At 70.1% G+C, this 41,519-nt stretch carries 37 protein-coding genes and 1 pseudogene; 24 read left to right on the forward strand and 14 right to left on the reverse strand.

Annotated elements, in window-relative coordinates; genetic code table 11:
- The 4 genes from VB080_RS11315 to VB080_RS11330 all read right to left on the reverse strand — a co-directional run.
- Positions 1-869 (reverse strand): FAD-binding oxidoreductase (locus VB080_RS11315; RefSeq protein ID WP_323418554.1); only part of this gene is annotated, 869 nt, incomplete at its 3' end.
- A gap of 148 nt (positions 870-1,017) precedes the next feature.
- On the reverse strand, positions 1,018-1,641 hold the full coding sequence (locus tag VB080_RS11320; protein ID WP_323418555.1) for a vitamin K epoxide reductase family protein: 624 nt from the start codon (positions 1,639-1,641) through the stop codon (positions 1,018-1,020).
- On the reverse strand, positions 1,638-2,420 hold the full coding sequence (locus VB080_RS11325; RefSeq protein ID WP_323418556.1) for a DsbA family protein: 783 nt from the start codon (positions 2,418-2,420) through the stop codon (positions 1,638-1,640). The genes VB080_RS11320 and VB080_RS11325 overlap by 4 nt, the downstream gene beginning before the upstream one ends.
- Before the next feature lie 93 nt (positions 2,421-2,513).
- On the reverse strand, positions 2,514-3,035 hold the full coding sequence (locus VB080_RS11330) for a hypothetical protein (RefSeq protein ID WP_323418557.1): 522 nt from the start codon (positions 3,033-3,035) through the stop codon (positions 2,514-2,516).
- Positions 3,036-3,105: 70 nt separating this feature from the next.
- Between VB080_RS11330 and VB080_RS11335 the strand changes: the two genes are divergently transcribed.
- The 3 genes from VB080_RS11335 to VB080_RS11345 all read left to right on the forward strand — a co-directional run bounded on the left by VB080_RS11335 (position 3,106) and on the right by VB080_RS11345 (position 6,339).
- Positions 3,106-4,479, forward strand: coding sequence for an MFS transporter (locus VB080_RS11335; protein WP_323418558.1), 1,374 nt, complete (start codon positions 3,106-3,108; stop codon positions 4,477-4,479).
- A gap of 69 nt (positions 4,480-4,548) precedes the next feature.
- Positions 4,549-5,577: a LacI family DNA-binding transcriptional regulator gene (locus VB080_RS11340; RefSeq protein ID WP_323418559.1), complete on the forward strand. Its 1,029-nt coding sequence runs from the start codon at positions 4,549-4,551 to the stop codon at positions 5,575-5,577.
- A 42-nt stretch (positions 5,578-5,619) separates the two neighbouring features.
- Positions 5,620-6,339 (forward strand): L-ribulose-5-phosphate 4-epimerase, encoded by a 720-nt coding sequence (locus VB080_RS11345; protein ID WP_323418560.1) that lies wholly within the window; start codon positions 5,620-5,622, stop codon positions 6,337-6,339.
- 33 nt (positions 6,340-6,372) lie between these two features.
- Here VB080_RS11345 and VB080_RS11350 read toward each other — a convergent pair whose 3' ends face one another.
- Positions 6,373-8,949: a glycogen/starch/alpha-glucan phosphorylase gene (locus VB080_RS11350; RefSeq protein WP_323418561.1), complete on the reverse strand. Its 2,577-nt coding sequence runs from the start codon at positions 8,947-8,949 to the stop codon at positions 6,373-6,375.
- An 88-nt stretch (positions 8,950-9,037) separates the two neighbouring features.
- Positions 9,038-9,658 carry a transcriptional regulator gene (locus VB080_RS11355; RefSeq protein ID WP_323418562.1) on the reverse strand — a complete coding sequence of 207 codons (621 nt, stop codon included), beginning with the start codon at positions 9,656-9,658 and terminating at the stop codon, positions 9,038-9,040.
- 131 nt (positions 9,659-9,789) lie between these two features.
- Between VB080_RS11355 and VB080_RS11360 the strand changes: the two genes are divergently transcribed.
- Genes VB080_RS11360 through VB080_RS11375 form a run of 4 tightly spaced genes read left to right on the forward strand, consistent with a single transcriptional unit; the run spans position 9,790 to position 14,559 of the window.
- Positions 9,790-11,061, forward strand: a complete 1,272-nt coding sequence (locus tag VB080_RS11360) for an Nramp family divalent metal transporter (protein WP_323418563.1) — start codon at positions 9,790-9,792, stop codon at positions 11,059-11,061.
- Positions 11,061-11,717 carry a metal-dependent transcriptional regulator gene (locus VB080_RS11365; protein ID WP_323418564.1) on the forward strand — a complete coding sequence of 219 codons (657 nt, stop codon included), beginning with the start codon at positions 11,061-11,063 and terminating at the stop codon, positions 11,715-11,717. The genes VB080_RS11360 and VB080_RS11365 overlap by 1 nt, the downstream gene beginning before the upstream one ends.
- Positions 11,718-11,741: 24 nt before the next feature.
- Positions 11,742-13,568 (forward strand): DUF2207 domain-containing protein, encoded by a 1,827-nt coding sequence (locus VB080_RS11370; RefSeq protein ID WP_323418565.1) that lies wholly within the window; start codon positions 11,742-11,744, stop codon positions 13,566-13,568.
- A gap of 58 nt (positions 13,569-13,626) precedes the next feature.
- The gene (locus VB080_RS11375) at positions 13,627-14,559 is read left to right on the forward strand and encodes a hypothetical protein (RefSeq protein ID WP_323418566.1); all 933 of its coding nucleotides are present in this window, start codon (positions 13,627-13,629) and stop codon (positions 14,557-14,559) included.
- Between the two features lie 9 nt (positions 14,560-14,568).
- Here the strand turns inward: VB080_RS11375 and VB080_RS11380 are convergent, their stop codons facing one another.
- Together VB080_RS11380 and VB080_RS11385 are read right to left on the reverse strand one after the other, a co-directional pair.
- Positions 14,569-15,807, reverse strand: a complete 1,239-nt coding sequence (locus VB080_RS11380; protein ID WP_323418567.1) for a glycosyltransferase family 4 protein — start codon at positions 15,805-15,807, stop codon at positions 14,569-14,571.
- Positions 15,808-15,863: 56 nt separating this feature from the next.
- Positions 15,864-16,505, reverse strand: a complete 642-nt coding sequence (locus tag VB080_RS11385; protein WP_323418568.1) for a hypothetical protein — start codon at positions 16,503-16,505, stop codon at positions 15,864-15,866.
- Between the two features lie 116 nt (positions 16,506-16,621).
- Between VB080_RS11385 and VB080_RS11390 the strand changes: the two genes are divergently transcribed.
- Together VB080_RS11390 and leuS are read left to right on the forward strand one after the other, a co-directional pair.
- Positions 16,622-17,617: a DUF4192 domain-containing protein gene (locus tag VB080_RS11390; protein WP_323418569.1), complete on the forward strand. Its 996-nt coding sequence runs from the start codon at positions 16,622-16,624 to the stop codon at positions 17,615-17,617.
- A 122-nt stretch (positions 17,618-17,739) separates the two neighbouring features.
- Complete coding sequence (gene leuS, locus VB080_RS11395; RefSeq protein ID WP_416339636.1) at positions 17,740-20,244, forward strand: leucine--tRNA ligase; 2,505 nt, start codon at positions 17,740-17,742, stop codon at positions 20,242-20,244.
- A 4-nt stretch (positions 20,245-20,248) separates the two neighbouring features.
- Here the strand turns inward: leuS and VB080_RS11400 are convergent, their stop codons facing one another.
- A complete protein-coding gene (locus VB080_RS11400) occupies positions 20,249-21,265 on the reverse strand; it encodes an endonuclease/exonuclease/phosphatase family protein (RefSeq protein WP_323418571.1) in 1,017 nt (338 codons plus the stop codon).
- Between the two features lie 49 nt (positions 21,266-21,314).
- Positions 21,315-21,614 carry a DUF2249 domain-containing protein gene (locus VB080_RS11405; protein ID WP_323418572.1) on the reverse strand — a complete coding sequence of 100 codons (300 nt, stop codon included), beginning with the start codon at positions 21,612-21,614 and terminating at the stop codon, positions 21,315-21,317.
- Positions 21,615-21,758: 144 nt separating this feature from the next.
- Between VB080_RS11405 and VB080_RS11410 the strand changes: the two genes are divergently transcribed.
- The 4 genes from VB080_RS11410 (at position 21,759) to holA (ending at position 26,963) form a co-directional block, all read left to right on the forward strand.
- Complete coding sequence (locus tag VB080_RS11410; protein WP_323418573.1) at positions 21,759-22,577, forward strand: helix-hairpin-helix domain-containing protein; 819 nt, start codon at positions 21,759-21,761, stop codon at positions 22,575-22,577.
- The gene (locus VB080_RS11415) at positions 22,564-24,861 is read left to right on the forward strand and encodes a ComEC/Rec2 family competence protein (protein WP_323418574.1); all 2,298 of its coding nucleotides are present in this window, start codon (positions 22,564-22,566) and stop codon (positions 24,859-24,861) included. Before VB080_RS11410 ends, VB080_RS11415 begins: the two co-directional genes overlap by 14 nt.
- Before the next feature lie 87 nt (positions 24,862-24,948).
- Positions 24,949-25,995 (forward strand): YdcF family protein, encoded by a 1,047-nt coding sequence (locus tag VB080_RS11420; protein ID WP_323418575.1) that lies wholly within the window; start codon positions 24,949-24,951, stop codon positions 25,993-25,995.
- 2 nt (positions 25,996-25,997) lie between these two features.
- On the forward strand, positions 25,998-26,963 hold the full coding sequence (gene holA, locus VB080_RS11425) for a DNA polymerase III subunit delta (protein ID WP_323418576.1): 966 nt from the start codon (positions 25,998-26,000) through the stop codon (positions 26,961-26,963).
- Between the two features lie 72 nt (positions 26,964-27,035).
- On the opposite strand, the gene rpsT is transcribed toward holA, so the two are convergent.
- Entirely contained in the window at positions 27,036-27,296 is a 261-nt protein-coding gene (gene rpsT / locus VB080_RS11430; RefSeq protein WP_323418577.1) for a 30S ribosomal protein S20, read from the reverse strand.
- Positions 27,297-27,646: 350 nt separating this feature from the next.
- Here rpsT and lepA point away from each other — a divergent pair, with 350 nt between their 5' ends.
- The 8 genes from lepA to VB080_RS11470 all read left to right on the forward strand — a co-directional run bounded on the left by lepA (position 27,647) and on the right by VB080_RS11470 (position 37,364).
- Entirely contained in the window at positions 27,647-29,482 is a 1,836-nt protein-coding gene (gene lepA / locus VB080_RS11435; RefSeq protein WP_323418578.1) for a translation elongation factor 4, read from the forward strand.
- Positions 29,483-29,546: 64 nt separating this feature from the next.
- Positions 29,547-30,362: an S-methyl-5'-thioadenosine phosphorylase gene (locus VB080_RS11440; RefSeq protein ID WP_323418579.1), complete on the forward strand. Its 816-nt coding sequence runs from the start codon at positions 29,547-29,549 to the stop codon at positions 30,360-30,362.
- Positions 30,362-31,588, forward strand: coding sequence for a radical SAM family heme chaperone HemW (gene hemW, locus VB080_RS11445; protein WP_323418580.1), 1,227 nt, complete (start codon positions 30,362-30,364; stop codon positions 31,586-31,588). Before VB080_RS11440 ends, hemW begins: the two co-directional genes overlap by 1 nt.
- Before the next feature lie 196 nt (positions 31,589-31,784).
- On the forward strand, positions 31,785-33,044 hold the full coding sequence (locus VB080_RS11450) for a branched-chain amino acid ABC transporter substrate-binding protein (RefSeq protein WP_323418581.1): 1,260 nt from the start codon (positions 31,785-31,787) through the stop codon (positions 33,042-33,044).
- A 100-nt stretch (positions 33,045-33,144) separates the two neighbouring features.
- Positions 33,145-34,095 (forward strand): branched-chain amino acid ABC transporter permease, encoded by a 951-nt coding sequence (locus tag VB080_RS11455; RefSeq protein WP_323418582.1) that lies wholly within the window; start codon positions 33,145-33,147, stop codon positions 34,093-34,095.
- Entirely contained in the window at positions 34,092-35,822 is a 1,731-nt protein-coding gene (locus VB080_RS11460; protein ID WP_323418583.1) for a branched-chain amino acid ABC transporter permease, read from the forward strand. Before VB080_RS11455 ends, VB080_RS11460 begins: the two co-directional genes overlap by 4 nt.
- Positions 35,822-36,661 (forward strand): ABC transporter ATP-binding protein, encoded by an 840-nt coding sequence (locus tag VB080_RS11465; RefSeq protein ID WP_323418584.1) that lies wholly within the window; start codon positions 35,822-35,824, stop codon positions 36,659-36,661. Before VB080_RS11460 ends, VB080_RS11465 begins: the two co-directional genes overlap by 1 nt.
- Complete coding sequence (locus VB080_RS11470) at positions 36,654-37,364, forward strand: ABC transporter ATP-binding protein (protein ID WP_323418585.1); 711 nt, start codon at positions 36,654-36,656, stop codon at positions 37,362-37,364. The genes VB080_RS11465 and VB080_RS11470 overlap by 8 nt, the downstream gene beginning before the upstream one ends.
- A 4-nt stretch (positions 37,365-37,368) precedes the next feature.
- On the opposite strand, the gene VB080_RS11475 is transcribed toward VB080_RS11470, so the two are convergent.
- The gene (locus tag VB080_RS11475; RefSeq protein ID WP_323418586.1) at positions 37,369-38,352 is read right to left on the reverse strand and encodes a quinone oxidoreductase; all 984 of its coding nucleotides are present in this window, start codon (positions 38,350-38,352) and stop codon (positions 37,369-37,371) included.
- 92 nt (positions 38,353-38,444) lie between these two features.
- On the opposite strand from VB080_RS11475, the gene VB080_RS11480 reads away from it, so the two are divergent.
- The 3 genes from VB080_RS11480 (at position 38,445) to VB080_RS11490 (ending at position 40,320) form a co-directional block, all read left to right on the forward strand.
- Positions 38,445-39,284, forward strand: coding sequence for a DUF3097 family protein (locus VB080_RS11480; protein ID WP_323418587.1), 840 nt, complete (start codon positions 38,445-38,447; stop codon positions 39,282-39,284).
- 63 nt (positions 39,285-39,347) lie between these two features.
- Positions 39,348-40,112 (forward strand): inositol monophosphatase, encoded by a 765-nt coding sequence (locus VB080_RS11485; RefSeq protein WP_323418588.1) that lies wholly within the window; start codon positions 39,348-39,350, stop codon positions 40,110-40,112.
- Positions 40,113-40,152: 40 nt separating this feature from the next.
- Positions 40,153-40,320 (forward strand): DUF5302 domain-containing protein, encoded by a 168-nt coding sequence (locus tag VB080_RS11490; RefSeq protein WP_323418589.1) that lies wholly within the window; start codon positions 40,153-40,155, stop codon positions 40,318-40,320.
- Positions 40,321-40,345: 25 nt separating this feature from the next.
- Here the strand turns inward: VB080_RS11490 and VB080_RS11495 are convergent, their stop codons facing one another.
- Both VB080_RS11495 and VB080_RS11500 read right to left on the reverse strand, forming a co-directional pair.
- Entirely contained in the window at positions 40,346-41,185 is an 840-nt protein-coding gene (locus VB080_RS11495) for an MBL fold metallo-hydrolase (RefSeq protein ID WP_323418590.1), read from the reverse strand.
- A gap of 36 nt (positions 41,186-41,221) precedes the next feature.
- A pseudogene (locus VB080_RS11500) lies at positions 41,222-41,519 on the reverse strand (hypothetical protein); the annotation flags it as partial.

Raw genomic sequence — 41,519 nt, forward strand, 5'->3', positions numbered from 1 at the left:
CGGGCGACATCGACGATCCGGGCGTCCAGCCCCTCCAGCGCGACCAGCCGGTGCTTGAGGACCCCGGGCACGGCGTCCGCCGCCTCGGCCATGGACGGGTAGCCCAATGCCACCACGACGGTGTGCGCGGGTGCCTCGACCAGCCGGACCTCGGCGCCGGCGACCACCGCCAGGGTGCCCTCCGAACCGGCCAGGAAGGCGGTGACGTCGAAGCCGTGTTCGGGCAGCAGGTGTTCCAGGCTGTAGCCGGAGACCTGCCGGGCGAACCTGCCGAACTCGGTGCGGATCACGCCCAGGTTGGCCATTACCAGGTCGTGCAGCCGGCGCAGGGTGGGGGAGTGGCTCTTCCGCAGGTCTGTCCGGGTGTCCAGCCGCAGTTGCTCACCGCTGCCGGTGATCACGTCCAGCGCCACCAGGTTGTCGGCGGTGCGGCCGTAGCCCAGGGCCCGCGGCCCGCAGGCGTTGTTGCCGATCATTCCGCCGATCGTGCACCGGTTGGAGGTGGACGGGTCGGGCCCGAACCGCAGCCCGTACGGCGCCGCCGTCCGTTGCAGCTGGGTCTGGACGATCCCCGGCTCCACCCGCGCGGTGCGGGCGTCCGGGTCGATCCCGGCGATCGCGTTCAGGTGCCGGGAGGTGTCCAGCACGATGCCCGGCCCGACCGCATTGCCGGCGCAGGACGTCCCGGCCCCGCGGATGGTGACCGGGATGCCACGGTCTCGGGCATGGTCGACCAGGTCGGCCAGTTCCTCGACGCTGCGGGGTTGGGCGACCGCCTGCGGCACCACCCGGTAGAGCGAGGCGTCGTAGCTGAACAGGGCGCGGGTCAGCCGGCTCTCGTCGAGTCGCGGATCGACCAGCACAGCCATGGGGACACTCTGCCATGACCGCGGGCGGCGGGTTCACCGCACAGGCGCGGCGACCGCCTCGCTCCGAGTTTTCCTACCGAACACGGTGTGCAAACTCGGAGCGAAGCGGACGGAGCCTCCGTAGGGCCGCCTCCCGGGGAGCAGACCTCTACGCGCCCCAGAGCGCCGGGCCGTACTTCAGCATCACCGCCACTACCAGGAACACCAACCACAGCGTGATCACCAGCGCATCGATCCCCATCCGCAGACCGGACTGCAGGGCCCGGTTCACCCGTTCGGGCAGGAACAGGTTGTTGTCGCGGATGTTGACGTGGGTCAGCGAGGTGAACACCAGCGTGGTCGACAGGGTCACCAGCAGGCACCACGGGCACAGCGCGTTGATGTGGAACATCGACTGGTAGAACAGCCAGTAGGCAAAGCCCAGCCCGATCGTGTAGACCACGTGGGCGGCGAACATGAACCCGCGCGGGAACCTCACCTTGCCCAGGCTGGCCACGGCGATCGTGATCACCACCGGCTCGGCGATCAGGCCGAGGAAGGCGTTGGGGAAGCCCAGCAGGTTGGCCTGCCAGGTCACGCCCACCTTGCCGCAGCTGATCACCTGGTTGATGTTGCAGCTCAGCGCCGCGTTGGCGTCCCGAGCCAGCTCGACCGCGTCGATGGACAGCACCAGCGATGCGGTCAGGCTGACCAGCGAGGAGAACAGCATGTAGCCGAAGATCCAGCCGTCCGACTGCCGGAAGCCGTGGAGCCGTTCCAGGATGTCGCTCACTTCGTGGCCGCTGCTGCTTCGACCGCTGCCTTCAGCGGCCCGGCCTGGTACTGCGCGCCGGCCGGATCGCTCTTGGTCGGCCAGTCGGCGCCGTCGATCTTGATCGTCGGGGTGCCGCCGATGCCGTCGGTGTTGAAGGCCTGGGTGGTGCCCTTGGTGACGAAGTCGGCGTTGGCCAGCTGGGCGAAACTGGCGATCACGTCGTTGCCGACGCCCACCTGGCGGGCCAGGTCCGCGATCTCAGAGTCGGACAGCCCGGCGGTGTTCTCCTCGGGCTGGTGGTCGAAGATCGCCGCGTTGAAGGCCATCACCTTGTCCGGCTCGGCCTTGGCCACCGCGACCAGGGCGTTGGCAGCACGGGTGGAGAACTTGGTGCCCTGCGAGGCCTCGTCGAGGAAGTTCAGGACGTGGAGCTCGACCTTCGCGGTGCCGTCGGCGACCAGGGCCTCCAGGTCGTCGCGGTTGGCCCGCTCGAAGTCACCGCAGTAGGGGCACATGAAGTCCTGGTAGATGGTCAGGGTGACCGGGGCGTCGTCCTCGCCGACAACCAGGGTGTAGTTGCCGGTCGCGGCACCACCACCCTCGGCCACCGGGGCGCTGCGGGCGTTGAGAGCTACCCAGACGATGACGCCGACGATGGCCGCCACGGCGACGCCGAGGATGCTGAAGGTGATGATGTTGCGGAGCTTGCGCTCCCGGGCTTCCCGCTCGCGCTGCTGCTGCAGTTGCTCACGACGGTTGCCGGAGGGCGGGGTGGGTTGTTTGGGTGTCTTGCTCATGGTCGTCTCCGTGTTCTGGGCTCGGCGTGCTGGCCAGCCCGCGCGGGCGCGCAGGGCTGTGGGGATGGATGCGCCTGGCGGCGCGGGGATTCCTCAGGCCAGGGCCGCGGCCGGCGGGCCACGCAGCAGCCGCAGACCGGTCAACACTGCCGCCCGCAGGTCGGCGATGAACGCCTGCAGCGGCGGACGGACAGCGGTGGACGGCGTCACCACCGGACGGTCGGCAGTCACGCGCCGGCGGAGCCAGGAGCGGGCCGCGGCGAGCGCCCGCAGCGCCCACCAGCCGAAACCGAGCCCGACGGCCAGCATCGCCAGCCCCGCGATCAGCGCGGAGAGCGAGAGCACGACCGAGAACTGGGCGATCTCGGCATAGTGCGGGCCGGGCGCGTAACTGCCCTCCGGGCAGGAACTGCTGTGGGCCAGCAGGCGCAGGTGCACCCCCAGCCAGGCTGTCCCCGATGACTCGGTCAGGCAGGCCGGCAGGGTACTGGAGAAGGCCAGTCGCGGCAGCGACCCGGTGAGCGCGAGCACGCCGAGGACGCTCAGGAGGATCGAGCCCCCCGTCCTGCGTAGTTGCGACAGCCTCACCATGGCCTCCGGTCGGATCGCGGACATTCTACAGGTCAGTTCGCCGCAGCGAAGGCCTCACCGTACGATCGTGCCCGCGAACCGAGGAGAGGCGGCTATGACGACCAACCCCACTGCACCCACCCGCGCTGAGCGGCTTGACCGGCTGCCGTTCGGCCGGCAGCACCGCAGACTGCTGGTCGGCTCCGGGGTGGGCTGGGCGCTGGACGCGATGGACGTCGGGCTGATCTCGTTCGTGATGGCGGCGCTGCGGCAGCAGTGGAACCTCGACGCCACCCAGCTGTCCTGGATCGGGTCGATCGGTTTCGTCGGCATGGCGCTGGGCGCCACCCTCGGCGGCCTGCTGGCCGACCGGGTGGGACGCCGGCAGACCTTCGCGCTGACCCTGCTGGTCTACGGGTTGGCCACCGGTGCGGCCGCCCTGTCCACCTCGGTGGCGATGCTGATCGCGCTGCGGTTCCTGGTCGGGTTGGGCCTGGGCGCCGAACTGCCGGTCGCCTCAACCCTGGTGAGCGAGTTCGCGCCACGCCGGATCCGTGGCCGGATGGTGGTGGCGCTGGAAGCGTTCTGGGCGGTCGGCTGGCTGATGGCCGCCCTGATCGGCTACGTCATCGTGCCGGCCGCCGACAACGGCTGGCGGTGGGCGCTGGCGGTGGGCATCCTGCCGACGGTCTACGCGGCGGTGGTCCGCTGGGGGCTGCCCGAGTCGGTGCGCTACCTGGAGCTGAAGGGACGCCACGCCGAAGCCGAGGCGGCCGTCCAGGCCTTCGAGCGCGGCAGCGAGGTGGAGCCCCGGGCCACGGGCGCGACTGACGCGGTGGAAGCCGAACCAGTCAGCGGCGAGGGCGAACCGGCCCGGTCGATCTGGTCGCGGGAGTACCGGGGCCGGACGGCGGCGCTGTGGGCGGTCTGGTTCTGCATCAACCTGAGCTACTACGGCGCCTTCATCTGGATTCCGACCCTGCTGGTCGGCCGCGGCTTCGACCTGGTGCAGTCCTTCGAGTACACCCTGATCATCACCCTCGCCCAGCTGCCCGGCTATGCGGCTGCCGCCTGGTTGATCGAGGTCTGGGGCCGGCGGGTCACCCTGGCGGTCTTCCTGGCGGGTTCGGCGGTCTCGGCGGTGCTGTTCGGGCTGGCGGGCGCGCCGGGAGCGATCATCGCCGCCGGCTGCGCGCTGTCCTTCTTCAACCTGGGTGCCTGGGGTGCGCTCTACGCCGTCGGGCCGGAGCTGTATCCCACCCCGGTGCGCGGTACCGGGACGGGGGCTGCTGCGGCCTTCGGCCGGATCGCCTCGATCATCGCCCCGCTGCTGGTGCCGGTGCTGTTGCCGCTGGGCGGTGAGGTTCTGGTCTTCGGGCTGTTCGGCGTGGTCTTCGTCCTGGCTGCGACCGCGGCGCTGGCGCTGCCCGAGATCACCGGACGTCCGCTGGACGATGACACCGAAGCACTCGCCGGAACACAGGGTTAGCGGTAACATCGCACCGACGGCGACCACCGCGGGACGCCGGTACCTGCAGCCGGATCGGGAGGGCGTGCGATGGCGGAGCCGAGCGCGCGGCGCAAGCCGAGCATGTACGACGTCGCCCGCCTCGCCGGGGTGTCCCACCAGACCGTTTCGCGGGTACTGAACAACCATCCCAGTATCCGGGAGTCCACCCGGCAGCGGGTACTGCAGGCCATCGACGAGGTGAGGTACACCCCGAACCCGATGGCCCGCGCGCTGGCCACCAACCACACCCACCGGCTGGGGGTGCTGGTGGACGGCGGCGCGCAGTACGGCCCCAATACCGCGCTGCGCGGCTTCGAGGAGGCAGCCCGCGAGGTGGGCTACTCAGTCGAGGCGATCTCGGTGCCCGGCATTCCGGGCGGCCCGGCGGCCGGGGTGGAGAACCTGATGATGCAGGGTGTGGAGGCGCTGTGCGTGATCGCGCCGCGGATTCCCTCGCTGGAGAGCGTGGGCGAGGTGATGGCCGACCTGCCCGTCCTGGTGGTGACCGCCGGGTCAGCGCCGGACCGGCTGACCGCGGCCGTCGACCAGGCGGCCGGCGCCCGGCTGGCCGTCGACCACCTGCTGGAGCTCGGCCACCGCGAGATCCTGCATCTTGCCGGACCGACCGACTGGCTGGACGCGGTGGCCCGGGCCCGAGCCTGGCGGGAAGGGCTGACCGAGGCCGGGCTGGCTGTCCACGAACCTGTGGTGGGGGACTGGTCGGCCGACTTCGGCTACCACTACGCCACCACCGCTGCCGAGATCGAGCGGGCCACGGCGGTCTTCGCTGCCAATGACCAGATGGCCCTCGGCCTGCTGCATGGGCTGCACACTCGCGGCCTGCGGGTGCCCGAGGACATCTCGGTGATCGGCTTCGACGACCTGCCGGAGTCGCGGCACTTCCTGCCGCCGCTGACCACCGTCCGGCAGGACTTCCACGCCCTGGGCGCACTCAGTGTCACCCTGCTGATCGCTGCGCTGCAGGGCCAGACGCCACCGGCCGGAGACCTGATCCCGCCGGTGCTGGTGGTACGGGAATCGACCGCGCCGCCACGGCGTGACCCCGCGACTCCGTGACCCGATGACCCCGTTGACCCGCTGACCGAGAGGATCCCCACGATGACCCAGTTCGATGCCGACACCCAGGCCAGGATCGACCAACTGCGGGCCGACGTCGCCCGGCTGCACGCCGAACTCGTCCGCTACGGCCTGGTGGTGTGGACGGCCGGCAATGTCTCGGGACGGGTGCCGGGCACCGAGCTGTTCGTGATCAAGCCGTCCGGGGTCTCCTACGACGACCTGGCTGCGGAGAACATGATCCTGTGCGATGCCGACGGCAACGCGATTCCAGGAACGCCGGGCAGCGAGCGGTCCCCGTCCAGTGACACCGCCGCGCACGCCTATGTCTACCGGCACATGCCCGAGGTGGGTGGGGTGGTGCACACCCATTCCGACTACGCCACCGCGTGGGCGGCCCGGCGCGAGCCGATCCCGTGCGTGCTGACCATGATCGGCGACGAGTTCGGCGGGGAGATCCCGGTGGGCCCGTTCGCGCTGATCGGTGACGACTCGATCGGCCGCGGGATCGTCGAGACCTTGCGCCATTCCCGCTCCCGGGCGGTACTGATGGCCAACCACGGACCGTTCACCGTCGGGGTCACCGCCAAGGACGCGGTGAAAGCCGCGGTGATGGTCGAGGACGTGGCGCGCACCGTCCACTTCGCGCGGCAGCTGGGCGAGCCCGTCCCGATCGCCCGGTCCGACATCGACGCGCTCTACAACCGCTACCAGAACGTCTACGGCCAGGCCACCGACGACCGGCGGCCCGGGCAGGCATAGCGGCACGCCCGGGCACTGCCCGCCGAACCCGGCTCAGGCCGGATTGGTGTGCCAGATCCGGTCGATGTAGTCGCGCATCGAGCGGTCGGAGGAGAAGTAGCCGCTGCGGGCCACGTTCAGGATCGCCGAGCGTGTCCACGCCTCGGTGTCGGCGTAGTACGCCTCCACCTTCGCCTGCGCGTCCAGATAGGACTGGTAGTCGGCCAGGGCCAGGAAGCGGTCCTCGTAGAGCAGGTTCGAGACCAGCGGCTCGAAGACCCCGCGGTCGCCGCCGGAGAAGTGCCCCGAGGCAATCAGGTCGAGGGCGGCCTTGAGTTGCGGGTTGTTCTCGTAGTACTCGTGGGGACGGTAGCCGCGGCTCTGCAGATCGGCGACCTCCGGCTCGAGCAGACCGAACAGGAAGAAGTGCTCGTCGCCGACCAGGCGGCGGATCTCGACGTTTGCGCCGTCATCGGTGCCGATGGTCAGCGCGCCGTTGAGCGCGAACTTCATGTTGCCCGTCCCGGAGGCCTCCTTGCCGGCCAGCGAGATCTGCTCGGACAGGTCGGCAGCCGGGATCAGCCGTCCGGCCAGGGTCACGTTGTAGTTCGCCGGAAAGGCGACGCTGAGCCGGCCCTGCACCAGCGGGTCGGCGTTGATCACCTTCGCCACCGAGTTGATCAGGAAGATGGTCTCCTTGGCCAGCCGGTAGCCGGGGGCGGCCTTGGCGCCGAAGACGAAGGTGCGCGGGGTGATGTCCTCGGGCCTCACCTTGCCGGACAGGATCTGCTCGTACAGCGTGACGATGTGCAGCACCTTGAGGCTCTGGCGCTTGTACTCGTGGAGCCGCTTGACCATCACGTCGAGCAGATGGTCGGTGGGCAGGTCGATGTCGTCACGGGCCTTCAGCAACTGGCGCAATTGCAGCTTGTTGGTGGCCTTCACCGCGGCGAAGGCCACCCGGAAGTCGGCATCCTCGGCATACGGCTCGAGCTCCTCCAGCCGCTCCAGATCGGTCAGCCAGCCGACCCCGATGGTGTCGGTGATCAGCTCGGACAGGCCAGGATTGGCCAGCTTGACGAACCGGCGCGGGGTCACCCCGTTGGTGACGTTGGTGAACTTGTCCGGCCAGTACTGCGAGAAGTCCGGCAGCACTTTGTCGCGCAGCAACTGGGAGTGCAGCTCGGCGACGCCGTTGACCTTGCTGCCAGCGACGGTGGCCAGGTAGGCCATCCGGACGGCGCGCTCGGGGTAGTCGGTCACGATGGACATCCGGCGGGCCCGGATCTCGTCGTCGGGATAGGTGGCGCGCACCTGGCTGAGGAACTCCTCGTTGATCTGGTTGATGATCTCCAGGTGCCGGGGCAGCAGCCGTCCGAGCAGGTCGGTGGGCCACACCTCCAGGGCCTCGGGCAGCAGGGTGTGGCAGGTGTAGGCGAAACACTTCTGGGTGATCTCCCAGGCGTCGTCCCAGTCGAACTTCCGCTCGTCGACCAGCAGCCGCATCAGTTCGGGGACGGCGATCACCGGGTGGGTGTCGTTGAGCTGGAAGATGATCCGGTCCGGCAGGGTGTGCAGATCCTCCTCGGGGCCCATCAGCCGGTCGATGAAGTCGCGGATCGAGCAGGCTACGAAGAAGTACTGCTGCTGCAGCCGCAGTTCCTTGCCCTGTGGGGTGGAGTCCTCGGGGTACAGCACCTTGGTGATGTTCTCGGCGAAGGTCTGGGCGCGGACGGCCTCGGCGTAGTCGCCGGCATTGAAGATCGACAGGTCGAAGCTCTTGGTGGCCTGGGCGCTCCACAGCCGCAGCGTGTTGACCCGGCCGTTGAGGTAGCCCGGGACCATGTAGTTGTAGGGGATGCCCAGGACGTTCCAGTCCGGGATCCAGCGGGTGCGCTCGACCCCGTCGGTGTCGAGATAGCGCTCGGTGTGGCCGCCGAAGTCGACCTGCACGGCCGACTCGGGGTGGGCGAACTCCCAGGGATTGCCGAGCGCGAGCCAGGTGTCGGGCTGCTCGACCTGGCGGCCGTCCACGAAGGTCTGCTTGAAGATGCCGTACTCGTAGCGGATGCCGTAGCCAATGCAGGGAACGCTCATGGTCGCCAGGGAGTCGATGAAACAGGCCGCAAGCCGGCCCAGGCCGCCGTTGCCGAGGCCGGGCTCCACCTCCTGGGCGCGCAGGGTGTCGAGTTCGAGGCCGCAGGCGGCCATCGCCTTCTCCGCGATGTCGGACAGGTCGGTGGCCAGCAGGGCGTTGCCGAGCTGGCGTCCCAGCAGGTACTCGGCCGAGAGGTAGCCGACCATCCTGGCCTTCGAGTGACGCTGTTTGCGGGTGTTCTCCAGCCAGCGGGCCATCAGATAGTGCCGGACGGTACGGGCCAGCGCCAGGTACTGGTCGTTGACGCTGGAGCGGGACAGCGCGACGCCCTGCCCGGTGTTCAGCTCGCGCAGGAACTCCTTGACGAAGCCGTCCACCGAGTGCGGTGGCGCGGTCACCGGGGCGAGCGCCACCGGATGGGTGGGCTGGAAGGTGGGGCCGAGGCGGTTCGGCTCGGTGGTCTGGGTCTCGTCCGCGGGGAGGTCGGAGTCAGGCCGGTGCACATCGAGCATCGAGTAGTCGGTGGAAGTCACCGGCCAACCGTACCCAGTTCGGCCGGACGGTCGTTAGTCGTCCCCTCCTGCGGCACCAGAGCCGGACTGCTGCCACGAGCGGTAGGGTTCACCAGCGCGGCGTGCCCAGGGTGACCAGCAGATCCTCGTGCAACTGGAACCACACGGTGTGGTAGGAGTCGGTGTTGTCGGTGACGTAGCCGAGCTCGCCGCCGGTGGAGCGCTCCAGCGCCCGCGACAGCCGACTGCCGTAGGGCGAGAACCGTTCCAGGACGCCGGCCAGGTCGGTGCAGATCGCCTGCCCGCGGCGGTGGAGGGAACTCAGTCGCTGCAGCACCCGCGCGTCGTAGCGGTGGTCGGCGTGGTCGTTCGGCAGGCCGTCGACCGGACGCAACTGCCAGGCCGTGCAGACCTCGAGCAGTTCCGGGTTGAGAACCAGGAAGGCGTCGTAGCTTCGTCCGACCAGCTCCCGGGAGCCGGTCTGGTCAAGTTCGGCGGCGATGCGCTCGTCGTCGGTACCGCGGCCGGCCTCGGTGATGCTCCAGCCGCCGAAGCCGCCACGCCAGTAGGTCACCAGCCCGGAACGGGCGAGGTCGATCAGCTCGGACTCGACGTCGGCCTGCGACAGTTGGACGGCGGCGGCCAGCCGTTCGCAGGGTGCGGTTCCGATGCAGCGCAGCGCATGGAGCACCACCAGATCGGGGTCGCTGCGGTGCGGGGTGGGGTTCATCCCGGCGATGGTAGTGGCAGCCGGGGGCGATCCCACCGGGCCGTCCGCGAGCGCGAAACCGCCGGCGGATCGGATGGACTGTGCTATGGATCGGCAAAAGTTCGGGTAGCTTAACTTTTGTGGAACCCGGTATGGCGCAGCAGGCGGATCCGCCGGTCGAGGCACCGGCAGCAGACAACCCACGAACGGCAGCCCGACAGCGGCGACTGCACTGGCTGTGGGGACCGGCTTTCGTGGCGGCGATCGCCTATGTCGACCCCGGCAATGTCGCGGCCAACCTGACCGCCGGCGCCCGCTACGGCTACCTGCTGGTCTGGGTGCTGGTGGTGGCCAACCTGATGGCGGTGCTGGTGCAGTATCTGTCGGCCAAGACCGGGCTGGTCACCGGCCGCAGCCTGCCGGAGTTGCTCGGCCAGCGGCTGCGCCGCGGGCCACGGCTGCTCTACTGGGCACAGGCCGAGCTGGTGGCTGCCGCCACCGACCTGGCCGAGGTGCTCGGCGGGGCGATCGCCCTGCAGATCCTGTTCGGCGTCCCGCTGCTGTGGGGCGGGGTGATCGTCGGCGCGGTGTCGATGCTGCTGTTGACCGTCCAGTCGCGACGCGGCCAGCGTTCGTTCGAGTTCGTGGTGATGGGGCTGCTGCTGGTGATCACCATCGGCTTCGTCGCCGGGCTGTTCGTCAGCGACGTCGCCTGGGGCGAGGCAGCCGCCGGCCTGGTGCCCCGGTTCGAGGGGACGGAGTCGGTCCTGCTGGCCGCCAGCATGCTGGGCGCCACCGTGATGCCGCACGCCATCTACGTGCACTCCGCGCTGGCCCGCGACCGGCACGGCGACACCGGGAAAGCAGCGCTGGGCCGGCTGCTGCGAGCCACCCGCGGGGACGTGCTGGCGTCCATGCTGGTGGCGGGCGCGGTGAACATCGCCATGCTGCTGCTGGCGGCCGACAGCCTGCGCGGGGTGGCCGGCACCGACTCGATCCAGGGCGCACACCAGGCGATCTCGAACACCCTCGGCCCGGCTGTCGGGGCACTGTTCGGCATCGGCCTGCTGGCCTCCGGACTGGCCTCCACGTCGGTGGGCTGCTACGCCGGTGCCTCGATCATGGCCGGGTTGCTGAAGGTCCGGGTGCCGATGCTGGCCCGTCGGGTGGTCACGCTGGCACCGGCACTGGTGGTGCTCGCGCTCGGGGTGGATCCCACCTGGGCCCTGGTGCTGAGTCAGGTACTGCTGAGCGTCGGGATCCCGTTCGCGCTGGTGCCGCTGGTGTCGTTGACCGGCAACCGGGAAGTGATGGGAGAGCAGGCGAACTCGCTGCGGCTACGGATCGCCGCCTGGACGGTGGTCGGGCTGATCGTCGCGCTCAACCTGGCCCTGATCGTGCTGACCGTCGCCGGGATCGGCTGATGGCCGCCGGCGTCAACGACCTCACCCCACTCGCCCAGGACTACGTCAAGGTGATCTGGGCAGCCACCGAGTGGGGGGAGCCGCCGATCACCACCAAGGGCCTGGCCGCCAGGTTCCAGACCTCCCAGGCCAACGTCTCCGACGCCGTGCGCCGGCTGGCCGCGCAGGGGCTGGTGAGCTATGAGCCCTACCGTCCGGTGGTGCTCACCGAGCGCGGACGGGCACTGGCGACGGCGATGGTGCGCCGCCACCGGCTGCTGGAGTGTTTCCTCGCCGAGGTGCTCGGCTACGGCTGGGACGAGGTGCACGACGAGGCCGAGCGCCTTGAGCACGCGGTCTCCGACGACTTCCTGGCACGCATCGACGTCCTGCTCGGCCATCCCCGTTCCGACCCCCACGGCGACCCGATCCCGGATCCGGACGGCACCTGGCCGCCCCCGCCCGCCAGCGTCCGGTTGTCGCAGGCCGCCCCCGGCAGCTACGTCGTGCTACGGGTCTCCGACAGCGACCCGGCCCGGCTCACCCGGCTGCGGCAGCAGGGGGTGGTTCCCGGGGCGGTCCTCACCGTGAGTGCCGACCGGGTGTTCGCCGGGGCCGCTGAGCTGAACCTGGCGCCGTCCGACGGTGACGCGGTGCGGCTCCGTCCGCCTCACTGAGCCCCTGGCGGCTACGCTCGTTGCGTGCGACGCGTCTCACTGTTCGGCATCTTCGGTCTCGTCACGGCGGCGTTGGTGATGCTGCCCGCGGCCCGGGCGGCCGCCGACGACAACGACTGGCAGATCGACCGCTACACCGTGGCCGCCACCGTCGACCGGCAGGGCACCACCCAGGTCAGGATCGACCTCGACTTCGACTTCGGCGACGATCCCGGCCACGGCCCGTACATCAGCCTCCCGCTGCGGCAGGAGATCGAGGGCGATCCCGACCACTGGCGGATGCTGGACGTGGTGCCGGGCAGCGTGACCAGTTCCACCGGGGCGAACACCGAGGTGACGACCAGCGAGGACGCGGGCAACCTGCTGATCCGGGTCGGAAGCGAGCACCAGACCTACACCGGGGTGCAGCAGTACACGATCAGCTACACGATCCGCGGCCTGATCGCGCCCGCGCAGGCCCAGTCCGGGCTGGACGAGTTCAACTGGAACGTGATCGGCACCGGCTGGGAGGTACCGATCCGCGACATCACCGCCACCGTGACCGGCCCGGTGGACGTCGTCCGGACCGCCTGTTTCACCGGCGGGTTGTTCAGCGCACCCTGTGACGCCGACAACTCCAGCGGCACGACCGCTACCTTCAGCCAGTCCCGGGTCGACGACGGCGTCCCGCTGCAGATCGTCGCCGGCTTCCCGTCCGGCACCTTCACCGCCGCCGAGGCCCGGCTCACCACCCGCTACCACCTCGGCAACCTGTTCGGCGTGACCCCGCTCACCGGTGGCCTGACCGCCGCGTTGTCGGCCCTCGGGCTGGGTTTCCTGATCCGCCGCACCCGGCGGGGCGCCCGCGACGAGGTCTACCTCGGCCTCACCCCGGGTCTGGTCCCAGCTCCCGGCCAGGAGGCCTCGGTCGGCCGGGGTTCGGCCGGCCAGCCGGTGGCGGTCCAGTTCCAGCCGCCGGCCGGAGCTCGTCCCGGTGAGGTGGGAGTGCTGACCGACAACACCGCCGACAACACCGACATCACAGCCACCATGATCGACCTGGCCGTCCGCGGCTACCTGCGGATCGAGCAGACCGGGAAGAAGGACTGGCGGTTCACCCGGCTGGCCAGCCCTGACGGCCTGGTCGACTACGAGCAGGCGCTGTTCGACGGCCTGTTCGACCGCGGTGACGTGGTGGACACCGATGATCTGAAGAACAAGTCCTACGGCGACCTGCTGGAGCGCACCCGGTCGCGGCTCTACAGCCGGGTCACCCGGGAGTTGCACTGGTTCACCCGCAATCCCCGGTTGGTTCGCGGGCTGGCGCTGGCAGCCGGGGTGGGCCTGGTGCTCGCCGGGGTAGCGGTCGGGCTGGGCCTGGGCTTCTGGGGCGTCGCCGCCGGGACCGGTGGTTTCGGCCTGCTCGGACTGTCCGGGGTGGTGACCGGCATCGGGGTGCTGATCATGAACAACCGGTTCGGCTCCCGGACCGCCACCGGCTCGGCGATGCTCGCCCAGACCAAGGGCTTCGAGCTCTACCTCGGTACCGCCGAAGCCGACCAGATCAGGTTCGAGGAGGGCATCGACGTGTTCTCCCGCTACCTGCCCTACGCCATCGTCTTCGGCGTCGCCGAGCGGTGGACGAAGGTCTTCGCCCAGCTCGAGGCAGAGGGCCGCTACACCCCCAGCGCCGCCGGGTGGTACATCGGCTATGGCACCCACGGCTACCTCGACCCCGGCTTCGCGTCCTCGATGGACCGGCTCTCCAGCCAGATGTCCTCCCAGCTCCAGTCGGCCACGGCCGCCTCCTCGGGGGGTTCTGGTTTTTCCGGCGGTGGCGGCTTCGGCGGCGGTGGTGGCGGCGGCTGGTGAGTCTTGCCGCTAGTCTTGGCCCGATTCTGTGCACCCGATGGAAGTGATGGTTTTTCCGATGCCCCTCGTCGTGCCCGGACCGTCGCTGCTGCCACAGAACATCCCGCTGGCGTTGACGCTGATGATCGCCTCATCGCTGCTGTTCGCGCTCGGGGTGACGATCCAGCACTATGCGGTCGGACGGACGGTCGACACCGCGGCTGACAGCCGCCACCTCGGCCTGCGGCAGGTGCTCGGCCTGCTCACCAACCCGCGCTGGCTGGGCGGCATCGCCGTCGCCGCCGGTGGCTCGGCCTTCCACATTCTCGGGCTGATGATGGCGCCGGTCACCGTCGTGCAGCCGGTGGGCATCCTGGCGGTGCCGTGGTCGGTGCTGCTGGCGGCGCGGATCCACCACTACCGCCCGACCCGGCGCACCTGGGCGGCCGTCTGCCTGACCATCGCCGGCATCGCATCCTTCACCCTGATCTCGACTCGCAATGCCGCCCCCGACACCGCGCTGCCGCCATGGGGGATCCTGATCGGCTCGGTGGTGGTGTTCGCGGTGGCCGCCGGGTTCGGCCTGCTGGGACGGTTCGGCAGGCACTCGCTGCGCTGCATCATGTGGGCGAGCGGCGGCTCGTTCTGTTACGGGCTCTCGTCAGCCCTGATCAAGGCGCTCAGCGAAATGGTCAGCCAGCCGGGGGTGTTCGGCCGTCCGCTGATCTGGGGGGTGATGGCCGGCATGCTGGCCTGCTACGCCTTCGGCGGCTGGATGATCCAGCAGTCCTACGCCAACGGTCCGGCCGAGATCGTGGTGGGATCGATGACCACCACCGACCCGATCGTGGCCGTCGCCTTCGGCATCGTCGTGCTGGGCGAGGGCGCGTTGATCGGTGCCCTGGACGGACTGGGCATGGCGCTCAGCGGCGCGGTGGCGGTGACCGGGGTGGTGATCCTCTCCAAATTGCACCCGGCCTCGCAACGCGACCAGGTGCCGGCGGTCTCCTGACGGCCGGTCTCAGCCGGTCGCGCGGGCCCGGGCGTGGTCGAGCGCCTCGGCGTAGACCTGGTTGGTGCGGGCCAGATAGGTGTCCATCGAGAACTCCTCGCGGGCGGTGAGGCAGGCCCGCGAGGCCGCCACCACCCGGGAGGGATGGCGCACCAGGTCAACCAGGGTCTGCGCGAGCAGGTCCTCGTCGGTGCCGTAGGCGGGGATGCCCGGTCCGTCCAGTCCTTCTCGCAGGTTCGGGTCGCAGACGACCACCCCCCGCAGCGCGTTGACCGCCTCCACCACCACCATCGGCTGGTTGTCCCAGCCCACCGAGGTGATCGCGGCGAGTTGGCTGTCGGCGAGCACCCGGAGGACCTCCTCGGGTGGCACCCGGCCGTGCAGCACGATGCCCGGATAGCCCTTCGCCAGGCGCTGGGCCTTGCGGAAATGCTCGCCGTGGCCCAGCAGGTCCACGCGCAGTGCGCCGGCGGGCAGGGCGTCCATGGCGGAGCGCACCGCGCGCAGGAAGGGCAGTACCCGCTTCTCGGCGATGAACCGCCCGGTCCACACCACCCGCAGCGGTGGATCGACCCGGGTCACCGGCACGGCGTCGCGCGGCGCCGCGTGGGTGTTCGGGATGACCGTGATCCGTTCCAGGCCGGCCTCCCGCAGCCGGTCGGCCTGGTGGGCGGAGGGGGAGACCACGTGGTCGACCCGCTGCGCCACCGTCAGGGTCCAGTTGCGCATCGCCGAGTTCCCGGGCTGCGGGGCGAGCAACGCCCTGGTGTTCGGCAGACCGGTCAGGAACCGGTGGTAGAGCGGTGCACCCCAGCCGAGCAGGCGCTGGATGGGCCAGGCGGTCTGCCAGAAGAAGGTGTGGACGGTGTGCACCACGGGCAGGCCCAGGTGCTCGGCGGCCAGGACCGCGGCAGCCCCCATGGCGAGTTCGGAGTGGATGTGCACCAGTTGCACGTTGCGCCGGGTGAAGGTGTCGACGAAGAACTGGGTGAGCTCGGGGGTGTTGCGGGTCACCGGCAACCCGTACAGCGGCAGCCGGAACCAGATCGGGACCGGGACCGCCGTGACGCCCTGGTGGGTGCCGAGCTCGTCGAGCCGGGGAGCCGGGCAGGCCATGGCCGTCACCTCATAGTGCCGGCCGAGGGTGCTCACCTGCTCGTAGAAGGCGGTCTCGGCGCCCCCGATGGTGGTCATCGAGTAGTCCATGACGACGGCGATCCGGCGCAACTCCGGGACGGTACTGGTCACGGTCACCCACCTTAGCCAGCCGCGGCGGGCGATCGCGGGACGGCAGGGCCGTCGGCTCAGGCCGGGATCACCAGGGCGGAGAGCTGGCTCTGTCCCCAGCCCTCGGAGAGGATCAGGGTGAGGTCGGCGTGCTGGATGGGAAAGAACAGCCAGCCGGTACGTTCCTCGCCGGCGTTGACCGGGTTCAGGTCGAAGGCCGGGCCGTCCGCCCCGGGAGAGGGGTAGATCACCTCGGCGTCCTGGTCGGTGTTGCTGAATGCGACGAAGGAGAAGTCCAGGCTGCCGGAGTCCACTGCCAGCCAGAGCTCGACCTCGACCCCGGAGGCCGTCCACCGGTGGTTGCGGACCTCCCAGCGTCCCTGCAGTCGTTCGTCAGAGGAGCCGAACGGCTGGCCGGGCAGTGCCGGGCTGGCCGACTGGCTGGGCGAGGGCGATGCCGACGGCGCTCCGAAGAAGTCCGGCGGCAGGGTGGCACCGACCGCGATCAGGACCGCCACGACCGCCACCGCCAGGCCGATGAACCACGGCGCCTTCGAACGCGGTGGTGCATAGTCGCCGATCGTGGTCGACTCCGGCCGGGGGGCGCCCAGCGGCTGCCTGGGATCCGGGCCGGTGGGCACGCCACCGCTGCCGAGGGGAGTCGGGCTCCACCCGGTGGGGGGCCGGTTGTCCGGCCAGCCCTGCGGTGTCTGGGTCATCGTGCCAAGGCTACGGCATGGACCCAATCGGGGGCTGTCATCCACAGGGCGGCCGGACCGGCACCGCGCTGTGGACAACTGAACCGCGGCGCCCGTTCGCGCGACAGTGGGCGGACATGATGGGTTCACGCGAGACCGTGCCGCGACTGCGGGCACACAGTACTGAGGAGATCCTCGACCTGGTTCCGCACCTGCTGGGCTTCCACCCCACCGACTCCTTGGTGGTGTTGGTGGTGGAGTCCGGTGTGGTGGTGGTCACCGCCCGGGTCGACCTGGCCGACATCGCGCCGACGGGCCAGCTCGAGGGGCTGCTGCACCGGCTCTGGACGCGGTTCCCGGCCGCCGGGGCCTGGCTGCTCGCCTATACCCCCGACTCCGGGCTGGGCTGGGACGTCCTGCAGCGGTGCGAGGCCTTCCTGGAGCGGGCACCGCTGTGCCGGCTCACCCTGGTGAGCGGCGACAGTTGGTGGTCTGACGGGCCGGGCGGGCCAGGCGGCCGGCACGATCCGGGGCATGGCCCACTGGCGGCTGCGGCCGCTTTCCACGGCCTCCCGGCCCGGCGCACCCGGGCAGAACTGGAGGCCTGCTTCGATCCGCCTGGCCAGACGGAGTACTCCCGGCTGCTCGGTCTGGCCGCGACGGTCGCCGCCGAGCTGGCGCGGCAGCGGAAGGGCCGCTGGCCGGGCGACCTGGTACGGGTGGTGCGGGCCCAGCTCGGCAACGTCGCCCTCGGTGAGACCGCGGCCGTCCGGCTGGCGTTGCTGGCCTGCGACCCGCCCACCCAGGAGGCCGCCCTGCTGCTGGTGAACCGGCAGAACGCCACCGCGCATCTGGCGCTGTGGCAGGCGGTGGTGAACCGGGTGCCACCCGAATATGCCGGCAATGCGCTGGCCCTGGCCGGGATGGCCGGCTGGATTGCCGGCGAGGGAGCGGTCGTGACCATCTGCCTCGACCGGCTGAACGGCAGTCGGGCCAACCCTGCCCTGCCGGAGATCCTCCAGCTGGTGTGCGACGACGTGGTGCCACCGTCGCTGTGGGAGGTGCTGCGGGAAGGGCTGCTCTCGCAGACCACCCCGGCGGTCCAGCGCGCACTCTCCCGGTCGCCCGGGTAAGGCGCCGGGGCCGCATGGCCTATGATTTCCTCGTGCAATACCAAGACTCGCTGCTTGCCTAGCCGCGCCTCCTGCGAGGAGACGCGGCGCCCCGACGAGCCATGAGGCCGCGGGGCTTTTTCATGTCGGCAACAGTCAGGAACGAGGAGAGAGCAGTGACCACCGATCAGGTACGCCCTACCTACGATGCCGCCGCCGCGCAGGAGCGCTGGCAGAAGTTCTGGGAGGCGGACGGAACCTTCGTCCCGGCAGACGACGGCTCCCGGGAACGGCGCTACATGCTCGACATGTTCCCCTACCCCTCCGGCGACCTGCACATGGGCCATGCCGAGGCTTTCGTCATGGGCGACATCGTGGCCCGGTACTGGCGGATGCAGGGCTACGACGTGATGCACCCGATCGGCTGGGACTCCTTCGGCCTGCCGGCCGAGAACGCGGCCATCGCCCGCAACGCCCACCCCGCGGACTGGACCTACGCCAACATCGACACCCAGGCCCGCTCGTTCAAACGCTACGGCCTGAGCTTCGACTGGAGCCGTCGGCTGCACACCTCCGACCCGGAGTACTACCGCTGGACACAGTGGCTGTTCCTGCGCTTCTACGAGCGCGGCCTGGCCTACCGCAAGGACTCCTACGTCAACTGGTGCCCCAACGACCAGACCGTGCTGGCCAACGAGCAGGTCGTCCAGGGCGCCTGCGAGCGGTGTGGCGCGGCGGTCACCAAGCGCAAGCTCACCCAGTGGTACTTCAAGATCACCGACTACGCCGAGCGGTTGCTGGACGACATGACCGCGCTGGAGGGCAAGTGGCCCGACCGGGTGCTGGCGATGCAGCGCAACTGGATCGGCCGCTCCCAGGGTGCCTACGTCGATTTCGTGATCGAGGGCCGCGAGCAGCCGGTGACGGTGTTCACCACCCGTCCCGACACCCTGTACGGGGCCACCTTCTTCGTGGTGGCACCGGACGCCGACCTGGCCGCCGAGCTGGTGACCGACCAGCAGCGGGCCGCTTTCGAGGCCTACCTGGAACAGACCAAGAAGGCCACCGAGATCGAGCGGCAGTCGACCGAGCGTCCCAAGACCGGCGTCTTCCTGGGCCGGTACGCGGTGAACCCGGTGAACGGCGAAAAGCTGCCGGTGTGGGCGGCCGACTACGTGCTGAGCGAGTACGGCACGGGTGCGATCATGGCCGTCCCGGCCCACGACCAGCGCGACCTGGACTTCGCCCGCACCTTCGGCCTGCCCGTCCGGGTGGTGCTGGAGACCGGCCTGCCGGATCCCAACCAGACCGGGGTCGCGACTCCGGGTGACGGGGCCTATGTGAACTCGCCCACCCTGGAAGGGCTGGCCGACAAGGCCGCCGGCGTGGCGGCGATGTGTGAGTTCCTGGAGACCGAAGGCGCCGGGAGGGCAGCCACCACCTATCGGCTGCGCGACTGGCTGCTGAGCCGGCAGCGGTTCTGGGGCTGCCCGATCCCGATCGTCCACTGCCCGGCCTGTGGCGAGGTCCCCGTCCCCGACGACCAGCTGCCGGTCGAGCTGCCGCACCTGCGTGGCGCCGACCTGGCACCGAAGGGCACCAGTCCGCTGGCCGGGGCCACCGACTGGGTGAACACCACCTGCCCCCGGTGCGGTGCTGCGGCCCAGCGCGACACCGACACCATGGACACCTTCGTGGATTCGTCCTGGTACTACTTCCGGTACTGCTCGCCGGGCTACACCGACGGACCTTTCGACCCCGCGGACGTGGCCCGCTGGATGCCGGTGGCGCAGTATGTCGGCGGCGTCGAGCACGCGATCCTGCACCTGCTGTACTCGCGGTTCTTCACCAAGGTGCTGTACGACCTGGGCCTGGTGGGGTTCACCGAGCCGTTCACCCGGCTGCTGAACCAGGGCCAGGTGATCAACCAGGGCAAGGCGATGAGCAAGTCGCTGGGCAACGGGGTCGACCTGGGCGCCCAGATCGACGCCTACGGGGTGGACGCGATCCGCACCACCGTGGTGTTCGCCGGCCCGCCGGAGGACGACATCGACTGGGCTGACGTCTCGCCCGGCTCGACGGCGAAGTTCCTGCAGCGGGCCTACCGGCTGGCCTGCGACGTCAGTTCCCCAGCCGGTGCCGATCCGGCGGCCGGAGAGCTGGCGATGCGGCGGGCCACCCACCGCTCGATCGCCGACATCACCGAGGCGCTGGAGAGCCGCCGGTTCAACGTGGTGGTCGCCCGGATCATGGAGTTGGTGAACGCTGCCCGCAAGACCATCGACACCGGCGCCGGGCCGGCCGACCCGGCTGTCCGGGAGGCGGTCGAGTTCGTCACCCAGGCGTTGAGTGTTGTCGCACCGTACCTGGCCGAGGAGATGTGGGAGGTGCTGGGACACGCCCCGTCGGTGGCGAACTCGCGCTGGCCGCAGGCCGATCCCGCGCTGCTGGTGACCGAGTCGGTGACCTGTGTGGTGCAGGTACAGGGCAAGGTGCGCGCCAAGCTTGAGGTCTCGCCGTCGGCGTCTGCTGCCGAGTTGGAGGAGCTGGCGCTGGCCGATGTCGCCGTGCAGCGTGCACTGGACGGCCGCGCGGTGCGGCAGGTGATAGTCCGGGCGCCGAAGCTGGTCAGCATCGTCCCCGGGTAGCTGCTCAGGCCGCCTGCAGGGTGGCCATTAGGCCGAGATGGTCGGTGCCCGGGACCCGGAAAGTGCGGGTATCGGCTGCGACCAACCGGTCGTTGAGCAGGACGTGGTCGATGGCGATCAGCGGTGGAAACCACCGGCTCGCCGGCCAGGTCGGCTGCCAGCCGGAGCCCGCGGCGGATGCGGCGTCGGTGAAACCGGTGGCGAGCAGCCGACGTACCGGCAGGTGCTCCAGGGTCGAGTTCAGATCGCCCACCACGACGGTGGCGTCGTCCGGATGCGAGCCGGTCAGGCCGAGAAGCGTGCGGTGGTCCTGCTGCCAGACGTTCTCGTCGCGGACCGGGCTCACCAGGTGTGCGCCGATGACCACCAGCGGACCGAGCGGGGTCTTCACCCGTACCGTCACGACCGCGTTGGGGGTGCCGGACGGCTGCTTCAGAACGGTCAGCGGGTCGCGGCTGAGGATCAGCGTGCCGTTGGCCCACGCGTCGGTCTGTCCTACCCGGTAGGGATAGGCGGTGCGCCAGGGCTTGGTGTCGAGGGTTGCCACGGTGGCGGCCGACGCCTCGGTGAGGACCAGGACGGGGGCGTCCAGGGCGGGTGAGTCGGCCAGGGCGGCCAGGTCGGCCTCGCCGAACCGGAGATTGAGCGTTGCCACGGTGTACGCCGGCCCCGGTGGCTCCGGAAACCGGCTGGTGTAGGGCACCAGCACCTGGGCATGGAGCAGGCCGCCGGCCAGCGCCACCACCGCCCAGGCCCGGCCCCAGCGGCGTCCGGCGAGCAGCAGGATCACCCCGGCCAGTACCCACAGCACGGTGGCGTGCGGGATAAAGGCGGCGGCCATCGCGGTGACCGGATACTCCTGCAGACCGGGCCACAGGTAGAGCGCGAGCATCGCGGCACCGGCCAGGACACAGCTCCAGCCCACCACCTGCCAGCGCCGCCGTCCGGTCTGATCACGCACCGGCCGGCGCTTGCGCGCGGCCGGGCGTGCCGAAGCGCGAGGACGGGTGCGGGTGGTCACCTGCCCAGCATCCCAGCTGCGTCCAACCCGGCAGGACAGGGACGCGCGGTCACCGGCGGGTGATCTGGACCCGCCAGGCCACCGGGCCCTGCTCGAGGTAGCTGACGTCGAAGGTCTGCGGCGCCACCCGGTTGAGTGCCGAGAGCAACGGGCTGGGGTCGTGGTCGGCGACCAGCACCACCTGCTGGGCCGGCTTCATGCTGGTGAGGCCACCGATCACCGCGCCGCTGCGCATCACCTTGGGAATGGCCGCCAGCTCGAGTTCGGGCGCGCCGTCCGAGCAGCCGCAGCCACAGCCGCCGCGCTGCTTCTTCGCGTTGCTGCCGGCAAGCTCAAGGTTGATCGCCATCGGTTGCCCCCTTCGGATTCAGGTACCCCGGGAAGGGTACCCGCTGTGTCGCAGGGCTGTGGACATCCGGTGTTCTGGCCGACGTTATCCACAATCTTGTCGGCGGCTGAACCGGACGGGCGGCGGGTGCCGATAGTGGACGGCATGCATCGTCTGGCAGCTTCCGAACCCGTGCTGAGCGACGTGGTGCGCCAACGGCTGGCCACGCTGCTCGCCGAGGTTCCGGCCCGCCGAGCGCTCGAACCGTTGCCCGACGACCTCGACGAGGAGGACTACCCCGAGAGCGCACCGGAGACTGGGGTCACCGGGTCCGGATCGCCGACGGTGGGGCCACCGGTGGCGCGCTGGGCCAGGACCGCCTGGGAGTTCTCCCGCAGCCATCTTCTGGCGCTCGGCATCGTCGTGCTCACCGGTTGCCTGTGGGCCGGCTACAACGTCCTGCAGGCGCGGTCGAGCCCGGCGGTGGCCCCCGCACCGACGCCGGCGGTGGTGGCAACACCCACGCCTTCAGCGACGCCGATCCCGGCCGTCGTTGTGGTGCACGTGCTGGGCGCGGTGGTCTCGCCCGGGGTGGTCCGGCTGCCGGAGGGCTCGCGGGTGCTGGACGCGATCGCTGCGGCCGGCGGACTGACCCCGCAGGCAGCTCCGGGCGAGCTCAACCTGGCGGCGGTGCTGGCCGACGGTGCGCAGCTGGTGATCGGCGACCAGAAGCAGCCTGGTGGCGAACTCCGGTCGACCTCGGACGGCACGGCGGGCGGCGGAACGTCGCCGGCGAAGGTGTCGCTGAACACTGCCACGCAGGCCCAACTGGAGACCTTGCCGGGCGTGGGGCCGGTGACCGCCCAGAAGATCCTCGCCTGGCGCGAGCAGCACGGGAGGTTCACCCGGGTGGCCGAACTCCAGGAGGTCGACGGCATCGGGCCCAAGACCTTCGCGCAGTTGGAGCCCTATGTCGGGCTCTGAACCCGGGCCGCTCGACCCGCGTGGTCCGGTGCTGGCGGTGACGATGTGGGCCGGCACCTGGCTGGGCATCCAGGGCAGGCCCGAGGCGCTGGCCGGTTGTGCCGCGGCCGGTGCTCTCACGCTGGTGTGGAGCCGCGGCCGGCGGTTGGCCGGGGCGGTCGGCATGCTGCTGCTGTGCTGCCTGCTGACGGCAGGACTCCGCTCCGCGGTCACCCACGCCGGACCGGTCCCGGACTGGGCTCGGGAGCGTGCGGTGGTGGAGGTCGAGGCCGTGGTCGGTCCGGGTCGACTCAGCACCGCGACCCGCTGGGGAGCTTTCTGGTCGGCACCGGCACGGCTGGAGTCGGTCCGCGGCCGGGGGCAGCACTGGGCGCTCGGCCAGCAGGTGCGGCTGGTCGCCAGTGGCGAGGCGGCATCGGCCTGGAGCCGGCTGGTGCCCGGCAGCCGGGTGCACGCGACCGTCCGGCTGGAGCCGGCCGAGCCGCAGGAGCCGGTCGGTGCGGTGGCGCGGGCGCGGGAGCCACCCCAGCTGGTGGCGGAGCCCGGCTGGGTCGACCAGGGCGTGCACCGGGTTCGCGAGGGGCTCCGGCAGGCGGTCGCCGGTCTGCCGGCCGAACCACGGTCGATCGTCCCCGCACTGGTGGTGGGCGACACGGCCAGGGTCGGACCGGAACTCCAGGAGCGGTTCCGGGTGACCGGGCTCACCCATCTGATGGCGGTCTCCGGTGCCAACCTGACACTGCTGCTGGCGAGCCTGTTGTGGCTGGCGCGGCGGCTCGGGGCGCGGGGCTGGTGGTTGCGCGGGATCGCCGTGGTCGGGGTGGCCGGGTTCGTCGTGCTGTGCCACAGCGAGCCGAGTGTGCTGCGGGCGGCGGCGATGGGCGCGGTTGGGCTGGCAGCGCTCGGCTGGGGTGGCCGGGCCCAGGGACTGCGATACCTGTCCTGGGCGGTGATCGGACTGTTGATGCTGGACCCGTGGCTGGCTTCGTCGGCGGGGTTTGCCTTGTCGGTGGTGGCCTCGGCCGGGATCATTGCCTTCGCCCGGTCGTGGACCGACGCCCTGGCCGGATGGCTGCCCCGCGGTCTGGCCGAGGCGCTCGCCGTCCCGTTGGCCGCCCAGGTGGCCACCCAGCCGATCGTTTCGGCGCTGTCAGGACAGCTGAGTCTGGTCGGCGTACTGGCCAATGTCGCTGCCGGCCCGCTGGTCGGGCCCACCACCGTGCTGGGCTTCGGCTGCGCGGCGCTGGGCTGGCTGCTGCCCGGCCCGGCGGTGGCACTGGGCTGGCTGGCCGGCTGGGGAGCGCAGGCGTTGTGCTGGATCGCGGCGCTCGGGGCAGCGTTGCCGGCGGCTGCGATCGCCTGGCCGGCCACCCCGTCCGGCATCGCGGTGCTGATCGGGCTCGGGGCTGCGACCTACCTGGTGCTCGGCCGGTTGCTGCGACACCGCTGGTTGATCATGAGCCTGGCGGCCGTGCTGGTGCTCGTCCTGGCCCGGCCGTGGGCGGTGCCCGGCTGGCCGCCGCCGGACTGGCAGGTGGTGCAGTGCGATGTCGGACAGGGCTCGGCCAGCGTGGTGGCGGTCGAGCCTGGAGCCGCGATCGTGGTCGACACCGGGCCGGAGCCGGTGGCCCTGGAGCGCTGCCTGGCGGCCCTCGGCGTGCGGCGGGTGCCGCTGCTGGTGGTGACTCACTTTCACGCCGATCACATCGGCGGAGTGCCGGCACTGGCCGGCCGTGAGGTCGCTGCCGTGCTGGAGTCCACCGGCCGACCCGGAGCCGACCAGGTGGCCGGCCAGCTTCCCGGAGCTCAGCCGATCGCCGCGGCGCCCGGTCTGGCTCTGCAGGTGGGCCGGGTCCGGGTGGTGGTGGTCTCGACGCTGCCGGCGTCCACGGCGGCCTGGGGCGATGCCGAGGAGTCCAGCGCGGAGAATGACAGCTCGGTGGTCACCCGGATCGATACCGGCCGGATCGTGGTGCTGGCCACCGGCGACATTGAGACCGCGGGGCAGGCCGCCGCGCTGGCATCCGGACTGCCGCTGGCAGCGGACGTCCTGATCGTCCCGCACCACGGCTCGGCCCGGCAGAGCCCGGAACTGTTCGCCGCCGCTGCCGCACAGGTGGCCCTGATCGGGGTGGGGGAGAACAGCTACGGCCACCCGTCCGGCACCGCGCTGCGCGAACTCGGCCAGGCCGGCTCGGCGATCTACCGCACCGATACCCAGGGCTCGGTGGCCGTCACTCGGACCGATGCCGGCCTGCAGGTCACGACCGAACGTCCGGGCTAGGACCCGGTTCACGTGGTCTGCGAATCCTGGTGTCCGGTGAGGTGCCCTAAGCTCTCCGGCAGACCGAGTCGAGGACGGTGGGCACGCGTGGACCTGGGACTGACCGGCATCCTGGCGATCCTGTTCGTGGTCAGCTACGCCCGGGAGCCGCGCCGGATGCGCTGTGCGGTCTTCCTGTTCGGTGCCGTGGCCGGGCTGGTCCTGCGCCTGATCGCAGCGGTCGGCGAGGCGCTCACCACGATCTCGGCCGAGGCCGGTGGCTGGGCCACACTGGCCGTCCTGATCCTGATCGTTGGCATGGTGTTGCTGGTCGCGGTGATGCTGGTGCTGAACGGCCTCACCATGGTGCGTCGGGAGGGCCGACGGCTGTCGAACCTGCTGTCACTGCTGCTGGGGCTGGCGATGCTCGGCGTGATCGCCGTGGTGGCCGTGGCGGTGGTCGCTTCGGTCGGCAGCCAGTCCGCCACGCTGGTGGTGGGCGTGATCCTGACCAGCCTTCCGATCGGGTTCCTCTCCTACGGCTTGCTTGCCTATCTGCTGTACTCGGCGCTGTACCAGGCCGTCAGCCGGCGCCGGAGCCGCCAGGTCGGCGCGGTGGTGGCGCTGGGGTCAGGGTTGATCGAGGGACGTGTCCCGCCGCTGCTGGCCCAGCGGCTGGACGGGGCCCACCGCACCTGGGACGAGGCGGTTGCCGCGGGTGCTCAGCCGGTCATTGTCACCTCCGGCGGTCAGGGCCCGGACGAGCCGCGCCCGGAGGCCGAGGCGATGGCCGAGTACCTGGTCGAGCACGGCACGCCCCCGGCGGCGATCCTGACCGAGACCGAGTCCCGCACCACGCAGCAGAACCTGGCCAACACTGCCCAGTTGCTCGCGGAGCGGGGGATCACCGGGCCGGTGGCGGTGGTGACGAACAACTACCACGCCTTCCGGGCGGCGCTGATGATGCGCAGCGCCGGGGTGGCCGGCTACGCCCTGGGCGCCCCGACCGCCGACTACTACTGGCCCTCGGCCAGCATCCGGGAGTACCTGGCCATCCTGCGCGATCACCGGTGGTTCGTGGTGATCAGCGTCGTTGTGTTGAGCCTGCCGGCGCTGATCTGGTTCGTGTTGTCGGTGCGCGCTGGCATGCTGTAGCCGTGGAGTCACCCTTCGGCAGCACCCTGCTGGTTACCGGCCCGGAGTCGCTGTTCGCCGAACGCGCGGTCACCGACCTGGTGCAGGCGGCGATCGCCCTGCGCCCGGACGCCTCGGTCACCCGGCTGTCGGCCGCAGGTCTCAGCCTCGGCGGGCTGGCCGAGGCCACCGGTGGGTCGCTGTTCGCTGACGCCAGCGTCGTGGTGGTCACCGAACTGCCCGAACTGCCGGCGGAGGTCGCCGACGCCCTGGTCGCAACTGCCGCCGATCCCGGTCCCGAGCTGGCGCTGGCGCTCGTCCACCCGGGCGGGGTCAAGGGCAAGGCGGTGCTGGACAAGCTGCGCAAGGTGGCGGCCCGCGAGGTCGAGTGCCTCGCTGTCAAGCCCTGGGAGTTGCCCCAGTTCGTGGTCGCCGAGACCCGCCGGGCCGGCGGAAGGATCGATGCCCGCACCGCGTCGGTCCTGATCGACGCCGTGGGTAGCGACCTGCGTAGCCTGGCGGCGGCCGTGCGGCAGTTGCTGGACGACGCCGATGCCCAGGCGGTCACCGAGCCGGTGATCCGGCGCTACTTCGGAGGCCGGGCCGAGGTCACCAGCTTCGCCGTCGCCGACGACGTGCTGAGCGGCAACGCCGAGGGGGCGCTGGGCAAGCTGCGCTGGGCGCTGTCGACCGGGGTGGCTCCGGTGCTGGTCACCAGCGCGCTGTCGTCCGGGCTGCGCAACCTCGGCAAGTACCTGGACGCGCGCGACGGCAGACTGCGCGACGCCGACGTCGCGAAGCTGATCGGGGTGCCGCCGTGGAAGCTCAAGGGGCTCGCCCAGCAGGCCCGAGCCTGGCAGCCGGCCGGAGTGGCCCGGGCGATCCGCTCGCTGGCGGTGGCCGACGCCCAGATCAAGGGCGCGGCCAGCGATCCGGGGTTCGCCCTCGAACAGGTGGTGCTGACCGTGATCGGCTGTCGTCGCAGCTGACCTCGGAACCGCGGGAAACCCCGTACACACAGAAACGCCGCCCCGAGGGGCGGCGTCACCGGGAGTCGGAAGTCAGAGCGCGGCGGCCTTGGAGGCAATCGCAGACTTGCGGTTGGCGGCCTGGTTGGCGTGGATGACGCCCTTCGAGGCTGCCTTGTCGAGCTGGCGGGTGGCCACCTTGGCGAGTTCCTGGGCCTTCTCGGTGTCGCCGGCGGCGACGGCCTCGTGGAACCTGCGGACGTGGGTACGCAGCGCGGACTTCACAGCCTTGTTGCGGAGCCGGGCCTTCTCGTTGGTCAGGATCCGCTTCTTCTGGGACTTGATGTTCGCCACAGGGCTTGCCTTCTTGGTTGGTGATTCGAGCTGGTGGCATCCATAACGGACGCGACCAGCAACACTACCAAAGCCCGCCGCCACCCGCCAAGTTGAGGTATGACCGGTCGGGCGCCTCACGATTCAGCGCATTCCGAGACCCGCCCGACAAGCTGTGGCTGGACTTCCGTCTGCCGACATTCGGTAACAGCTTGTCTGGATGTTCGGGAGGCTCGCGCCTGCAATTCGGCAAGCTGTGGCTGGGTTGCCGTTGACGGTGTTTCGATCACAGTTTGACGGGGCGGGGCGGCGGTCGTCGAACCAGCACGACACGATAGGATGGGCAGTCGGTCCCCAATCAGGAAAGCTGCATGCCCGCACCACGCCCTGGCGCCACGCCACCGGAGCTGATCCGCAACTTCTGCATCATCGCGCACATCGACCACGGCAAGTCCACCCTGGCCGACCGGATGCTGCAGCTGACCGGCGTGGTCGACGAGCGCTCGATGCGCGCCCAGTACCTCGACCGGATGGACATCGAGCGGGAGCGCGGTATCACGATCAAGTCCCAGGCTGTCCGGATGCCCTGGCGCTCCGGCGGCACCGACTACGTCCTGAACATGATCGACACCCCCGGACACGTCGACTTCACCTACGAGGTCTCCCGCTCGCTGGCCGCCTGCGAGGGCGCCATTCTGCTGATCGACGCCGCCCAGGGCATCGAGGCCCAGACCCTGGCCAACCTCTACCTGGCGCTGGAGGCCGACCTCCACATCGTCCCGGTGCTGAACAAGATCGACCTGCCCAGCGCCCAGCCAGAGAAGTACGCCGCCGAGATCGCCCACCTGGTGGGCTGCGACCCGTCCGAGGTCTTCCAGGTCTCGGCCAAGACCGGCGAGGGCGTCCGCGAACTGCTCGACCACATCGTCGGCGACATTCCACACCCGGTCGGCGATCCGGCGGCCCCGGCCCGGGCGCTGATCTTCGACTCGGTCTACGACACCTACCGCGGCGTGGTCACCTACGTCCGGGTGGTCGACGGCGAGCTGAACCACCGCGAGCGCGTCCTGATGATGTCCACCAGGGCCACCCACGAGACGCTCGAGGTCGGGGTGATCTCACCCGAACCGACCAAGGCCGCAGCGCTGGGCGTGGGCGAGGTGGGCTACCTGATCACCGGGGTGAAGGAGGTCCGCCAGTCCCGGGTCGGCGACACCGTGACCACCGCCTCGCGTCCTGCCACCACGAGCCTGGGTGGCTACCGGCAGCCGCACCCGATGGTCTACGCCGGGCTGTACCCGATCGACGGTGCCGACTTCCCCGAACTGCGCGAGGCGCTGGACAAGCTGCAGCTCAACGACGCCGCCCTGGTCTACGAACCGGAGACCTCCGGCGCCCTCGGCTTCGGCTTCCGGGTGGGCTTTCTGGGTCTGTTGCACATGGAGATCGTCCGGGAGCGGCTGGAGCGCGAGTTCAACCTCGACCTGATCTCCACCGCGCCGAACGTGGTCTACCGGGTGGTGATGGAGGACGCCACCGAGCACACCGTCACCAACCCGTCGGAGTACCCCGACGGCAAGATCGCCGAGGTCTGGGAGCCGATCGTCCGGGCGACCATCCTGACCCCCACCGAGTTCATCGGCACGATCATGGAGTTGTGCCAGAACCGCCGCGGCGTCCAGCAGGGGATGGACTACCTCTCCGAGGACCGGGTCGAGATCCGTTACGTGATGCCGCTGGCCGAGATCGTCTTCGACTTCTTCGACGCGCTCAAGAGCCGGACGAAGGGCTACGCCTCGCTGGACTACGAGGAGGCCGGCGAGCAGGCGGCCAAGCTGGTGAAGGTCGACATCCTGCTGCACGGTGAGCCGGTGGACGCGTTCAGCTCGATCGTGCACGCCGACGCCGCCTACAGCTACGGCGTGGCGATGGCCAAGAAGCTCAAGGAACTGATCCCCCGGCAGCAGTTCGAGGTGCCGATCCAGGCCGCCATCGGTGCTCGGGTGATTGCCCGGGAGACCGTCCGGGCGATGCGCAAGGACGTGCTGGCCAAGTGCTACGGCGGTGACATCACCCGCAAGCGCAAACTGCTGGAGAAGCAGAAGGAAGGCAAGAAGCGGATGAAGATGGTCGGCCGGGTGGAGGTGCCGCAGGAGGCCTTCGTCGCCGCGCTGTCCACCGGCGAGGCGCGGTCGGAGAAGAAGTGATCGCGGGCCGAGGAACCGTCCCCTGGCCCGGCGCGGCCGCGCCGGCGGGCTAGAGTGCTGACCCGTGAACGCAGAGATCGGCATCATCGGCGGCTCGGGCTTCTACGAGTTCCTCACCGACCCCACTTTCGAGACGGTCAGCACCCCCTTCGGAGAGCCGTCGGCGCCGATCGCCGTCGGTGAACTGGCAGGACGGCGGGTGGCCTTCGTGCCGCGGCACGGCCGCCACCACGAGTTCCCGCCGCACCGGGTGAACTACCGGGCCAACTTGTGGGCGCTGCGCAGCCTCGGCGTCCGTCAAGTGCTGGCCCCCTGCGCGGTGGGCTCGCTGCGGCCCGAACTCGGTCCGGGCAGTTTCGTCGTCCCCGACCAGCTCATCGACCGCACCTGGGGACGGGCGCACACCGTCTACGACAGCACCGGCCCGGTGGTGCACGTCTCCTTCGCCGATCCCTACTGCCCGCGCGGCCGGGCCACCGTCCTGGCCGCCGCCGACGACCACACCCCGCTGACCGACGGTGGCACCCTGGTGGTGATCAACGGGCCGCGCTTCTCCACCCGCGCCGAGTCGCAGTGGCATGCGGCGGCCGGCGGCAGCGTGGTCGGGATGACCGGGGCGCCGGAAGCCTCCGTTGCCCGCGAACTCGCGCTGTGCTACACCACCGTCTGCATGGTCACCGACCACGACGCCGGGGTGGAGGTCGGCGAAGCCGTCACCCACGCCGAGGTACTGCGGGTGTTCGCCGACAACATCGAACGGCTCAAGGGGCTGCTGCGCCGGGTGGTCGCTACCCTGCCCGCGGCTGAACCGGACGCCACCGCCACCTGCTCCTGCCGGCGCGCCCTGGACGGCATGGCCCTGCCGCTCGAGCTGCCCTGATGCCGTCGGTCCCACCCGAGGGAGAGCCGGCGCCGGCCGACGGTGCGCTGCCACCGCAGGCTCTGGCCGGGATGGGGGAGCGGACCTTCAGCCTGTACCTGCACGTCCCGTTCTGCGCGGTCCGCTGTGGCTACTGCGACTTCAACACCTACACCGCTGCCGAACTGGGCTCCGCACCGGGTGCGTCCCGGCAGGCCTACCTGGACGCCGTCCGCCGGGAACTGGAGTTGGCCGTCACCGTGCTGGCCGCCGATTCCCAGCAGCCGGTGCCGGCGGTCGACACGGTCTTCTTCGGCGGCGGTACGCCCACCCTGCTGGCCACCGACGAACTGGCAGGCCTGCTTGGCGCGGTCCGCGATACCTTCGGCCTGGTGCCGGGTGCCGAGATCACCACCGAGGCCAACCCCGAGTCGGTCGACCAACGTGGGCTCGAGCAGTTGGTCGCCGCCGGTTTCAACCGGCTCTCCCTGGGCATGCAGTCCAGCGTCCCGCACGTGCTGCAGGTGCTCGATCGCAGGCACACCCCGGGTCGTGTCGGCCAGGTGGTTGGCTGGGCCCGCGCGGCCGGCTTCGGCTCGGTCAGCCTCGACCTGATCTATGGCAGTCCGGGGGAGTCCCGGGCCGACTGGCGGACCAGCCTGCGCAGCGCCCTGGACCTGCAGCCCGACCACCTCAGCGCGTACTCGCTGATCGTCGAGCCGGGCACGCGGCTGGCCGCCCGGATTCGCCGTGGTGAACTGCCGGGGATCGACGACGATGTGCACGCCGAGTACTACCTGGTTGCCGAGGAGGAACTGACAGCGGCGGGGCTGGCCTGGTACGAGGTGAGCAACTGGGCCAGACCCGGACACGCCTGCCGGCACAATCTGGCCTACTGGCGCGGCGGCAACTGGTGGGGGGTCGGCCCCGGCGCCCACTCCCACGTCGGCGGGGTGCGCTGGTGGAACCTGCGCCACCCGTCCCGCTACAGCGCCCGGCTGGCCGGTGGCCAGAGCCCGGCCGAGGCCCGCGAGGTGCTCGACGACCAGCAGCGCCGGGTCGAACGGGTGCTGCTGGAACTGCGGCTCGCCGAGGGACTCGAGTTGGCAGTCCTGACCCCGACGGAGGCCCGCCGGGTGCCCACGATCGTGGCGGCGGGCTGGGGGCTGGCCGATGCCGGACGGCTGCGACTGACCCTTCCCGGACGCCTGTTGGCCGATGGAATCGTGCGCGACCTGCTCGATTGACACCATTCCCGGATGACGAGGGAATACGTTCATCAAGTCGGGAATTCACAACGATTTGATAACGCCCCACTACGCAACATTGCTGTAACAGCAGCGAGATATTCCGCTCACAATGCAGTGCTCAAATGTCGTTTGCTCCCATAGCCTTACCCAACCGTGCCGGTGGCTGAGCAGTCACTGAACACAAGGAGGAAATGTGACCAAACGAACTCTCAAGCTGGCTGGCGCCGCCCTGATCGCGGCCTCACTCGTGCTGAGCGGCTGCGGTTCCCGCGGTCCGGCGGAGTCACCGACCAGCGCTCCGACAGACGGTGGTTCGAGCTCAGGCGGGACGAAGGTCGCCAAGATCGGCTTCATCGGGCCGATCTCCGGTGGACTCTCGGCGCTGGGTCTCGGCATGAAGAACTCCGTCCAACTGGCCGTCGATCTGGCCAACAAGAACAACGCGATACCCGGCTGGACGCTCGAATTCGTCCCGATGGACGACGAGGCCAAGCCCGACACCGGCGCCAATGCCGCCACCTCGCTGGCCGCCGATCCGGACATCGTCGGCGTGGTCGGCACCCTGAACTCCGGCGTGGCGCAGAGCGTCATCCCGATTCTGGACGCCGCCCACATCGTCCAGATCTCGCCGGCGAACACCAACCCGACCCTGACCCAGGGTGCCGACCCGGCCAAGCCGACCAGGCCCAACGCCAACTATTTCCGCACCGCCACCACTGACGCCATCCAGGGCCCGGTGGCTGCGAAGTACCTGCTCGACGCCGGCATCAAGAAGGTCGCGGTCGTGCACAACAAAGGCACCTACGGCCAGGGCCTGGCAGAGGCCTTCGCCGCAGCGTTCAAGGACGGCGGCGGCGAGGTCGTGGCCAGTGAGTCCTTCACCCCCGGCACCGAGGATCTGAGCACGGTGGTCACGACCATCAAGCAGGCCGGTCCCGAGGTGGTCTACTTCGGCGGTGAGTACGCCAACTCCAAGGACACCGGTGGTGGTGCCCGGCTGTCAAACCAGATGAAGGCCAATGGGCTCAACGTCCCGCTGATGGGCGGCGACGGCATCTTCGACCCGGAGTACATCAACCTGGCCGGCAAGGCAGCCAACGGTGACCTGGCCACCTCGGTGGGTGCCCCGCCGACCGATCTGAAGTCGGCCGCGGAGTTCCTCACGCAGTACGAGGCAGCCAACTTCCCCGAGCCCTACGCCGCCTACGGCGCAATGTCCTTCGACGCGGCCAACGCGATCATCGAAGGTCTGAAGGTGTCTCTGGCAGACGCCTCCGACGCCAAGTCTGCCCGTGAGGCCACCATCGAGGCCGTCGGCAAGGTCGACTTCGAAGGGGCCAGCGGCCAGGTGAAGTTCGACGAGTTCGGCGACACGGTCACCCGGGTGATCACCGTCTACGAGGTCGCCGACGGCGCCTGGACCACCAAGCAGGTCATCAACTACCAGGGCTGAGCCACCCGGCTCCGACCGATGGTGAACCGGTCGGCCGGGCTCCCTGAGCGGGAGTTCCGACCGGCCGGGCGCCGGGGCCACAACGAGAGGGAACGGCGGCGTGGATTTCTTCCTGCAGCAACTCGTCAACGGATTGTCCCTGGGTGCCCTGTACGCCCTGATCGCCGTCGGCTACACGGTGGTCTACGGGATCGTCCAGCTGATCAACTTCGCCCATGGCGAGATCTTCATGGTGGGCGCCTTCGGCTCCTACGCGGTGTGGATCCTGCTGGGTCGTCCCACCGACTGGGGACTGTGGGGCTCGGTGTTCGGCCTGCTGCCACTGATGATCCTGGGCGGCATCCTGGTCTCGGTCGGGATCGCACTGCTGACCGAACGACTGGCCTACCGTCCGCTGCGCAACGCTCCCAGACTGGCACCACTGATCTCCGCGATCGGTGTCTCGGTCTTCCTGCAGGAGGCGGTGAGGCTGTTCTACGGCCAGATTCCCGGGTTTCCGGACGCCAAGGCAGGGTTCCCGTTCCCGACCATCGAGGGTCTCTCGGGGGAGTCGATCCAGGCTGGTGGGGTGATCATCCAGTACGCCTCGATCTTCACCGTCGGCGCCCTGGTGGTGTGCACCATCGGGCTGTGGCTGTTCGTCAACCGCACCCGGGTCGGACGGGCGATGACCGCGACCTCGCAGGATCCCGACACTGCCCGCCTGATGGGCATCAACGTCGACCGGGTGATCATGGCGGCGTTCGCGGTCGGTGCCGCGCTGGCGGCGATCGCCGGGGTGGCGCACGGGCTGCGTTACCAGACGATCGCCTTCGACATGGGCTTCATGGCCGGGCTCAAGGCGTTCACCGCCGCCGTGCTGGGCGGCATCGGCAATATCTACGGTGCCCTGCTCGGCGGCGTCGTCCTCGGCCTGGTCGAGTCCCTCTCGGCGGCCTACCTCGGCGGGGGCTCGGCGTGGAAGGACGTCTGGGCCTTCGGCCTGCTGATTCTGGTGCTGGTGTTCCGTCCCCAGGGCCTGCTCGGAGCCAGGGTGGTTGATCGCGCATGATCTCGCTGCCCATTCCCGCCGACCGGCTCCAGCAGATGCAGCTGCCGGCCCGCGCCGTCGCCACGGTGGGCATGCTGGTTGCCGGCTTCTCGGTGATGATGTCGTGGGCCTACCCGCCGTCCGCCCTCGACAATGTGACCTTCTACGGCGCCCCCTCGCCGCTGCAGTGGCACTTCCTGGCGCTGTGTGTCCTGGGTGCCGCCTGTTTCGCCGTCCCGTTCCTGGGCAGGGCCCGGCTCGGACGCTGGACGCGGATCGTCGCCTGGAACGCTGCTGCGCGAACCGCCGCCCTCGGCGCGGCAGCGGCGGCAGCGGTGGCGATCGCGGCGATCACCATCGAGTCCGGTGGTCTGGTCAACACCGACCCGGGGGTCTGGGTAGGCCTGGGTGGCAGCCTGGTGGCGGCCGGCTGCGGGCTGGTGCTCCCGGGCTCCCCGGAACCGGGCATGGGCCGGTTGAAGTCGCCGACCTGGCTGCAGATTGTCGGCATCACGCTGGGCATCGCCGCCGTCCTGTTCGCCGCGGTCTTCCTGCTCTCGCTGAACGAGGGCGGCGAGATGTTCTTCTACGTCGCCCTGGTGGTGTCGCTGATCCTCACGCTGAAGGAGTTCGGCATCTTCGGCTGGTTTGCCACCGCGGTCTCGCTGAACAAGCGGGTGGTGGTGGCAGCAGCCTTCGTCGCCGCCTTCGTCTTCCCGTTCACCCAGGGCGGCTCGGACCAGAACATGTCGATCGCTGCGCAGGTGCTGGTCTTCGCGGCCACCGCGCTCGGCCTCAACATCGTGGTTGGCCTGGTCGGCCTGCTCGACCTGGGCTACATCGCCTTCCTGGGCGCGGGTGCGTTCACCGCCGCGATGTTGTCGGGCTCCGCCTTCGCCACGATCGGCTGGGAGCCGCCGTTCTGGCTCACCGCCCTGATCTCGGCCACGATCGCCTCGATCCTTGGCCTGCTGATCGGCTCGCCGACGCTGCGGGTCTCGGGTGACTACCTGGCGATCGTGACCCTCGCCTTCGGCGAGATCTTCCGGATCACCATGATCAACCTGGACGGCACGGACGGGCCGAACCTCACCCACGGGCCGAACGGCATTCCCGGCATTCCCAACCTCAACTTCTTCGGCTTCGACTTCGGCAAGACCCAGGAGTTCTTCGGCATCGAGACCGGCCGGTTCGCCAACTACTTCTGGCTGATGCTGCTCGTGCTGGCGTTCATCATCATCGTGTTCACCAACCTCAACCGCTCCCGGATCGGACGCGGCTGGGTGGCGATCCGGGAGGACGAACTGGCCGCCGAGGCGATGGGCGTCAACACCTTCGCGCTCAAGCTGCTGGCCTTCGCCGGCGGTGCCTTCCTGGCCGGCCTCGCGGGCGCGGTCAAGGCACACCAGGACACCTCGGTGGTGCCCGAGCAGTACGTCTTCCTGGAGTCGGCCTTCCTGGTCGCGGCAGTCGTGCTGGGCGGCATGGGCACCGTGATGGGCGTTCTGATCGGCGCCACGATCCTGAAGGTGCTACCGGAGAAACTGCGCTTCTTCTCCGACTACCGGTTGCTGCTGTTCGGCCTGCTGATGGTTTTCATGATGCGCTTCCGGCCCGAAGGCATCATCGCCGACGAACGCCGGCAACTGGAGTTCCACGCCGATGATGAGGAACTGGCCGAGGAACTCGAGGAGGAACTGATCGTCCACCAGGCGCACTACAACCCCGACCTGAAGGGAGACGCGTGATGACCGCCGGAGCCGGACAGACCGCCGGGTCGGCGGTGCAGAAGCGCAACGTCCTGCTGGACGCCCGTGACGTGACCATGCAGTTCGGCGGTCTCACCGCGGTGAGCGAGGTCAGCCTGACGGTGAACACCGGGGAGATCATCGGCCTGATCGGGCCCAATGGCGCCGGTAAGACCACCTTCTTCAACTGCCTCACCGGGCTCTACCGGCCCACCCGTGGCGTGGTCCATTTCGACGGCGAGCCACTGCCGGCCAAGCCCAGGAAGGTGGTGCGGGCGGGAATGGCCCGAACCTTCCAGAACATCCGGCTGTTTCACAACATGACCGCTCTGGAGAACGTCATGGTGGGGATGTACAGCCGGACGAGAGCCAACGCCATCGACGCCGTCCTGCGACTGCCGCGGCACCGCAGGGAGGAACTCGCCTCCACCCAGCGGGCGCGCGAGTTGCTCGACTTCGTCGGGCTGGGCGGGGCTGCCGACTCGCTGTCGCGCAATCTGCCCTACGGTGATCAGCGCCGGCTGGAGATCGCCCGGGCGTTGGCCACCGAGCCGAAGTTGTTGCTGCTTGACGAGCCGACCGCCGGGATGAACCCGCAGGAGACCAGGGAGGCCGAGGACCTGATCTTCCGGATCCGCGACCTGGGGCTGGCGATCCTGGTGATCGAGCATGACATGAAGTTCATCTTCAACCTCTGCGACCGGGTCTGCTGCCTGGCCCGGGGGCAGGTGCTGATCGAAGGGACGGCTGCCGAGGTGCAGAGCGACCCGCGCGTGATCGAGGCCTATCTCGGTTCACCCGACCTGGCCGAGGCGGACGGGGAGGACACCCATGCTTGAGGTCAAGGACCTGGTGGTCGCCTACGGACGGGTGACTGCGGTGAAGGGCATCTCGTTCACCGTCGAGCAGGGCCAGGTGGTCACCCTGCTGGGCACCAACGGTGCCGGCAAGTCGACCACCCTGCGCACCATCTCGGGCCTGCTGAAGCCGGTCTCCGGCGAGATCTGGTTCGAGGGCAGGCGGCTGGACGGTGAACCGGCCCACAAGGTGGTCCAGCGCGGCATCGCCCAGTCTCCGGAGGGACGTCGGCTGTTCCGCAAGATGTCGGTGGAGGACAACCTGATGCTCGGGGCCTACTCCCGCACCGACAGCGCGGCGGCCATCAAGGCCGACATGGACCGGGTCTACGATCTGTTCGAGGTGCTCGGCCAACGCCGGCGCGAACCGGCCGGGCTGTTCTCCGGCGGCGAGCAGCAGATGCTGGCGATCGGGCGGGCGATGATGAGCCGGCCGACGCTGTTGATGCTGGACGAGCCGTCGATGGGACTCAGCCCGATCATGACCCAGACGATCATGCGCACGATCAGGGAACTCCAGGCTGAGGGCGTCACCATCCTGCTGGTCGAGCAGAATGCGCAGGCAGCGCTCTCCCTGGCCGACCGGGGCTACGTCCTTGAGGTCGGCAGCATCGCCTTCTCCGATACCGGGCGCAACCTGCTGCGTGACGACCGGGTGAAGCGGGCCTACCTGGGCGCTGCGTAGCGGGTCACGGCAGCAGCACCACCTTGCCGGTGGTCAGCCGTCCCTCGAGCACCCGATGGGCCTCGGCGGCGTCGGCCAGCGGATAGCTGGCACCGACCCGCACGTCCAGCTGACCGGAGTCGACCAGGCCGAGCAATTCCGACATCCGCCACTCGATCTCCAGCCGGCTGCGGCTGTAGTGGGCCAGCGTCGGGCGGGTGACGAACAGCGAGCCCGCCGCGTTCAGCCGTTGCAGGTCGAACGGGGGTACCTGCCCGGATGCGCCACCGAACAGCACCAGCATGCCGCGCACCCGCAGGCTGGCCAGGGAGGCGTCGAAGGTCGTCCGGCCGACCCCGTCGTAGACGACGTGGACGCCCTCGCCCTCGGTCAGGTCGCGGACGAGCGCGGGGAGCTCGGCGGTGAGGTCGCTCAGCGCGGTGTAGTCGATCACCTCGGACGCGCCCGCCGCCCGGGACAGTTCTGCCTTGTCGGCAGTGGAGACCGTGGTGATCACCCGCCCGCCGCGGAGCCTGGCCAACTGGGTGGCGAGCAGCCCGACCCCACCGGCGCCGGCGTGCACCAGGACCTCGTGCCCGGGGCCGACCTCGAAGGTGGAGGAGACCAAGTAGTGGGCGGTCATTCCCTGGAGCGGCAGGGCCGCAGCCTTCGTCAGGTCCAGTCCCGCGGGCAGCCGGACGGCGTTGCGGGCCGGCACGGCGACGAACTCGGCGTACGACCCGGGGGCATCGTGCCAGGACACCTGGTCGCCCTCGGCGAAATCGGTCACCCCGTCGCCCAGGGCGACCACCTGGCCGGCGCCCTCGACACCGACCACGTGGGGGAAGTCGATCTGGTACACCCCGGAACGCCGGTAGGTGTCGATGAAGTTCACCCCGGCGGCGGCCACCCGCACCAGCAACTCCCCGGTGCCGGGCCGCGGGTCAGGCCACTCGGCGTACTCCAGAACCTCCGGACCACCCGCCTCGCGGGCAACGATCGCGCGCATGTACCCAGCCTAGGTGTACGTCCAGCGGTCACGGGCTTTCTCACCGCGGACAGCAGCCGGCGTCCTCCCCGCAACAACCTAGGGTGTCCGTCATGGCTGCGTCCCGCTACGACCGCGATGTGCTGGCACCTGGCTGGCAGCAGGCGCACCGCCGCGTCTCGGTGGAGACCCCGGTCTCGGTCGGACTGGTGGTCGAGGAACCCACCTCGGGGTTCGTCGGTGCGGTGGTCCGCTGGGAGAACGGGTTGGTCGTGCTGGAGGACCGCAAGGGGGCGCGCCGCAGCTTCCCCTTCGGACCCGGTTTCTGGATCGACGGCTCACCGGTCGATCTGAGACCGCCTGCCCGGTCCCGTCCGGTGGCGGCGACGCACAACGCCTCCGGCTCCCGGGTCGCCGCCGCAGCGCCGGCGAAGGTGGCGCGGGCCTCCCGGATCTATGTCGAGGGATGGCACGACGCCGAACTTGTGGAGAAGATCTGGGGCGACGACCTGCGCGTCGAGGGCGTCGTGGTGGAGTACCTCGGCGGGATCGACGACCTGCCGGCGATCGTGGACGAGTTCGCGCCGGGGCCCCGGCGGCGGCTCGGGGTCCTGGTCGACCATCTGGTCACCGGCACCAAGGAGACCCGGATCGTCGACCAGGTGCGCTCCGGGTCCGTGCTGGTCACCGGGCACCCGTTCATCGACATCTGGACCGCTATCAGGCCCGAGCGGGCGGGGCTGGCTGCCTGGCCCGAGGTTCCACGCGGGATCGACTACAAGACCGGCCTGAGCCGGGCGCTGGGACGCCCGGCCTCCGGTCAGGCAGACATCGCCCAGACCTGGCGCTGGCTGCTGGGACGGGTGCGCGACTGGCGTGACCTCGATCCGGCGCTGCCCCGCGAGGTGGAGCGGCTGATCGACTTCGTGACCACCGAACCTCAAGATCACTGAACCTCGTGACCACTGAACCTCAAGACCACCAAATCTCATGATGACCGACGAGCAGGAGCTGTAGTGCAGACCGAGTGGGTGTCGGAGCGGATCCGGGAGGTCGCCGACCGGGTGATCCTGCCGCGTTTTGGAGCCCTCGCCGAGGGCGAGATCGAGGAGAAGAAGCCGGGGGACCTGGTCACCATCGCCGACCGCGACGCGGAACGGGAACTGGTGAAGATCCTGGCGACGGCCGACCCGGGGGCGCTGCTGGTCGGTGAGGAGGGGGTGTTCACCGATCCGGCCAGGCTGGACGCACTCCCGGGCGCCGAGCGGGCCTGGGTGATCGATCCGGTGGACGGCACGAAGAACTTCTCCCGCGGGTCGAAGGACTTCGCCGTGATGGTCGCCGAGGTGCGGACCGGTGTGGCCGTCCGGGGCTGGATCTGGCAGCCGATGCACGGCCGGATGTACCAGGTTGAGCGCGGTGCCGGGGTGACCTGCAACGACGAGCCGCTGCAGCCGCGGCCCTCGGGTAGGGAGGTGCCGCTGGGTGCCACCTATGTGCCGATGACCGGCGAGGGTGCGGCAGTGCAGGTGCGGCGCTCGTGGGGCTGCTGCGGGGTGGACTACCCGAACCTGATCGCCGGCGAGGTCGACTTCCTCACCTATCGGTCGATGTTCCCGTGGGATCACCTGCCGGGCGGTCTGATGGTGCAGGAGCTGGGGGGCCGGATCGCCACCAGCGCCGGTGAGGACTACCGCCCGGGGGTGATGGGCCGCCGGCTGATCGCCGCGATGAAGCCCGCGGTGTGGGAGACCGCCCGCGAGGCCATCGCCGGCTGCTGAACCGCTCGACGGCCGCGGCCCCGCGTGGCACAGTGGGCCCATGACCGACAACGAGGACATCAAGGCCAAGATGCTGGCAGCCTTGGCGAAGAAGAACGCCGAGCACGACTCCGGTGTCGGTGAAGAGGGTCACCACAAGCAGAAGGGCCCGGCCGAACGCGGTCGTCAGGGCGGTGCCCGCGAGTTCCGCCGCAAGTCCGGGGGTTAGAGGGTCGGCAGCTCCGGCGGCTGGGTCACAGCATCGGCAGGTGCGTCCGGGGCACCTTGCCCTCGGCCGCCAGCTGCTGGTAGGCCAGCGGCAGCAGCGGACGGATCACCTCGGCCTCGAACGGCCACTCGCCGGCCTGGTAGGCCGCGTCCAGCTTCACGCCGCGGCTGACCAGGTACTCGACCTGTCCGTAGACCGCAGAGATCCGGGCACGCTGTTCGAAACCGAAGAAGCGGTCCACCGGACTGCCGTGGCCCGGGATGATCACGGTGTCCTCGTCGACCAGGCCGAGGATGCCGTCCACCGCGCTGGGCCAGTCCTTGAGGTGGCAGTCCGGCCCGAAGGATGGTGGCCCGGACTGCTCCAGCAGGTCGCCGGCGAAGATGGTGTTGGCGTCCGGGACGATGGCCACCACGTCGCCCTCGGTGTGCCCGCGTCCGAAGTGGACGAGTTCGACCCGGCGACCGCCCAGGTCGATCACCCGGGCGAGGCTGAACGGCCGGTTCGGCGCCCGCAGCTCGGTGGCATCGACGCCCTGGCCGGCGGCTTCCGCGAGCAGGTCCGGCGAGCCCAGCCGCTCGGCAAGGGTCTCGTGGCCATAGCTGGGGAGGTCAGCGAAGGCGGCCAGGCCGAAGAAGTGGTCCCAGTGCCAGTGGGTGACCGCCACCGCGCCAAGCGGCACTCCGGCCACCTGCTCGGCGGCCTGTCGAATCTGCTCGCCCTGATGGGGCGATGAGCCGGTGTCGACGACCAGCGCGGACTCCGTCCCGACGACGAGTCCGACGTTCACGCTCGCCGGCTCGGCGACTGCGACGTAGACGCCGTCCGTGACGGCTTCGAACGGGCTCAGGCGCGGTTCATCCATGCCGCAAGCCTATTGCGGCGTCGCCCGAGGCAGGCTTCAGCCGGTGTCGTCGAGTGGTGTTCGCTGCGTGAGGTCGCGGGTGCCGCCCGGTCCGACCTCGTAGAACTGTCCGCGCGGGCTCCGCCAGCCGAAGGTGCCCGGTTCCGGTTGGGTGAGCTGCCAGCCGGCGTGGGTCTTGGCGCGGTGCGCCTTACGCGCCAGTGGCCCGAGGTTGCCTGGGCGGGTCTGGCCGGGTGTGCCGTCCCAGCGGTAGGGATCGGTGTGGTCGAGGTCGAGGTGGCGGGCCTCCCGGCTTGACCAGGGGAAGACCTCGAAGCGGTCGCGGCAGATCACC

Origin of the sequence: Propionicimonas sp., from assembly GCF_034927565.1 — a bacterium.
Lineage (GTDB): Bacteria > Actinomycetota > Actinomycetes > Propionibacteriales > Propionibacteriaceae > Propionicimonas.

Excerpts from the sequence above, each read along its gene's own strand:
- VB080_RS11325 (WP_323418556.1), bottom strand. The coding sequence starts at position 2,420 with ATGAGCAAGACACCCAAACAACCCACCCCGCCCTCCGGCAACCGTCGT.
- VB080_RS11330 (WP_323418557.1), bottom strand. The coding sequence starts at position 3,035 with ATGTCCGCGATCCGACCGGAGGCCATGGTGAGGCTGTCGCAACTACGC.
- VB080_RS11335 (WP_323418558.1), top strand. The coding sequence starts at position 3,106 with ATGACGACCAACCCCACTGCACCCACCCGCGCTGAGCGGCTTGACCGG.
- VB080_RS11340 (WP_323418559.1), top strand. The coding sequence starts at position 4,549 with ATGGCGGAGCCGAGCGCGCGGCGCAAGCCGAGCATGTACGACGTCGCC.
- VB080_RS11345 (WP_323418560.1), top strand. The coding sequence starts at position 5,620 with ATGACCCAGTTCGATGCCGACACCCAGGCCAGGATCGACCAACTGCGG.
- VB080_RS11355 (WP_323418562.1), bottom strand. The coding sequence starts at position 9,658 with ATGAACCCCACCCCGCACCGCAGCGACCCCGATCTGGTGGTGCTCCAT.
- VB080_RS11360 (WP_323418563.1), top strand. The coding sequence starts at position 9,790 with ATGGCGCAGCAGGCGGATCCGCCGGTCGAGGCACCGGCAGCAGACAAC.
- VB080_RS11365 (WP_323418564.1), top strand. The coding sequence starts at position 11,061 with ATGGCCGCCGGCGTCAACGACCTCACCCCACTCGCCCAGGACTACGTC.
- VB080_RS11375 (WP_323418566.1), top strand. The coding sequence starts at position 13,627 with ATGCCCCTCGTCGTGCCCGGACCGTCGCTGCTGCCACAGAACATCCCG.
- VB080_RS11385 (WP_323418568.1), bottom strand. The coding sequence starts at position 16,505 with ATGACCCAGACACCGCAGGGCTGGCCGGACAACCGGCCCCCCACCGGG.
- VB080_RS11390 (WP_323418569.1), top strand. The coding sequence starts at position 16,622 with ATGATGGGTTCACGCGAGACCGTGCCGCGACTGCGGGCACACAGTACT.
- leuS (WP_416339636.1), top strand. The coding sequence starts at position 17,740 with ATGTCGGCAACAGTCAGGAACGAGGAGAGAGCAGTGACCACCGATCAG.
- VB080_RS11405 (WP_323418572.1), bottom strand. The coding sequence starts at position 21,614 with ATGGCGATCAACCTTGAGCTTGCCGGCAGCAACGCGAAGAAGCAGCGC.
- VB080_RS11410 (WP_323418573.1), top strand. The coding sequence starts at position 21,759 with ATGCATCGTCTGGCAGCTTCCGAACCCGTGCTGAGCGACGTGGTGCGC.
- VB080_RS11415 (WP_323418574.1), top strand. The coding sequence starts at position 22,564 with ATGTCGGGCTCTGAACCCGGGCCGCTCGACCCGCGTGGTCCGGTGCTG.
- lepA (WP_323418578.1), top strand. The coding sequence starts at position 27,647 with ATGCCCGCACCACGCCCTGGCGCCACGCCACCGGAGCTGATCCGCAAC.
- hemW (WP_323418580.1), top strand. The coding sequence starts at position 30,362 with ATGCCGTCGGTCCCACCCGAGGGAGAGCCGGCGCCGGCCGACGGTGCG.
- VB080_RS11460 (WP_323418583.1), top strand. The coding sequence starts at position 34,092 with ATGATCTCGCTGCCCATTCCCGCCGACCGGCTCCAGCAGATGCAGCTG.
- VB080_RS11465 (WP_323418584.1), top strand. The coding sequence starts at position 35,822 with ATGACCGCCGGAGCCGGACAGACCGCCGGGTCGGCGGTGCAGAAGCGC.
- VB080_RS11470 (WP_323418585.1), top strand. The coding sequence starts at position 36,654 with ATGCTTGAGGTCAAGGACCTGGTGGTCGCCTACGGACGGGTGACTGCG.
- VB080_RS11475 (WP_323418586.1), bottom strand. The coding sequence starts at position 38,352 with ATGCGCGCGATCGTTGCCCGCGAGGCGGGTGGTCCGGAGGTTCTGGAG.
- VB080_RS11480 (WP_323418587.1), top strand. The coding sequence starts at position 38,445 with ATGGCTGCGTCCCGCTACGACCGCGATGTGCTGGCACCTGGCTGGCAG.
- VB080_RS11490 (WP_323418589.1), top strand. The coding sequence starts at position 40,153 with ATGACCGACAACGAGGACATCAAGGCCAAGATGCTGGCAGCCTTGGCG.
- VB080_RS11495 (WP_323418590.1), bottom strand. The coding sequence starts at position 41,185 with ATGGATGAACCGCGCCTGAGCCCGTTCGAAGCCGTCACGGACGGCGTC.